We start from the raw sequence: 57671 nt of genomic DNA on the forward strand, positions 1-57671 counted from the left end.
CCATGCCGGAGGCCGAGGCGGTGACCGCGTCCTCGGGCACCTTGGTCGGGTCGATGTCGTACGCCTTGGCGTAGGCGGCGATCCGGCCCTCGATGGTGTTCTTCAGCGTGGCACTGTCGGTGCCCAGGTTCGATCCGGCCGAGTAGGAGTAGTTGCATCCGGGGTCGCTGGAGTTGGCCGAGTTGGTGGCATCGGACGGCCGGGCCTGGAAGTACTGCGGCAGGGCGTTGCCGGACTTGTCGACGTACTGCTGGCACAGCAGCGACGAGGCGACCACCTGTCCCTGCGCGTTCTTGATGAGCGAGCCGTTGGCCTTGTCCTTGAAGGCCAGCTGCGCGATACCGGTGACCAGCAGCGGGTAGGCGATCCCGAGGATCACCGTGAACACCAGCATGGCCCGGATGGCGGCGGTGTGCCGCCGGATTGCTGCTCCGAGTTTCATGGTCGGCTCCTTCCTACTTCAGTCCGGGGATGTACATGACGACCAGGTCGATCAGTTTGATCCCGACGAACGGCAGCGCCAGGCCGCCGGCGCCGTAGATCCACAGGTTGCGGCGCAGCAGCGCGGCCGCCGAGGAGGGCTTGTAGCGCACGCCGCGCAGCGCCAGCGGGATCAGGCCGATGATGATCAGGGCGTTGAAGATGATGGCGCTGGTGATCGCCGACTTCGGCGAGTGCAGGCCCATGATGTTGAGCACGTGCAGGCCCGGGTAGATCACCGTGAACATGGCCGGGATGATCGCGAAGTACTTCGCGACGTCGTTGGCGATGGAGAAGGTGGTCAGGGCGCCGCGGGTGATCAGCAGCTGCTTGCCGATCTCGACGATCTCGATCAGCTTGGTCGGGTTGGAGTCCAGGTCCACCATGTTCCCGGCCTCCTTGGCGGCCGAGGTGCCGGTGTTCATGGCCACGCCCACGTCGGCCTGCGCCAGGGCCGGGGCGTCGTTGGTGCCGTCGCCGGTCATCGCGACCAGCTTGCCGCCCTCCTGCTCCTTCTTGATCAGCGCCATCTTGTCCTCGGGCGTGGCCTCGGCCAGGAAGTCGTCGACCCCGGCCTCCTCGGCGATGGCCTTGGCGGTCAGCGGGTTGTCACCCGTGATCATGACCGTCTTGATGCCCATCTGCCGCAGTTCGGCGAACCGCTCGCGGATGCCTTCCTTGACGACGTCCTTCAGGTGGATGACGCCCAGGGTGCGGGCCGGCTTGCCGGGCACGAACTCGGCCACCACCAGCGGGGTGCCGCCGGCGCCGGAGATGGCGTCGACCGCCTGGCCGACCTCGTCGGTGGGGTGTCCGCCGTTGTCGCGGACCCACTTCATCACCGCCGCTCCGGCGCCCTTGCGGACCTGGCGGCCGTCGGCGAGGTTGACCCCGGACATGCGGGTCTGTGCGGTGAAGGGCACGAACTCCGCGCCGGTCAGCTCACCCTGGTGGCGCTCGCGCAGCCCGTAAGCCGTCTTGGCCAGCACCACGATCGAGCGGCCCTCGGGTGTCTCGTCAGCCAGCGACGAGAGCTGCGCGGCGTCGGCCAGGGCGTCCTTGTCCACCCCGGCCACCGGCACGAACTCGCTGGCCTGGCGGTTCCCGAGGGTGATCGTCCCGGTCTTGTCCAGCAGCAGGGTGTTGATGTCGCCGGCGGCCTCGACCGCGCGGCCGGACATCGCCAGCACGTTGCGCTGGACGAGCCGGTCCATGCCGGCGATGCCGATCGCGGAGAGCAGCGCGCCGATCGTGGTCGGGATCAGCGCCACCAGCAGCGAGACCATGACCACCAGCGACTGCGCGGCACCGGCCCAGGTGGCCATCGGCTGCAGGGTCACCACGGCCAGCAGGAAGACGATGGTCAGCGAGGCCAGCAGCACGTTCAACGCCAGCTCGTTCGGCGTCTTCTGCCGGTTCGCGCCCTCGACCAGGCTGATCATCCGGTCGATGAAGGTCTCCCCCGGCTTGGAGGTGATCTTCACAACGATCCGGTCCGACAGCACCTTGGTCCCGCCGGTCACCGCCGACCGGTCACCGCCGGACTCCCGGATCACCGGGGCCGACTCGCCGGTGATCGCCGACTCGTCCACCGAGGCCACGCCCTCGACGACGTCACCGTCGCCGGGGATGACCTGCCCGGCCTCCACCACCACGAAGTCGCCGAGCCGCAACTCGGTACCAGGGACCTCGGTCTCGGTGCCGGACTGACCCGGGGACCAGGACGCCAGGCGCCGGGCCACGGTCGTGGTCTTGGCCTTGCGCAAGGTGGCGGCCTGCGCCTTGCCGCGGCCCTCGGCCACGGCCTCGGCCAGGTTGGCGAACACCACGGTCAGCCACAGCCACACCGTGATGACCCAGGCGAACACCGAGGGCTTGGTGACGGCCTCGTACGTGGTCAGCGCGGAGCCGACCTCGACGACGAACATCACCGGGTTCTTCATCATGACCCGGGGGTCGAGCTTCTTCAGGGCGTCCGGAAGCGACTTCCAGAGCATCTTCGGGTCCAGGAACCCGCCGCCGACGCGGCGCGGTTCACCGCCCGGGTTGTGCTGCGGGGCCCGCGGCGCGGGGGCAGCTTCCGTCAGGGTGTTGGCAGACATCAGTGCAGTCCTTCAGCGAGCGGCCCGAGCGACAGGGCCGGGAAGTAGGTGAGGCCGACGACCAGCAGCACGGTGCCCAGCAGCATCCCCGCGAACAGCGGCGAGGCGGTCTTGAGCGTGCCCTCGGTCTCCGGGACCGGCTTCTGCTTGGCCAGCGACCCGGCCAGCGCCAGCACCCAGATCATCGGCAGGAACCGGCCGAACATCATGGCCAGCGCGCCGGCGGTGTTCCACCAATGGGTGTTGCCGGACAGCCCCCCGAAGGCCGAGCCGTTGTTGTTGCCCATCGAGGTGAAGGCGTACAAGATCTCGGAGAAGCCGTGTGGCGACGGACTGCCGTCGGGCCCCAGGTTCCCGGAGCTGATCGAGGCGGTCTCGCCCTTCAGCGCCATCGCCAGACCGGTGAAGATGAGCACCACGGCGGGGGTGGTGAGGATGTACAGCGCCGCGTACTTCATCTCGGTCGGGCGGATCTTCTTGCCCAGGTACTCCGGCGTGCGGCCGACCATCAGACCGGCGATGAACACCGTGATGATCGCCAGGATCAGCATGCCGTACAGGCCCGAGCCGGTTCCGCCGGGCGCGATCTCACCCAGCATCATGTTGAACATGGCCGCACCGCCGCCGAACGGCGTGTACGAGTCGTGCCAGGAGTTGACCGCACCAGTGGACGTCAACGTCGTGGACGTCATGAACAAGGTCGAGGCCGGGATGCCGAACCTGGACTCCTTGCCCTCCAGCGCGGCGTGGCCGTCGGCCAGGTTGATGCCGTGGTGGTGCACCTCGAAGAACGTCGAGAACGCCAGCGACCCGATCCAGATGATCGCCATCACCGACAGGATCGTGTAGCCCTGCTTGTGCGAGCCGACCATCTTGCCGAAGGTGCGCGGCAGCGCGAAGCCGATCACCAGCAGCAGATAGATCTCGATCAGGTTCGTGAACGCCGTGGGGTTCTCGAACGGATGCGCGGAGTTGGCGTTGAAGATGCCGCCGCCGTTGGTACCGAGCTCCTTGATGACCTCCTGGGAGGCGGTCGCGCCGGTGTACAGGTTCTGGTTGCCGTTGAGCGTGTGCACCACGGTCATGTGGTCGCCCAGGGACTGCACCGAACCGCAGGCGACGAGGATCACCGCGAAGACGATCGAGAACGGCAGCATCAGCCGGATCAGGACCCGGGTCAGGTCCACCCAGAAGTTGCCCAGACGGTCGGTCCTGCTCCGCGTGAAGCCGCGGATCAGGGTCGCGACCACCGCGATGCCGACCGAGGCCGACACGAAGTTCTGCACCGCCAGGCCCGTCGCCTGCGCGACGTAGCCCAGCGTGTTCTCGCCGCCGTAGTTCTGCCAGTTGGTGTTGGTCACGAACGAGGCAGCCGTGTTGTACGCCAGGTCGGCCTGCATCTTCGGCATGCCCAGCGCCATCATCAGGTGGTCCTGCACCCGCAGCAGCAGGTACAGCAGCAGGATCCCGACCGCGGAGATGGCGAACACCGACCGCAGGTACGTGCCCCAGGTCTGGTCCGCCTCGGCGTCCACGCCCATCGTCTTGTACAGGACCTTCTCCGCCCGAAGGTGCTTCTTCGAGGTGAGAATGTGCGCCATGTAGTCGCCCAGCGGCCGGTAGGACACGGCCAGCAGGAGGACCAGCGCGGCGACTTGGAGCAAGCCGGCCCAGGTGTCCGACATCAGAACTTCTCCGGGAGGATCAGGGCCGCTATGAGATAGCCGACCAGCAGGACCGACACGATCAGGCCGATGATGTTCTCAGCGCTCAAGACGCTCGACCCCCTTGATGATCAACGCGAGAAGCGCGAAGAACGCGATCGTGATCCCGACGAAAATCACGTCGGCCATCAGGTGCTCCTTGGATTCGGGGACTTGGGTACTCCAGTCAGTGAACCCGCGGAGATTGCGCGCATTGGACCCGCAAGCGGTATGCAAACGCGCAGGCTGTGGATGCGCACACCCCCCAAACGTGCGGCGTGGTAATCGCGCGCTTACTATCCGTGAAGTGAGCGACATACCGGTGATCCGCCACGCCGACCTGATCCTGCGCGGCGGCCGCATCCACACCCTGGACGCCGCCGACACGGTGGTCTCCTCGCTGGCCGTGGCCGGCGACCGGGTCGCGGCGGCCGGGGACGACCGCGAGACCGCCGCGCTGCTGGGCCCGGGCACCGAGGTGATCGACCTGGCCGGCCGGGTCGTCGTCCCGGGCCTGCACGACTCCCACCTGCACCTGGCCGACGCCGGCAACTCCTGGAACCTGCAGGTCCGCTGGGACGGCGTGCCGTCCCTGGCCGACGCCCTGCGCCTGCTCGCGGTCCGCGCCGCCGAGGCCGCCCCGGGCCAGTGGGTCCAGGTGATCGGCGGCTGGTCGCAGGCCCAGTTCGCCGAGCACCGCCTGCCCACCCCGGCGGAGATCGAATCGGTGTCGCAGGACGTCCCGGTCCTGGTGGTCTTCCTGGACACCGGAGCTTTCCTGAATCAAGCGGCGCTGCGGGCCCTGGGCTACGACAAGACCACCCCGGACCCGCCGGGCGGCGAGATCCAGCGCGACCGGGACGGGAACCCCACCGGGCTGCTGATCGCCAAGCCCAGCCCGGCGGTGCTGGCGCTGGCCGTGCTCGGGGCGCCGCGGCTGGGGCCGGAGGAGCGGCTGAACTCCACGCACCGGTTCCTGCAGGAGCTGAGCCGGCGCGGGGTGACCGGCGCGATCGACGCCGGGGCGACCGGGTTCCCGGACTGCTACGGCGCGCTGCGGACGCTGCGTGACCAGAACCGGCTGCCGGTGCGGACGGCGCTGAACGTCTTCGCCACCGAGCCGGGTTCGGAGCGCGACGAGCTCGCCGCGCTGATGGACGGCCTGACCCTCGGCGGCGACGACCTGCTGTGGTTCAACGGCGTCGGCGAGGCGCTGACGCTGGAGGGCGTGGACTTCGCCAACTTCGCCCAACCCCGCCCCGAGCTGTCCGCGGCCCTGGGGCGGCACCTGGAGCCGGTGGTGCGGCTGCTGGTGGAGCGGCGGTGGCCGTTCAGCTTCCACGCCACCTACGACGAGACGATCCAGCGGTTCCTCGGAGTGCTGGAGACGGTGGACCACGACATCCCGTTCGACGGCCTGCGCTGGGCCGTGGAGCACGCCGAGACCATCGCGCCGGAGACGATCGACCGGGTGGCGGCGCTCGGCGGCGGCATCACGGTGCAGCACCGGATGGCCTACCGGGGCGAGCAGTTCTCGCAGCGCTACGGCCCCGAGGCGGCCCGCCGCGCGCAGCCGGTGATGGAGATGCTGACGCGCGGCGTGCCGGTCGGCGGCGGGACGGACGGCACGTGGATGGCCGACGCGAACCCGTGGAACGCGCTGCGGTGGTTCACGACGGGGACGACGCTCGGCGGGCTGGAGATGTGGCGGCCGGAGGACCGCCTGGACCGGACGCTGGCGCTGCGGCTGTTCACCGAGGGAAGCGCCTGGTTCACCGGCGAGCAGCGGCGGCGCGGGACGCTGGAGCCGGGGATGCTCGCCGACTTCGCGGTGCTGTCGGCGGACTACTTCAGCGTGCCCGAGGCGGAGATGGCCGACCTGGAGTCGGTGTTGACCGTGGTCGGCGGGAAGGTCGTGTACGAGGCGGAGCCGTTCGCGCCGCGCTGACGCGAGGGCGGCGCCGATGTCCTCGCACTCGCTCGCCCTCGCACTCGCCGGAAAGTCATCACAGACTCACATCGCGCGCCTGCAGATCCTCCAGCGTCTCGCGCCGTATCAGCACCCTGGCGACACCGTCGCGCACCGCGATCACCGGCGGCCGGCAGACCTGGTTGTACGTCGAGGCCATCGAGTGCTGGTACGCCCCGGTGCACGGCACCGCGAGCAGGTCGCCGGGCCGCAGATCGGACGGCAGCGGCAGGTCGCGCGCGATGACGTCGCCGGCCTCGCAGTGCCGGCCGACCACGGTCATCGGCTCCGATGCGGCGGTGGTGGCACGGCCGATGAGGCGCGCGGTGTAGGCCGAGCCGTAGAGCGCGGGGCGCGGGTTGTCGCTCATGCCGCCGTCGACCGCCACGAAGGTCCGGATGCCGGGGTTGCGCTTCATGGTCAGGACCCGGTAGAGCGTCACGCCGGCGCGGGCCACGATCGCGCGGCCGGGTTCGACGGTCAGCCTCGGCACCGGCAGCCGATGCTGGCGGCAGGCTTTGGCGATCACGGCGCGGACGGTGCGCGCGTACTGCTCCAGGTCGAAGTCCGGGTCGCCGTCGCAGTAACCGACCGCGTGGCCGCCGCCGAGGTCGAGTTCGGGCAGGACGACGCCGTACTCGTCGCGGATCCACGCCATCAGCGCGATCAGGCGCCGCGCGGCCTCGGCGAAGACGTCCACGGAGGTGATCTGGCTGCCGAGATGGCAGTGCAGACCGGCCAGTTCCAGCGCGGGGCGCTCGGTGAGCTGCCAGTGCAGGACTTGGCGGACCGCGTCGGCCGCCGCGCCGGCGGACAGCGAGAAGCCGAACTTCTGGTCCTCGATACCGGTGGCCACGGCCGCGTGGGTGTGCGCGTCCACGCCGGGTGTGACCCGGATCAGCACCTTCTGCGGACGCCCCGGATGCGCGGCGACCGCGAGCTGCGTGATCTCGTAGGTCGAGTCCACGACGACGCGCCCGACGCCGTAGGCCAGCGCGTCCTGCACATCGCGCGGCGTCTTGGCGTTGCCGTGCAACACGATCCGCTCGGCGGGGAACCCGACATGCCGGGCCAGCGCGAGCTCGCCGCCGGAGCAGACGTCCAGCGACAGGCCCTCGGCCTGGATCCACCCGATCATCGCGCGGCAGAGGAACGCCTTGCCGGCATAGGCGATCTCAGCTTCGGGCAGAGCGGCACGATAGGCGCGGGCCCTGGCCCGGACGTCGGCCTCGTCCAGGACGTAGGCCGGGGTCCCGTAGGTCGCCGCGATCTCCGCCAGGCGGACGCCGCCGACCGCCAGATCGCCCTCATCGGCGGCAGTGGCTGAAGAAGGGGTCATCGTCGTGGTCAGCGGCCACGGCGTCGTCGTGCTGGATACCCGCACCTGGTTCTTCATCGCAGTCGCAATCGTCGTCGGGGCAGCCGCAGTACCAGACGTGCGGCGCGGAATCGGTGGAGTGATGTTCACTGAGCATGGCGAGCCGCCAGACGGATGCGAGCGCCGGCACGGCGGCGCGCCGGGAGGATCGTCTGCAGCGCGACCAGCGGCTTGGGCGCGACGGCGACCGCGGTCGGAGCGAACGGCACCGCGTCGACCCGCATCTCGGCGGCACCGGCCTCGGCCAGCATCCGCCGCGCCATCGCCGGGTTCAGCGAGATCCAGGCCTGGTCGGCACCGAACACCGCGGCCAACGCCGCCGAGGTGCTGAACGCGAGTCCGACCCGCTGTCCATCGGGCAGACGCCCGGTCCGCACGGCGACCGACCCGCAGCGCCCGGCCCGGACGGGGACCAGCACCAGCCGGTTGTCGGCGGTGCGTTGGTCGGGCTCCAGAACGGTGGTGTCCATGGTGTGCTCCTTCTTTCCGCTCTTCCCTTCCGAAAGTAGGAGCCTGAATCCGCCCCGGGCAGAGGCGCCAACACCACCCAAGCGGAGCCGGCCCGAACGCCCACGGCCCGCAAGCGGACCTTGTGAAACCGGTCACGATGCTGGTCCGGCGGCCAATCGCAAACGAGATGCAAACGCCGGCGGTTATCCAGTCATTCGCGCACGTGGGACGATCAGTGCGTGGCTGTGGAGACAGGAATGGCGGCGCGATGAGCGCTCGCGGCAAGCTGCGCGTCTACCTTGGCGCCGCCCCCGGCGTGGGCAAGACGTACCACATGCTCGACGAGGCCCAGCGGCGCGCCGAGCGGGGCGGCGACGTCGTCGTGGGCTTCGTGGAGACCCATGACCGGCCGCACACCCAGGCCATGCTGGACGGGCTGGAGATCGTGCCGCGCCGCCGAATGGAGTACCGGGGCTCGGAGTTCGAGGAGATGGACATCGACGCCGTCCTGGAGCGGCGGCCGTCGGTGGTGCTGATCGACGAGCTCGCGCACACCAACATCCCCGGGTCGCGCAACCCCAAGCGCTGGCAGGACGTCGAGGACCTGCTGGCCGCCGGGATCGACGTCATAGCCTCGGTCAACGTCCAGCACCTGGAGTCGCTGAACGACGTCGTCCAGAAGATCACCGGGGTCCCGCAGCGCGAGACGGTGCCGGACGAGGTGGTGCGCTCGGCGGACCAGATCGAGCTGATCGACATGGCGCCGGAGGCCCTGCGCCGCCGGATGGCGCACGGCAACATCTACAAGCCGGAGAAGATCGACGCCGCGCTGTCCAACTACTTCCGCCCCGGCAACCTCGGCGCGCTGCGCGAGCTCGCCCTGCTGTGGGTGGCCGGCCGGGTCGACGAGGCGCTGCAGCACTACCGCGACCAGCACGGCATCGACAAGGTCTGGGAGACCCGGGAGCGGGTCGTGGTCGCGCTGACCGGCGGCCCGGAGGGCTCCACGCTCATCCGGCGCGGCGCGCGCATCGCGCAGCGGCTCGGCGCCAAGGGCTCGGACCTGCTGGCCGTGCACGTGGCCCGCTCCGACGGCCTGACCGGCGCCTCGCCGGCGCTGCTGGCCGAGCAGCGGGAGCTGGTGGAGTCCCTGGGCGGCACGTTCCACTCGGTGGTCGGCGACGACATCCCCAACGCGCTGCTGCAGTTCGCGCGCGCCGAGAACGCCACGCAGCTGGTGGTCGGGGTGTCGCGGCGGGGCCGGCTGGAGCGGTTCCTGGGCGGCTACGGCATCGGCGAGACCGTGGTGCAGCAGTCCGGCGACATCGACGTGCACATGGTCACCCACGAGCGTTCGGCGGCCGAGCAGAGCCGGCTGGCCTGGATCAAGCGGGTGGCACGGCAGCCGGAGACCGGGCCGCGCTGGTGGGGGCCGGTGGCCGGGCTGGTCGTGCCGATCGTGCTGACCATGATCCTGGCGAGTCTGCGCTCGGAGCTGAACCTGACCAACCAGGTGCTGATCTTCCTGGCCGGGGTGGTCGCGGTGGCGCGGCTGGGCGGTCTGCTCTCGGCGTTCTTCGCCTCGCTGACGGCCTCGCTGCTGCTGAACTACTACTTCATCCGGCCGCTGTACCGGCTGACCATCAACGACCCGCAGAACATCGTCGCGCTGGTGGTGTTCGCGCTGGTGGCGCTGATCGTGGCCTCGGTGGTGGACTTCGCCTCGCGGCAGGAGCGGCGGGCCGGGAAGGCCTCGGCGGAGGCCGAGACGCTCTCGGAGCTGGCGCGCTCGGTGCTGCGGGGCGACGAGGCCATCGGGGCGCTGCTCGGCCGGTTCCGGGAGACGTTCGGCATGGAGTCGGTGGCGCTGCTGGAGCGGGTCGACCCCAGCATCCCGGTGCTGCCGGACGAGGCCGACGACCCGGAGGCGTGGCGGATCGTCGCGGCGACCTCCGGCAGCGGCACGATGCCGTGCCGGGCGCCCGGCGAGGGCGACGTGGTGGTGCAGGCCGGCCCGGACGCGATGCTGGTGCTGCGCGGGCGCGCGCTGCCGGCCGCCGACCAGCACGTGCTGACCGCGTTCGCGGCGCAGGCGGCGGTGGCCCTGGAGCGCTCGCGGCTGGCCCGGCAGGCGGCCGAGGCGGTGCCGCTGGCGGCCGCGGACAAGATGCGCACGGCGCTGCTGGCCGCGGTCTCGCACGACCTGCGCACGCCGCTGGCCGCGGCCAAGCTGTCGGTGGCCTCGCTGCGCGACACCACGGTGGAGTGGTCCGAGCAGGACCGGGCCGAGCTGCTGGCCGGCGCCGAGGAGTCGCTGGACCGGCTCTCACGCCTGGTGGAGAACCTGCTGGACATGAGCCGGCTGCAGGCCGGGGCGCTGAACCTGCGGCTGGAGGACGTGGCCGTGGAGGACGTCGCGGTGATGGCGCTGGACAGCCTGGGCATCGAGGACCGGTCGAAGGTGCACTTCGGGCCGCTGTCCGCGGTGCCGGACGTGCTGGCGGACCCGGTGCTGCTGGAGCGGGCCGTGGCGAACCTGATCGGCAACGCCCTCAAGCACGGCTCGGCGGTCAAGCCGGTGCTGCTCACCGCCTCGGAGCTGGCGGGGCGGGTGGAGCTGCGGGTGACCGACCGCGGGCCGGGGATCCGGCCGGAGGACTGGGAGCGGATCTTCACGCCGTTCCAGCGTCTCGGGGACCGGGACAACACCACCGGCGTGGGCCTGGGATTGGCATTGTCGCGAGGGCTGGTGGAGGCCATGGGCGGCACGCTGACGCCCGAGGAGACGCCCGGCGGGGGGATGACGATGGTGGTTTCGCTGCCGGCCGCGGGTATGGCCGGGGACGAGGATGACTCCGGCGGCGTCACGGGCACTGCCGTGGACACCGCCGTGGACACCGCCACGGACACCGCCACGGACGTTGACACCGCCGCCGGCATCGCTGCTGAGGAGCCCGCCCGATGATGATCAAGGTCCTGGTGGTCGACGACGAACCGCAGCTGCTGCGCGCGCTGCGGATCAACCTGACCGCCCGCAAGTACGAGGTGGTCACCGCCGTCGACGGCACCTCGGCGCTGGCCATCGCCGCGCGCACGCTGCCCGACCTGGTGGTGCTGGACCTGGGTCTGCCGGACCTGGACGGCGCCGAGGTGATCAAGGGGCTGCGGGGCTGGACGGAGGTGCCGATCGTGGTGCTCTCCGGCCGCGCCGACGCCTCGGACAAGGTCGAGGCCCTGGACGCCGGCGCCGACGACTACCTGACCAAGCCGTTCTCGATGGAGGAGCTGCTGGCCCGGCTGCGGGTGGCGCGCCGGCACGCCGACCGCAACGCGCCCAAGACCGCGGTGCAGCGGGTCGGGGACTTCGACGTGGACGTGGCCTCGCACACCATCACCCGGGTGCCGGAGGCGCCGGAGACGGTGCCGCCGACGGTGCACCTGACGCCCACCGAGTGGGGCATCGTCGAGGTGCTGCTGAAGAACGCCGGACGCCTGGTCTCGGCCCGGCAGCTGCTCACCGAGGTGTGGGGCCACGGCTACGAGAACGACACGCCGCTGCTGCGGTTCCACTTCACGAAGCTGCGCCGCAAGCTCGAGCGCGAGCCGTCGCGGCCGGCGCACCTGCTGACGGAGCCGGGGATGGGCTACCGCTTCCAGCCCTGAGGACCATCGGATCAGTGGACGCCCGGTCGAAGAGTGGTCCATCGGTGGGAACTGACGGCGCGCCGGACATAACGCAGAGCCATGCTTCCCATATCTGGAAGCATGCGCACTTTGCGATTACTGCTGGCGGTCGGTCTCAGCCTGGCCCCGACGCTCGCCGCCACCACCCCGGCGTCCGCCGGCGGCGGCGCGGGCATGACCCTGACCGCCACGATGGACGGCCAGGACCAGCGCCTCCTGGTCGGCACCAAGCACACGGTGCACATCGCCCTGGCCGACACCCCCGGTGAGGCCGACCTGCGCGATATCACCATCAGCCTCAAGGACCTGGACCCGCGGCCCCTACCGGTGACCTGCCGGGCCGGCCAGAACGGGCACCTGTCCCTGGAACCGGACGAGTCTGTGCAGTGCACGGCGGTGGTCACCGCGGCGGTCGGCTTCCGCACCCTGATCGTCCGCACGACGGCGACCGTCCCCAGCGAAGGCACTCTGCTGCGCACGGTCCCCCTGCACTACGACGGCTTCATGCCCCCTCCCCCGCCCCCGCCGCGCCTCCCGGTCTTCCATGCGCCGCTGGCGCCGAAGCCGGCTTCCGGACGGCCGCCGCACCCGCCGACGTTCGTCCCGCCGCCGCCCCTGCACCCGGCCGACCCCGTGGACCCGCCGGACCCGGCGTCCGGGGACCCGGGGAAGGCCCCGATCGCGCACGGTTGTCTGGGCGACCCCGGGTCGGAAGGGAACTGCTGCGGAGCTGGCAAGGGCGGCCGCGATTGCTGCCCGGGCAAGGCGGGCTCGGCGAGTGACTGCTGCGGACCGCATGCGCCAGGGTGTTGCTCGGCCGGGGCAGGCTCGGCGAGTGACTGCTGCGGACCGCATGCGCCAGGGTGCTGCTCGGCCGGGGCAGGCTCGGCGAATGGCTGCTGCGGACCGCATGCGCCAGGGTGCTGCCCGGCCGGGGCAGGCTCGGCGAGTGACTGCTGCGGACCGCATGCGCCAGGGTGCTGCCCGGCCGGGGCAGGCTCGGCGAATGGCTGCTGCGGACCGCATGCGCCCGAGTGTTGCTCGGCCGGGGCAGGCTCGGCGAATGGCTGCTGCGGACCGCATGCGCCCGAGTGTTGCTCGGCCGGGGCAGGCTCGGCGAGTGACTGCTGCGGACCGCATGCGCCAGGGTGCTGCTCGGGTAGCGGCGCCGGATCGACCGCATGCTGCGGACCGCACTCGGCGGGATGCTGCTCGGGCCACTCGGCGACGGGCAACAGCCACTGCTGCGGCTCAACCGGCAAGTCAGGCGACTGCGTCAAGCACGGCGGCCTGGCCTTCACCGGCATGTCGACACCGCTGCTGGCCGGCGCCGCCTCGGGCGGGCTGGTGCTGGTGGCCGGCGGGCTGGTGCTGGTCAGGCGATTCGCTCGGCGGTGATATCGGCTGACACAGCGACACAGTTGACACCGAAGACACAGAGCCCGGCGTGCTAAGCGCCGGGCTCTTGCCTTGCCCGCCATCACCGCGCTCCGGTCCGGCCCCTGCCTCAGCCTTCCAGCGCGGCCGTCAGATCCACCTCCACCAGCTGCCCGCCATACCCGAGCGCGGCGACCCCGAGAAGCGTGCCCGCCGTCCGGAACGCGGGCCCGAGCGCCGACGCGGTGAGGCGCTCCCAGGCGGCTGCCAGCACCCCGCTCTGGTCGCTGACCACGTAGACCACCGAGCGCACCACGTCCTCCGGCCGTGCGCCGGCGGCCGCCAGCACCGCCAGGCCGTTCGCGACCACCTGGTCGATCTGCGCGTCCAGGCCGGGGCCGACCACGTGCTCGTCGGCGTCCAGGGGGCACAAGCCGGCCAGGTGGGCGGTGCGGCCCGCGGGGGCGATGGTGACGTGGGCGTAGCCGGAGGTGGGGTGCAGTCCCGGCGGGTTGAGGAGAGTGAGCTTGTCGCCGTGCGTGTCGTGCGTCATGGAACGCATTGTGGCGGGCGGGGGCATGTGCGGCAGTTGATTATGTGACGCCGACCGCCCTGTCCCCCGTTCCGGCTCCCGCCCATTTGCCCTGACGCCACCTCCCTATAACCTCGGCCTTATGCCCCGCATCGCGCTCGTCACCGACTCCACGGCCTGCCTGTCCGCGGAGGTGGCGGCGGCGCAGGGGATCACGGCGGTCCCGCTGGAGGTGATCGTGCGCGGCGCCCCGCACAGCGAGGCCGATCCCGCGACCGGCGAGCTGCTGGTGGCGGCCCTGCGGGCGCACGAGACGGCCACCACGTCGCGACCGTCGCCGGAGGACTTCGCCGCCGCCTACCGGGCCGCCGCCGAGGCCGGGGCCGAGGGCGTGGTGTCGCTGCACATCTCCGCCGAGCTGTCGGCGACGCTGGAGTCGGCGGAGCTGGCCGCGAAGGACGCGCCGATCCCGGTCCGGGTCCTGGACAGCCGCACCATCGGGATGGCCCTGGGCTTCGCCGTGCTGGCGGCGGCCGAGGCCGGCCGGGACGGCGGGCACGACCTGGACGCGGTGGCCGACATCGCCGCCAAGCGCTCGGCGACGGCCTCCGCGTTCTTCTACGTCCACACCCTGGAGTACCTGCGGCGCGGGGGACGCATCGGCTCGGCCCGGGCCCTGCTCGGCTCGGCCCTGGCGATGAAGCCGCTGCTGCACATGGCCGACGGCCGCGTGGAGCCGCTGGAGAAGGTGCGCACCTCCGCCAAGGCCATCGCGCGCCTGGAGGAGATCGCGGTCGAGCGGGCCGGCGGCGACGGCGGCTCGGTCGAGATCGCCGTCCAGCACCTCGACGCCGCCGAGCGGGCCGAGGCCCTGGCCGCCCGCCTGCGCGACCGGCTGCCGGGCCTGACCGGCGTGACCGTGTGCGAGGTCGGCGCGGTCATCGGCGCGCATGTCGGGCCCGGCGTGCTCGGGGTGGTCGTCGCACCGCGCTGAGGCGTGGCGTTCGGGCAGTCGGGCCTTCGGGCAGTCAGGCGTTCGAGCAGTCGGGCCTTCGGGCAGTCAGGCGTTCGAGCGGTCGGCCGCGCTCAGGCTCCTGCCGGCGTCCACGACCCGGCAGCCCCCGCCGGCTCCCCCGTGGCCGCGATGTGCTTGCGCAGCATCGCCAAGGCCGGATGGGCGTTCTCGGTCCGCCAAACGAGTGAGTGCGGATACACCAGCGTCGGGCCGACCACCGGGATGCGGCGCAGGTCATGGCCGTCGGACCAGGCCAGGCGCGGCTTCTCGCCGACCAGCGAGGCGACGTCGGAGGACTCTGCGACGACGTCCATGAGGTGGTCGCTGCCGAAGTGCGGCCCTATGCCGTCGATGGACAGTCCGAACTCGGCCACCAGCTCGTCGTAGTACAGGGCCCACTCGACGCCGGGAACCAGCCCGGGAATCCAGATGCGGTGCCCGACCAGCTGCGCGAGGGTCACGGTCCGGGCTCCAGCCAGCGGATGCCGCGGGCCGACCAGCAGGTCCAGCCGCTCGTCGAGGACCCGGGCGGCCTCGACGCCGGGCGGCAGGCGGCGCGTCGGCGCGACGTACCGGAACGTGGCGTCGATGGTCCCGGCCTGCACGGCCGCCAGCGCCGCGTCGGCGTCGAACAGGGTGACCACGTCCAGTTCCACCTCCGGGCGCGCCTCGTGGAACCCGCGCAGCAGTGCCGACATCGCGCTGCGCATGGTGATGACGTCGACCCTCAGCGCGCGCCGCCCGGGACGCACCGAGGCGATCGCCCGCTCCTCGGCCTGCATCAGGGCCCTGGCGTGCGGCAGGAACGCCTGGCCGTCGATGGTGAGCTGGGCGCCGCGCGCCGTACGGGTGAACAGGCGCACCGCGAGTTCCTTCTCCAGGCCGGCGATGCGCTTGGACACCGCCTGCTGGGTGACCGCGAGGTCGTTCGCGGCGTCCTGAAACCGTCCGGTGTCCGCGGCGGCGACGAAGGTGCGCACTGCTTCGAGGTCCATGGTCGCTCAGCCTAGCGACACAACGCACCGTTGTGGCCGATGGCCCTTTTGGTTGTTTGACCAGGGATTCTGCTCCCCGATTGGATGCCTGGGTCAGCCGATGGTTGTGGAGTGGCGGAAGGGGCGCGCGGATGGCAGACGGATCGAAGGAGACCGGCAGGCGACGGCTGGGGCGGCCGTTCGCCTGGCTGTGGTCGGCCTACACGATCAGCACCCTGGGAACCTACTTCGCCTTCAACGCCTTCTCGCTGATCCTCATCAGGGTGCTGCACTCCGGCCCGGCGCAGGTCGCGGCACTGTCGGCGTCCGGCGCGGCGGTCGGGGCGCTGGTGGCGGTGCCGCTGGGGCCGTGGGTGGAGTTCCGGCGCAAGCGGCCGGTGATGATGGCCATGGACCTGCTGCGGTTCGGGGCGATGCTGACGATCCCGGTCGCATACGGCTTCGGGGTGCTCAGTTTCGCGCAACTGCTGGCGGTGTCGGTGGTGGTCGGGGCGGCGGACATCACGTTCACGGCGGCCAGCGGCGCCTATCTGAGGTCGCTGCTTCCGCGCGAGGACCTGCTGGCGGCCAACGGCCGGTTCGAGTCGGCGCAGTGGTCCTCGATCGTAATCGGGCCGCCGCTGGGCGGGGCGGTGTTCGCGCTGCTGGGGCCGGTGGCCACGGTGGTGGCGGACGCGGTGAGCTATCTGCTGTCGGCGCTGGGGATCCGCGCGATCGGGGCGGACCGGGAAGTGGTCGGGACCCGCGACCGCTCCAGCGGGCTGCGCATGGCCGACCTCGCCACGGGCTGGCGCCACATCTTCGGCAACCCGGCCCTGCGCCCCCTGTTCCTGAACAGCGCCATGGTCAACGCGCTGATCATGGCCGGCGAACCGCTGCTCAACGTCCTGATGCTCGGCCGTCTCGGCTTCGCGCCGTGGGAGTACGGCCTGGCCTTCGCCGTCCCCTGTCTCGGCGGCCTGCTGGGCTCCCGCCTGGCCCCGCGCCTGGTCGCCCGGTACGGCCGCGCCGCCGTCCTGCGCACCGCCGGCACGCTGCGCGCCGTCTGGCCGCTGGGCCTGCCCTTGGTGGGCCCGGGACTGCCCGGGCTGCTCCTGGTGATCGTGGTGGAGCTGGGCCTGATCACCACCATCAGCGTCTACAACCCGGTCCTGGCGACCCACCGCCTGGAGCAGGCCGGCCCCGACAACGTCACGCGGATCCTGTCCGCCTGGTCGATCACCAGCAAGGCGAGCATCGCGGCGGCCACCGCGCTGTGGGGCCTGATCGCCGCGGCCACCAGCCCGCGCTTCGGCCTCGGCCTGGCCGGGGCGCTGCTGCTGGCCTCGCCGCTGCTGCTGCCGCGTGGCGCGCGGGCCGAGGCGCTGGCAGCGACAAGCTGATCAGCGAAAAGGCCCGGTGCCGGCCGCTCACAGCGACCGGCACCGGGCCCTCGAACCGCGAACCGCGAACCTACGCCGGCACCACGTTCACCAGCTTCGGCGCCCGCACGATGACCGTCCGCACGCCGCGCCCCTCCAGCGCCCGCTGCACGCCCTCGGAGGCCAGCGCCAGCTCGCGCAGCGCGTCCTGGTCGATGCCCGGGGGCACCTCCAGGCGGTCCTTCACCTTGCCCGCGACCTGCACCACGCACGTCACGGTCTCGTCCACCAGGTACGCGGGGTCCGCGACCGGGTAGGCGGCGCGCGCCACGGGGCCGTCGTGGCCCAGGCGGGACCACAGCTCCTCGGCGATGTGCGGGGCGAACGGCGCGGTCAGCACCACCAGGGCCTCGGCCGCCGAGCGCGGGACCGCGGACAGCCGGGTCAGGTGGTTGTTCAGCTCGATCAGCTTGCTGATCGCGGTGTTGAAGCGCATGCCCTCCATGTCGGCGCGGGCGCCGTCGATGGTCTTGTTCAGGGCGCGCAGCGTGGCCTCGTCGGGCTCGGCGTCGACGACGGTGACCTCGCCGTTCTCCTCGTCGATCACGTTGCGCCACAGCCGCTGCAGGAAGCGGAAGCTGCCGATCGAGGCGCGGGTGTCCCAGGGCTTGGACATGTCCAGCGGGCCCATCGACATCTCGTAGATGCGCAGGGTGTCGGCGCTGTACTCGTCGATCATGTCGTCCGGCGAGATGACGTTCTTCAGCGACTTGCCGATCTTGCCGAAGTGCTGGGTCACCTCCTCGCCCTCGTAGACGAACCGGCCGTCGACGTCCTCGACCCGGGAGGCCTCGACGTAGACCCCGCGGGCGTCGGTGTAGGAGGCGCCCTGGATCATGCCCTGGTTGTACAGCTTGCGGAACGGCTCGGCGCTGGTGACCTGGCCCAGGTCGAACAGCACCTTGTGCCAGAAGCGCGCGTACAGCAGGTGCAGCACCGCGTGCTCGGCGCCGCCGACGTACAGGTCCACGCCGCCGGTGTCCTCGGGGTCCTGCGGGCCCATCCAGTACTTCTCGGCCGCGGCGTCCACGAACCGGTCGTCGTCGCCCGGCGACAGGTAGCGCAGGTAGTACCAGCACGAGCCGGCCCACTGCGGCATGGTGTTGGTCTCGCGGTGGTACTGACGCGGGCCGTCGCCCAGGTCGAGGGTGACGTTCACCCACTCGGCGGCGCGGGCCAGCGGCGGCTCGGGGGCGCTGGTGACGTCGCCGGCCTCGAAGGTCTTCGGCGAGAAGTCGTCGACCTCCGGCAGCTCCAGCGGCAGCATCGACTCCGGCAGCGCGCGCGCGATCCCGGCCTCCGGGCCGTCGGCCGCGTACACGATCGGGAACGGCTCGCCCCAGTAGCGCTGGCGCGAGAACAGCCAGTCGCGCAGCCGGTAGGTGACGGTGCCCTCGCCGATGCCCTTGGCGGTCAGCCACTCGGAGATGGCGCGGATCGCGGCCGGGACCGGCAGCCCCTCCAGCGACACCTCGTCGTTAGCCGAGTTGGTAATCTGCGCCGTCTTGGAGTCGTAGGCCTCGGTCCAGTCCTCGACGTTCTCCGACCAGTCGGCCGGCGGCGCCACCACGATCCGCATCGGCAGGTCGAAGGCCCGCGCGAACTCGAAGTCGCGCTGGTCGTGCGCGGGCACCGCCATGATGGCGCCGGTGCCGTAGCCCATCAGCACGTAGTCGGCGATGAACACCGGCACGCCCTCGCCGTTCACCGGGTTCACCGCGAAGGTGCCGGTGAACACGCCGGTCTTCTGCCGGCCCTCGGTCTGCCGCTCGACCTCGGTCTTGGCCGCGGCCTGCGCGCGGTAGGCGGCGACGGCCTCGGCCGGGGTGGCGTGCCCGCCGGTCCACTGCTCGCGGGTGCCGGCCGGCCACTCCTTGGCCACGAAGGAGTCCACCAGTTCGTGCTCCGGCGCCAGCACCATGTAGGTGGCGCCGAACAGCGTGTCGGGCCGGGTCGTGAAGATCTCGATGGTCTTCTCGGAGCCGTCCACCGCGGTGACCGGGAAGTGCACGCGCGCGCCCTCGGACCGCCCGATCCAGTTGCGCTGCTGCAGCTTGATCGGCTCGGGCCAGTCCAGCCGGTCCAGGTCGGCCAGCAGCCGGTCGCCGTACTTGGTGATGCGCATCATCCACTGGCGCAGGTTGCGCTTGAACACCGGGAAGTTGCCGCGCTCGGAGCGGCCGTCCGCGGTGACCTCCTCGTTGGACAGCACGGTGCCCAGGCCGGGGCACCAGTTCACCGGGGCCTCGGCGATGTAGGCCAGGCGGTACGAGTCGATGATCGTCGCCTGCTCCTGCGCGGACAGGTCCTGCCAGGCGCGGTTGTCCGGGGTGCGGCGGGCGCCGGAGGCGAACTGCCCGATCAGCATGCTGATCGGGCGGGCCTTGTCGGCCTGGTCGTCGTACCAGGAGTTGAAGATCTGCAGGAAGATCCACTGCGTCCACTTGTAGAAGGACACGTCGATGGTCGACACCCCGCGCCGGGTGTCGTGGCCGAAGCCGATGCGGTGGATCTGCTCCTTGTAGCGCGCGATGTTGCGCTCGGTGCTGACCCGCGGGTGGATGCCGTGCTCGACCGCGTACTGCTCGGCGGCCAGGCCGAAGGCGTCGAAGCCGATCGTGTGCAGCACCTGGTGGCCGGTCATCATCTTGTACCGGCCCAGCACGTCGGTGGCGATGTAGCCCAGCGGGTGGCCGACGTGCAGGCCGGCGCCGGAGGGATACGGGAACATGTCCAGGATGTAGGCCTTGGGCTCCATGGTGTCCGCCGGACAGTCGGGAACCTCGAAGGTGTGGTGCGCGGCCCAGTATTCCTGCCACTTGGGCTCGATCTCGGCCGCCACAGCAGCCGTGTACCGGAACTTCGGGTCGTCGCTCGCAGGCTTGGGCTGTGTGGTCTGCTCGCTCATCGTCGTCTCAGTCCTCAAGATACGTCTGGTCAGAATCAGATATGGGCTGGAAATGAAAAAGCCCCTCGCGCATGGAGGGGAGCCGCGCTGACCGGAGCCTTGGGCGGCCCCGTCCTGTTTCAGCGCGGCGAACTAAGAAGCAGCGTCACAGCCCGCATGCCTCAAGGGTACCAGCGACGTCCCGGCGATATCGGCCCTACCTGCGGACCAGTCCCAGGACCAGCAGGATCTGCGCAAGGTGGTACGTGACGATGATCGGCACGTCCAGCTCCCAGTCCTTACGGACGAACCGGGTCCAGCCGATCATCGCGTCCGACACGGCGAACAGCAGCGCGCCGGGGATGATGCGCATGTCGCCGGTCCACCAGGCCGCGACCACCATCAGCGAGATGACACTGACGTAGGCCAGCACCGGCACTCCCAGCGCGGGATCCTCCTCGGCGGCCGCGCGCTGGACTCGCAGCCCCACGGTCGCGAACAGCGCGCCGGCCAGGACCAGGCCGGTGATGACGAAGGAGATCGCGTAGCCGCCGTGCGCGTGCAGTTGGACGAAGGCGGCGATGTACGCGACGTGCGCGAGCAGGAAGGCGCCCAGGCCGGCCACGAAGTCGCGGTCCGCCGACGGCGAGTCCTCCGGCAGCATCAGGAAGACGTCGCCGATCAGGCTCAGCACCAGGGCCGCGGCCATCGTGGCCACGATGGAGGCCTTGGCGTCGTGCCCGTCCGCGATGGCCAGGGCCGCGGCGATCAGCAAGACCATGGTCAACGGCTTAGCGGCGTACTCCGCACGGCGCGCGCCCACCGAGGCCGGGTCCATGGCGCGCCGCGACACGGCGGTCCAGTCGGCGAGGGCGATCACGAGGGTGAGCAGCGTCAGCGTGAGGGGCACAGCGGAAAGCTACTACTCAGTAGCTTCGCTGTCAGCAGTGCTGCCCGCGAAGCCTCTCCTTGTATATATGTACGACGCTCAAACGTTCAGTCTTCGCGGGGCTGTTCCGGGTGCGGTTCATCAGGCGACGCGGGCAACTCGACCTGGGCCGGCGCGGCCACCGGAGCCGCCGCCAACTCCGGCTCGCGCCGGATCCGCAGGAACCGCGGAGTCGGGAAGGCCAGGAACCCCTCTGCCCGCCCCGCCGCGATGGCGATCCGCGCCAGGTCGCGAGCCTTGGGGAAGCACAGGTACCGCGGCTCCCACACCGGCCGGTACTTCATGTTCGCCCGGTACAGCGACTCCAGCTGCCACCAGCGCGAGAACACCGACAGCACCACCCGGGCCAGCCGCAGGAACGGCCCGGCCCCGATGCGCCCGGCGCGCTCGAAGATGCTGCGGAACATGGCGAAGTTCAGCGAGACGCGCTCCACGCCGTGCTTCGGGCCGGCCTTGATCAGGTCGATGACCATGAACTCCACCAGGCCGTTCTCGGTGCCGCGCGCGCGCCGCATCAGGTCCAGCGAGAGCCCCTTGGTCCCCCACGGCACGAAGGACAACAGCGCGCGCAGCGCCCCGTCGCCGTCCAGGCACTCGACCATCACGCACTGGCCGTCCGCCGGATCGCCGAGCCGGCCCAGCGCCATCGAGAAGCCGCGCTCGACGCTGCCGTCGCGCCAGTCGTCGGCCCGGCGCATCAGGGCGGCCATCTCGTCGGAGGGGATCTCGGCGTGCCGGCGGATCCGGGTGCGGTAGCCGGCGCGCTCGACCCGGTTGTAGGCCTGCCGGACCACGCGCATCGCGCGGCCCTCGAGCGTGAACTCGTCGACCTCGACCACCGCCTCGTCGCCGAGCTCGATGGCGTCCAGGCCGAACCGGGCCAGGACCTTGCCGCCCTCCTCCGAGGACCCCATGACGGCCGGGACCCACGCGTGCTCCCGGGCCTCGGCCAGCCACGCCTCGATCGCCCCGGGCCAGGCCTCGATGTCGCCGATCGGATCGCCGGAGGCCAGCGACACCCCGCCGACCGGCCGGTAGGCGATCGCCGCCTTGCCCGACGGCGACCACTTCACCGCCTTGTCCCGGCGCAGGTTGAAGTAGCCCAGCGAGTCCTGGTCGCCGAACTTGTCCAGCAGGGTGCGCAGCCGGTCGTCGTCCTCGGGCTGGTGCCGCACGGTGCCGCGGCGCGGCTGGAACAGGGCCCAGGCCACCGCCAGGATCATCACACTGCCGATCAGGTTGACCGTGACGTCCACCCAGTGCGGCACCTCGACGGCGGTGTTGTACCACCAGATGCCGGTCCCGGCCATGCCCGCCTTGAGCGTGTAGAGCGCTTGATCGCCCAGGTCGGTGGCGGGGTTGGCGTCGTTCCAGGCCACCAGGGTGACGCCCAGCACCGTCGAGAGCGCCAGCGAGACGGCGAGCACCACCAGGGCCAGCCGGAAGTTCGCGGCGTCGAAGACGGCGTAGAACTCCTTGCGGGCCCAGATCACCAGGCCGATGAACAGCGCCTGGATCACGAACGCCACGATCAGCGGCGCCAGCGGCTGCAGGTCGGCCGAGGTGACGGTGTAGAGCAGCGCGCTGATCGCCAGCCAGCCCAGCGGGCCGACGAACAGCCCCAGCACCATCAGCAGCCACCAGGCGATCCGCTTGCGCCGGCGCACCGCCGCGCCGAGCATCAGCATCAGGACCCCGAAGCCGATCGAGGGCACGCCGAGCAGGAAGCCCAGGCTGAACAGGAGGTAGTCCGGCAGCCGGTCGATGCGCTCGTTGGTGCGCGGCGAGAGCGCCGACAGGATCGAGGCCAGCGCCACGATCCGGCAGTACCAGACCAGCAGCATGGGGATCCGGGCGCGGAAGCGCTGCGCGCGGCCCGCAGTCGCGGTCTCCGTCATCCGAACCCTTACCTCCGGCTGTGTATGGTTTCGAAGCTGATAGCGGTCCAATCTACTCAACGCCCGGGTTCATCCCGGAGTGCCCTGAGCGGAGCGTGGCGGGTCGGGCCTTTCGGGCACCGGCTCCTGGGACTACTGGTACTCTCCGGGTCACCGCGGGTGGGGCGGTTACCAATGCGATCACTGGCGGACGATGTTGGGGGCAGACCCGATGGAGCAACAGCCCGGACGGCGGCAGCCTGGACGGCAAGGTCAGGGACGCCCCGGCGGGAACCGGTCGCAGCGGCCCGAGGACTACGTCGAGGACGACCCGACGATGGTGCGGCCGTTCGTGAAGGCCGGGCCCGGCGGCGCCGACTCCGGCGCCGAGTCCGGCGCCGGACGGCGCGGGCGTCAGGGTGCTGACGGCGGGGCACCCGGCGGGCGGCCCCGGCAGGGCGCGGCCGGCGGCGGGCAGGGGCGGCAGAACGGGCGGCAGCAGCAGCCGAACGGACGCGGCGCGGACGGCGGCCGGACGGCCCAGAACGGGCGCGGCCGGGCCAACGGAGCGGGCCAGGGCGCCGGCGTCCCCGGTCCCCGACCCCCGCACGACGCCGACCCGCACCAGGTCCCGGGCCTGCTCTCGACGCCGATGCCGCCGCCGCGCGCCGTGGCCCGGCACACCCCGCCGCAGCAGCCGGAACCGGCCCCGGCGCTGAGCGACCTGACCACGACGATGCCGATCCTGGCCGTGCCCGCCGACGACGGCTACGACGGCTATGAGGGTTACGAAGGCGATGGCCACCCGGACCACGACAACGCGCCACCCGGCGAGCACGGGCACTTCCACGACGACGGCGACTTCGGCCGGCACCGCGGTACCGGCCGTCCGCCGCGCGCGCTGAAGATCGGCGCGCTCTTAGCCGGCGTGGCGGTCGTCGGGGTGGCCGCGTACAGCGTGCTCGGGAGCGGATCGAGCTCGCCGGCGGCGGGACCGGCAGCCGCCGGGTCGACCACCACGACCGGGGCGTCCGGGGACCCGGGCACGCCGTCGGACAGCAGCGCCCCCGCCGCGCCGGCGCCGACCGGCACGGCCTCGGACGCCAGCTCGTCCTCGGCCACCACGCCCTCGCCGTCGCACACCACGAAGACGTCGGCGTCGAAGACCTCGTCGTCCTCGCACCCGTCGACGCCGAGCAGCTCGTCGATGGCGTCGCGGCCGAGCAGCGCGCCGTCGACCACGGCCACCACCTCGGTTTCGGCGGCGCCGCCGCCGCCGAGCACGCCGTCGCCGACGTTCACGAGCCTGGGACCGGGCTCCCCCAACGGCCCAGCGATCTCGCAATTGCAACAAAACCTCAAGAATTGGCAGAAAAGCACTTGGGGTTGGTCGAATGTGAAGGTGAGCGGCGCCTGGGACCAGGCCACCACCAACGCGGTCGAGGCCTTCCAGGACAACAATCCCGGCACCAGCCCGCCCGACCCCTACGGCACTTACGGCCCGGCGACCGACAAGGCGTTGCAGCAGGCCGTGGGCTGATAGCCGGATTCGGGCCCCGGGACGAACATCAGAGTGATAGCGTCGGTGATCGCCCGAAGTCGCGCCACGCCACGAAGGACGTTACGGAGGCAGAGATGTCCGCACCGCAGCAGCCTTTGGAGCCCGACTTACCCGGGATACCAGTGCGGTCGCAGCGCGCAGCGGACAGGCTCCGCCACGAGCCCGCGACCGGCACCGAATCCCCGCGAGAGCAGACCGAAGCCGGCGCCACCCGGCCCCGGCCCGCGAACGGAGGAGTTCAGCGTGGCTGAGACGAACGGAGGCCGCCGACCGGCCCCGAGACAGACGCGCGCCGTGCCCGGCCGAGACCGGGGCACGAGCGCGCCGCACACCGAGGCCAACCTGCCGATGACGCAGCCGCGCGTGCCGGATCCGTCCTGGCTGCCCGGTGCGGGACAGGGACTTGGGCAGGGACCGGGACCCCGCTCGGGATCGGGACCGGCTGCCGGGTACGGACAGCAGCCGGCTGGTCGCGGGCAGCAGGCGGGGATGGGGCAGGGTGCGCAGCATCCGTCGTTCCAGCCGCGACCGAGTGCCGCGCCGCAGCAAGCCGCCGCCGGACAGCATCCCTCGTTCCAGCCGCGACCAGCTCAGCCGCACCCTTCCTTCCAGCCTCGGCCTAATGCGCCGCAGTCCGGAGCGCCGGGTGCCGCACCGCAGCAGCCCGCCGCAGCGCAGCATCCCTCGTTCCAGCCGCGACCGGCTCAGCCGCATCCTTCGTTCCAGCCTCGGCCGGCCCAGCCGCAGCCCACAGCGCCCACCGGCCAGCATCCGTCCTTCCAGCCTCGCCCGGCTCAGCCGCAGCCCGCGACGCCGACCGGCCAGCAGCACCCGTCCTTCCAGGCACGCCCGGCTGCTCCTGCCGCTCCGTCTTTTCCGGCTTCTCCGGCCACTCCCGCCGGCCAGAGCGCTCTCCCCCAGCGCCAGTCCACGACCCCCGCTGCCCAGCGTGCCGAGGGCCTGACCCGCGACCTGCGTGCCCCGGCTCCGTCCCGGCGTCCGGAGCCCGAGTGGTTCCGGGCCGCCGAGGAGCGCCGAATAGCCGGCTCCGACTCCCGGCTGCCGGAGCGCCGCACCGAGGTCACGCGCTTGTCCGAGCGGGCGACCGGCCGGGATCTGATCCAGCGTCCGGCCGATGAGACCGCGGTGATGCCGGCCTCGTCGGGGCCCGGGTCCGGGTCTGGGTTCTTCGGCGGCGGCGATGACGACGACCTGCCCCCGTTCGACCGCGGCGGCAACTCCGGCGGCCGGCACAGGGGCCCGCGGCGTCCCGCCTTCCGGGCCGCCGTGCCGATCGCCGCGGTGCTCGCGGCCGGCGGCGGCGCGCTCGGGCTGGTGCACGCGGTGTCCTCCGGGGCCCCCGGCTCCGCGGTGGACATGTCCTCGGGGAGCAACGGGTCGACGATCACCACCGATCTGAGCAATGCCCCCTCCGACGGCTCCACCGGGGCCAACCCCGGTGCCAGCTCCGATCCGGCGACCTCGCCGCTGGACGCGACCACCTCCGGCGGCGGCACGCTCACCGGGCTCAACCCCGGCCAGCAGACCAGCGCCCCCGGCTCGCGCAGCACGGCGCCCAGCACGTCGACCACAGCCGGCGGCACCTCCTCCGCGCCCGGCACCCCGCTCACCTCCGCGCCCGGACTGCCGTCGAACAGCCCGGTCTCGAGCACCCAGCCGGGCACCCCGGCCACCAGCCCGGTCTCCAGCGCACCCAGCACCCCGGGCGGCCCGACCAGCACGTCGACGGACCCCAGCACCCCGGCCCCGCCGACCTCGTCGCTGCCGAACACCCCGGTCTCGAGCACCCCCGGCACCCCGGGCACGCCGACCACTCCGACGCCGACCACCCCGACGACGCCGACCCCCACCACCCCCGCGCCCACGCCCAGCTCCTCGGCCCCCAGCACCCCGGACCCGAGCACGCCGCAGATCTCCCCCAGCGCGGGCACCCTGCAGGCCGGCGACACCGGCCCGAACGTCTCCGTCCTGCAGACCCTCCTGGACCGCCTCGGCACCCCCACCTGGGTCCCGGTGACCGGGGTCTACGACACCCGCACCACCGAAGCCGTCGCCTACGTCCAGAACATGCTCAACATCACCACCGACCCGCGCGGCGTCTGCGGCCCGACCACCGCCGCGGCGATCAACACGCTGGCCGCTCACTGAGGCCGACGCGGACGCCGACGCCGAAAGGTCGCGCCGGGACCGGGAAACTCCCGGCGCGACCATAAATCAGGGCACGATGAGCGGGCCTTGGCCGGCCGCACCCTGGCGAGCAGGTTCAGCCAACCGGGCTTTGCCACGCATTCAAGGCCGCGCCAGCCCCAGCCGAGCACGCCCCGCCGATCAAGCATCACCAGTCAAGCCCCGGCGAGCCCCGGCGAGCAAGCCGGGCCGGGCACAAGCCGCCGACCTGGCCTTGCCGATCGCGCCGCCCCCGCCCCGGGCCCAATCAGCTCTCAGCAATCCGGCCCATAAAGCCGGTAGTACCGTTCCACCAACCCGCTCTCGGTGATCGACGCATCCGTCCGCCCCACATCCCGCCCGGCCGGGAACCCGTGCCCGGGCCGCGCCAGCGTGCACGCGCCCCAGGCCAGCACCGCCATCGTCAAGTCCGACTGCCGGGCCGGCGCCCGGTCGCCGCGCGGCGTGCACACCCGCAGCCCGTCGGCCAGTACCGTGACCGGTCCGTTCGGCAGCGTGTAGCAGACGCCCACGCGTGCCACCTCGTCGATCCGCTCGGCGCGCTCGGCCAGGCCCGGCAGGTCGATCTCGGTGCCGCGTCCCGACACGCTCGCGACGAAACAGTCCCCCGGCAGGAAGTCCAGGTCTTCGCCGCCGAGGCCGGTGCGGCCGGTCGCGGACACGATCAGTGCAGGGCGGTGGCCATCGAGCAGCGCCCCGAGGTCCGGTGCGGTCAGGAATCCGGCCTCGTGCGCCGCCACCAGCTTGCGCCACTCCGTGTCGTACACCGCGACCCGCATCCGCTGGCCGCGCAGCACCGCCGCCACCTGTGCGCCGACCGTGCCGTAGCCGATGACCAGCGCGGGCGCTCCGTCGAAGGATTCCCCCGGCAGCAGGTCGCGGATCGAGCGCACCGCGGACTCGGCGATCCAGTGCGCCTCGATGCCGCGCTTCACCGCGCTGCGGGCCGCGCTGAACACCGGCAAGGGCACCGGTGCCGGGCGATCGCCGTCAGCGTCGCCATCGCCGTCGCCGTCAGTGTCTTCGCACTCTCCGATACCCGGCAACGACTGCTCGACCAGCCCCTGGAAGCGGGGCAGCAGGTCCGGCGCGAGCTTCGTCAGCGCCGCCAGCACCTGCCCGCCGTCGCCGATCACCACGCTCGGTTCGGCGACCCTCGCCGCGTGCAGCCGCACCGCGATCTCCGCATCCGACGCCGGCAGCACCGCGATGCCGAGCGCGGCCAGGTGCGCCTCCACCCGCTGCCGGAGTTTGTACGGGTAGTCCTTCTTCAGGACCGTCATCGCCTCCGGCCGCGCGCCGAGCGCGATCAGCGTCTGGGCCTGCACCACCAGGTCCGACAGCAGGTGCCCGACCAGCACCACCCCGCAGCGGCCGAGCGGCTTGTCCGGGACCTGTTCCGGCAGTCCGGCCAGCAGCGGCAGCTGCTTGGCGAAGGCCTCGGTCTCGAAGGCGGTGAACGGTACGCCTTCCAGACAGCCCAGGGCCCGCGCCGCGTCCGCTTCGCTGAGGTCCGCACAGTTCAGCAACGTCGCGGACAGCACCAGCTGCGCGTTGCCCCGATCGCGGGGACGGCACGCCGGGGCGATGGCGATCAGCATGCTGCCATGCCCGCCATCCCTGCCGTCTCCGCCGGACCCGCCGGACCCGCCGGACCCGCTGGCCCCGCCATCCCCGCCATCCCCGCCGGCCCCCAGCGGGACCAGCCAAGCCCCCGGCCCGAGCCGGTGCCGCCGCGCCGCGGCCGGGAACGCCGCCTCGATCCGGTCCAGCACCTCGGCCAGCACCAGGCGGCCCTGTTCGGCGGTGCCCTGGAGCTCGGTGATCGCGGTCGCGGGTCCCCGGTGGTGCGTGTCCATCACAGCCCACGTATACCAGGTTGCTGAGGAATGACCGTTTCGCCACGCGCTCGTCCACGACTAGTCATGCATACGACGAAGCCCTGGCAGACGGCTGTGCGTCGCGTCACACAGCGGACCGCTGTCAGGAACGTGGACACAGCCGTCCCATTCCGTGAGCGAGAATGAGGAGATGACCACCGGCACGACTGACGACCTCACCCCCGCGCAACGTGCGGCCGCGGTCCGGCGCCTGGAGAAGGCGATCGGCTCGCTGGCCGGGGTGGCCATCCAGCGGATGGAAGAGCGCCTGGCCTGGTACCGGGCCATGCCGCCGGACAACCGCTCCTGGATCGGCCTGGTCGTGCAGGCCGGTATCGCGGCCTTCGTCGAGTGGTTCCGCAACCCGCAGGACCGCACCGCGATCAGTGCCGACGTCTTCGGCACCGCCCCGCGCGAGCTGACCCGCTCGGTGACGCTGCGCCAGACCGTCGAGCTGGTCCGCACCACCATAGAGGTGGTCGAGGAGGGCATCGGCCAGATCGCGCAGGGTCCGGCGGAGCAGGCGGCGCTGCGCGAGGGCATGCTGCGCTACTCCCGCGAGATCGCCTTCGCCGCCGCGCAGGTCTACGCGCAGGCCGCGGAGCTGCGCGGGGCGTGGGACGCGCGGCTGGAGGCGCTGGTCGTGGACGAGCTGATGCGCGGCGACGTGCTGGACGACACGGTGCGCTCCCGGGCCGCCGCGCTGGGCTGGGACAGCGCCTCGGGCCTGGTGGTCGTGGTCGGCACCACCCCGAAGCCGCTGGACAACCGGGAGAACGTCCGGCAGCACACCGCGCTGGTCGCCGACGCCGTGCACCGCGCCGCGCGCCGGGCCCGGCTGACCGTGCTCACCGGCGTGCAGTCGGACCGGCTGGTGGTGATCATCGGCGGCGCCGAGGATCCGCTGACCGCGACCCGCGCGCTGGCCAACGAGTTCGGGCCGGGACCGCTGGTGATCGGCCCCGTTGTCGAAGACCTCCTGTCGGCGGGCATTTCCGCCCAAGCCGCCCTGTCCGCGGTGCGGGCCGCCGGCGCCTGGCCGGACGCCCCGCGCCCGGTGCTGGCCGCCGAACTGCTGCCCGAGCGCGCCCTGGCCGGCGACGAGGCGGCGAAGGCCCAACTGGTCACCGAGGTCTACCGGCCTTTGGAGTCCGCGGGCGCGGCTCTGCTGGAAACCGTCTCGGCCTATCTGGAACAGGCCGCTTCCCTGGAGAGCGCCGCCCGGATGCTGTTCGTTCATCCCAACACGGTGCGGTACCGGCTGAAAAGGGTGAGCGAACTCACAGGGCTCAACCCCGCGCAGCCGCGCGCGGCGTTCACCCTCCATATGGCGCTGGCCTTGGGAAGGCTGGCGGGGCCCGCGAACCCTTTGTAGGAAACCTCCAAGATCCAGACCAAGATCTTCGTCCGCCCCGCTAAAGGCAATCTCGAGGTTGACGAACGAGAGTGAATGACGTGCTAGTTCTCGTCGCGCCGGGCCAGGGTGCCCAGTCCCCCGGATTCCTCACCCCGTGGCTCGAAGTCCCGGGTTTCGCCGACCGGCTGACCTGGTGGTCCGCCGTGTCCGGCCTGGACCTGGTGCACTACGGCACCGAGGCCGACGCCGACACCATCAAGGACACCGCGGTCGCGCAGCCGCTGCTGGTCGCCGCGGGCATCGCCTCGGCGCTGGCGCTGTTCCCGCACCCGGCCGACGCCTTCAAGATGGTCGGCGCGGCCGGCGGCCACTCGGTCGGCGAGATCACCGCGGCCGCCGGCAGCGGCGTGATCAGCGCCGAGGCCGCCATGGTCTTCGTCCGCGAGCGCGGCCGGCTGATGGCCCAGGCCGCCGCCGTCACCCCGACCGGCATGACCGCCGTGCTCGGCGGCGAGCGCGACGAGGTGCTGGCCAAGATCGCCGAGCACCACCTGATCCCGGCCAACAACAACGGCGCCGGGCAGATCGTGGCCGCCGGCACGCTGGAGGACCTGGCCCGGTTCCAGGACGACGCCCCGGCCGGAGGCCGCCTGCGGCCGCTGAGCGTCGCCGGCGCCTTCCACACCCAGCACATGGGCTCGGCCGTCGAGCAGCTCTCCACGCTGGCCAGGGGCATCACCACCCGCGACCCGCGCACCCGCCTGGTGTCCAACGCCGACGGCGCGGTCGTGCACGACGGCCGCGAGGTGCTGCGCCGCCTGGTCGCGCAGGTGTCGAACCCGGTGCGCTGGGACCTGTGCATGGATACCTTCGGCGAACTCGGGGTAACCGGAATCCTCGAGGTGCCGCCGGCCGGAACCCTGACGGGCCTGGCCAAGCGTGCCCTCAAGGGCGTGGAGACCTTCGCCTTGAAGACGCCGGACGACCTGGACGCCGCGCGCGAGTTCGTCGCCAAGCACGCCGAGCCCGCCGAGGCCAACGAACTGGACGCCGCCCCGACCTGGCGCCTGGTGATCGCTCCGCACGGCGGGACGGTGCGCCGCGGCGCGGTCCAGGCCGGAGACAAGCTCGCGCCGGACACCGCCGTGGCGACCGTGGTCGCGCGCGGTGCCGAGCACGAGATCACGGTGCGGCACGAGGGCCAGGTCCTCGAGTGGCTCGTGGAGGACGGGGATCCGGTCGCGCCGGGGCAGCCGCTCCTGCGCGTCCATCCGACAGGCTCGCTCGCTTAGGGCCCGTCCCAGGCCAGTCCCGGCCGGCCCGACAGTCGAAAAGAGGGGATCCGATCATGGCAACCATCAGGGAGAAGCAGGGCGCGGCGCACACCCGCATCATGGGTGTCGGCGGCTACGTGCCCAGCCGCGTCGTCGACAACGAAGAGGTCTGCACCTGGATAGACTCCTCCGACGAGTGGATCCGGACGCGCTCGGGCATCGCCGAGCGCCGCTGGGCCACGCCGGAGGAGACCGTCCTGGAGATGGCCGTCGAGGCCTCCGGCAAGGCGCTGGCCGCCGCCGGGATCTCCGGGGACCAGGTCGGCGCGATCATCGTCGCCACGGTGTCGCACTTCCACCAGACCCCCGCCCTGGCCTGCCTGGTCGCCGACCGGATCGGCACCAACGGCGCGGCCTACGACATCTCGGCCGGCTGCGCGGGCTTCTGCTACGGCGTGGCGCAGGCCTCGGACATGGTCAAGGCCGGCACCGCCGAGTACGTGCTGGTGATCGGCGTGGAGCGGCTCAGCGACCTGACCGACATCCACGACCGCGGCACCGCCTTCATCTTCGGCGACGGCGCCGGCGCGGTGGTGATAGGCCCGTCCGACACCCCCGGCATCGGCCCGGTGGTGTGGGGCTCGGAGGGCGACAAGTACGGCACCATCACCCAGACCTTCCCCTGGGGCGAGGCGCCCGAGCCCGACGAGGAGGGCGGCGAGGTCCGCGGCCCGTTCCTGCAGATGGAGGGCCAGGCCGTCTTCCGCTGGGCCTCCTACCAGATGGCCGAGGTGTCGCTGAAGGCGCTGGCCGAGGCCGGCATCACCGCCGGCGACCTGGACGCCTTCATCCCGCACCAGGCCAACATGCGCATCACCGACCGGCTGGTGAAGGTCCTGGACCTGCCCGAGCACGTGCCGGTCGCGCGCACCATCGCCGAGTTCGGCAACAACTCCGCGGCCACCATCCCGCTGGCCATGGAGCGCATGCTCTCCGACGGCTCCGCGCCGCACGGCGGCCTGGCCCTGCTCATCGGGTTCGGGGCGGGTCTGGTGTACGCGGCGCAGGTCGTTAGTCTCCCCTAGGGCTTCGCGGACACGCGGATCCCACCACCCAATGAAGAGAAAACAACGAAGGAGCGCCACACAATGGCTCTGACCCAGGAAGAGATCCTCTCGGACCTCGCCGAGATCGTCGAAGAGGTCGCCGGCGTCGACGCCGCCGACGTGCAGATGGACAAGTCGTTCACCGGCGACCTGGACGTCGACTCGCTGACCATGGTCGAGGTCGTCGTGGCCGCCGAGGAGAAGTTCGGCGTCAAGATCCCGGACGACGCGGTCAAGGACCTGTCCACCGTCGGCGACGCCGTCGGCTACATCCAGAAGAACCAGGCCTGAGCCACGCGCCAGGCGTGATGCTTCACCGCAGTACCCGCAATGCCAGCAGGACCTGAAGTACCAGCGGTACCCGAAGTAGCGCACAACGGTCGTCCGGCCGGCAGAACCCGTGGAACCAGAGATAGAAGGTAAGGCTCGTGACTGCTCGCAAGTCTGTTGTCGTCACCGGGGTCGGTGCGACCACGCCGCTCGGCGGGGACGCCGCCTCGTTCTGGGACGGGCTGCTGGCCGGACGCTCCGGGGTGCGCGATCTGACCGAGGACTGGGCCGAGCAGCTGCCGGTGCGCTTCGCCGCCCGGGTCGCCGTCGAGCCCTCGGCGCACCTGAAGCCGGTCGAGATGCGGCGCCTGGACCGCTCGGCGCAGTTCGCGCTGATCGCCGCCCGCGAGGCCTGGAAGGACGCCGGCTTCGACGGCAAGTTCGCCGAGCCGAACCGGCTGGGCGTCATGGTCGGCTCGGGCATCGGCGGCGTCACCACGCTGCTGAGCGCCTACGACGACCTGCTCAACAAGGGCCCCCGCGCGGTCGGCCCGCGCACCGTCCCCATGCTCATGCCGAACTCCCCGGCGGCTTACGTCGGCCTGGAGTTCGACGCCCGCGCCGGCGTGCACGCGCCGGTGTCGGCCTGCGCCACCGGCGCCGAGGCCGTCGGCCACGCCATCGAGATGATCCGCTCCGGCCGCGCCGACGTGGTGGTGGCCGGCGGCACCGAGGCGGCCATCCACCCGCTGCCGATCGCGGCCTTCGCCAACATGATGGCGATGTCCAAGCGCAACGACGATCCGCAGCACGCCTCCCGGCCCTTCGACGTCAGCCGCGACGGCTTCGTGCTCGGCGAGGGTGCCGGCATCCTGGTCCTGGAGTCGGCCGAGCACGCCGCCGCGCGCGGGGCCCGGGTCTACGCCGAGGCCGCCGGCGTCGGCTTCTCCGCCGACTCCCACGACATCGCCCAGCCCGAGCCCGACGGCCGCGGCGTGGCCGAGGCGCTGGCCTTCGCGCTGGAGGACGCCGACCTGTCGGCCGGCGACGTCAAGCACCTGAACGCGCACGCCACCAGCACCCCGCGCGGCGACCTGGCCGAGATCATGGCCTTCCGCAAGATCCTGGGCTCGGCCGCCGAGGACGTCGCCATCTCGGCCACCAAGTCGATGCACGGGCACCTGCTCGGCGGCACCGGCGCCATCGAGTCGGTGGCCACGGTCCTGGCCCTGCACCACCGCCAGGCCCCGCCGACGATCAACATCGAGACCCTGGACCCCGAGGTCACCCTGGACATCGTCCGCGACAAGCCGCGGGCGCTGCCCGAGGGCCAGATCGCGGCGCTCAACGACTCCTTCGGGTTCGGCGGGCACAACGTGGTCGTGGCCTTCCGGTCCGTCTGAGAACGGCAGGCACAACGATGTCAGTGACACAGACAACGGCGGCGCCGGCCATTCCGGCGCCTGCCAAGCCCTCCCGGGCGGACGACCCCCGCAACCCGGTCACCCGCCTGGAGCGGCTGTTCGACGCCGGCACCACGGAGCTCCTGACACCGGTCGACGACTCCGGCTTCCTGGCCGCGGCGGGCCTGATCGACGGGGTCCGCACCGTCGCCTACGCCTCGGACGCGACCATCCAGGCCGGAGCCATGGGCGCCACCGGCTGCCAGGTCATCCTGACCGCCTACGAGCACGCCCTGGCCGCCGGCAGCCCGATCGTCGCGCTCTTCCACTCCTCCGGGGCCCGGCTGCAGGAGGGCGTGGCCTCGCTGCACGCGGTGGGCCAGGTCTTCGCGGCCATGACCCGGGCCAGCGGCAAGATCCCGCAGATCTCCGTGGTCCTGGGACCGGCGGCCGGCGGCGCGGCCTACGGCCCGGCGCTGACCGACATCGTGATCCTGGGCCCGGCCGGCCGCATCTTCGTCACCGGCCCGGACGTGGTCCGCTCGGTCACCGGCGAGGACGTGGACGCGCTGCGCCTGGGCGGCCCCGAGCCGCACGGCCGGCGCTCCGGCGTGGTGCACGTGGTGGCCGACACCGACGACGCGGCGTACTCCAGCGCCCGCAAGCTGGCCGCGCTGCTGGGCGACCAGGGCACCCTGGACGTCGCGGCGGTCGAGGACCGCGACCTGGCGCACCTGCTCCCGGCCTCCCCGAAGCGCGCCTACGACGTCCACCCGCTGGTGAACGCGGTCTTCGACAAGGCCGGCGTGGAGCTGCACCCGAAGTGGGCGCCGAACGTGGTGACGGCCCTGGGGCGCTTCGGCGGCCGCACGGTCGGCGTCATCGCGAACAACCCGCTGCGCCTGGGCGGCTGCCTGGACTCGGCCTCGGCGGAGAAGGCGGCACGCTTCGTCCGCATGTGCGACGCCTTCGGCGTCCCGCTGATCGTCCTGGTGGACGTCCCGGGCTACCTGCCCGGCGTCGGCCAGGAGTGGGACGGCGTGGTCCGCCGCGGCGCCAAGCTCCTGCACGCCTTCGCCGAGTGCGTGGTCCCGCGCGTCACCCTGGTGACCCGCAAGACCTACGGCGGCGCCTACATCGCGATGAACTCCCGCGCCCTGGGCGCCACCAAGGTCTACGCCTGGCCCACCGCCGAAGTCGCGGTCATGGGCGCGGTGGCCGCGGTCCGCATCATCCACCGCCGCAAACTCGCCGAGGTCAGCGACGACATCAGGGCCCAGATGGAGCAGGAACTCGCCGCGGAGCACGAACTGGTCTCCGGCGGCGTCCAGCGCGCCATCGAGATCGGCGTGGTCGACGAGGTCGTGGAACCGGGCGCTTCGCGCAGCGCGATCGCGGCGGCCATCGCCGCGGCGCCGGGCGGGCTCGGCGGGGGTGTGCTGGTGCGCGGGCAGCATGGGAACATCCCGCTGTAGCTGTTGTAGGGTCAGCCCTCGGCTTCGCGCTCTCGCGCTGGTCGAGGGCTGATTCGTTTCGGGGGTGTTTGTGGGGGGACAGCCGGACGCCATCAGGATCGACTCCGCGCGCGGGATCCTGATGAGTGCGCGTGGCGCGGTCAACGACAAAACGGTGAACGCCGCGCGGATCATGGCGCAGGCCTTTCCGGACTCGTACACGACGCAGCTGGTCGAAAAGCTCCTGCGCCATTCCCATTTCTTCCGCGACCACCCCGATCTCCAGCTGCCGCTCCTGGAAGAGGCCGTGGACGCCGCCCGGCGGATCAAGGAGACCGAGCCCACGTGGCCCGGATTGGTGATCAACGCCATCAGTCGCCACGCCGCGTGGCTCCAGGCCCAGGGCCGGTGGCCCGAGGCCATGGACGTCTTCGCAGAGCTGGAACGCTATCGCGGCCTGCAGTCGAGACTGGAGCGGCATCCAGGCTCCCGAATCGACACCGACCTGGACGGGTGGGCCACGGCCCTGGAGGAATCGGGGCGGCGCGCGGAAGCCGTCGAGCTCTGGTACGAGGCGTTCGAGTTCGAGCGGACGCTGAGCTATTCGGCGGGCCTGCCCTGGACGGTCCTCGCTCTGACAGACGCACTCGAAGCGCTGGGACGCTTCGACGAGGCGGTGGCGGTCTTCTCCGTGCTTCTCGAAAGCAGGTCCGAGCGCCGCCCGGACCCGTGCGGTCTGGTCCATCTGGCCCGCATCCACCAGGTTGCGGGGAACCATGACGCCCGGATCGCCACGATGCACCAAGCCGCCGCGGCTCTCTCAAACCTGCCGGAGCACGGCGATGACGGGCGGGTTCTGTCGTTCCGAGGTTTCTACTTCAAGCACTTCCTCGTCTGCTCGACCCGAGCCGACGAGCCACAGCGCAGTACCGGCGAGCCCGACCACTCCTACGGCAGCTACTGGTGGTCACCCGGTCTGCGTCTCCGCTTCCATGCCGAAGCCGAGCGTCTCCTCGCCGAGGCCTCCGCGCTGCCCCACGGTCCGGATCGCGTGATCCGCCATCGCCGTGCCCTGGTCAGGCTCGCCTCCGCGCTCATGGAGTACCGCACCCGCCACCGCCTGGCAGAACCCTTCGACGAAGGTGTGTACCTCGCCGAGCAGGCCGCGCGAGGCGGATCAGAGGCCGCCCCGGAACTGCTGGCCCGCGCCTTGCTGGACCGCGCGCAGTACCGGGCGACCTGTCAGGATTTCGCAGGGGCCACCGCCGACTTCGGGGCGGCCCTGGACCTCGTCGAGCGGTGAGGCTCACCCCACGCAGGGCCCGTCGCACTTCACCGGGAACGTCTTCACATGCTCCAGCAACGCGTCGAGCTCACACGTAGCCAGGCAGATCCCCTGATCCCCGCTCCCGTAATACAAGTGCACCACCCCGTCGATGACGAGCGCGCCGGCGGGGAACGTCACCCGGTTCACGATCCCGGTCAGCTCCGACTCGGTCTGCGGCGTCAGGAGCGGGGCGGGCGTGCGCGCGATCACCTTCCAGGGCTCTGCCAGGTCCAGCAGCGCTGCGCTGATCTGCCACTCCGGCTCCTCCTCGCTGTCGGAGTTGCAGTAGAAGAACAGCCAGCCGTCCTCGGTGCGGATCGGCGGGGCGCCGAGTTCCGGGCCGCGGCGGACGCGCTTCTTCACCAGTTCGGCGCGGTCGCCGGGGATCAGGACCGCCGAGGTGTCGTAGTCGCCGACCGCGGCGGCGACGTGACCGGGCGGCGGGTTCTTCACCGCGTCCAGGTCGTCGAAGACCGTGTGCAGGATCGCCGCGCCGGGGGTGTCGGAGCACCAGGTGAAGTACCAGACGTACTTGCCGTCGATCGGCTCGGGCAGCAGTGTCGCGGCCTTCGACGGCGCCCCCTGCGGGCCGACGACGCCGTGCTTGGTGACGGTCTCGGCGCGCAGGTCGGGCGTGGTCGCCAGAGCGATGCGGACCTTGATGTCCGGCGGCGTGCCCTCGACGGCGGTGTAGTAGATGTAGTACTCGCCGTCGAGGAACACCACGCGCGGGTCCTCGCAGCCCAGGCCCTGCTCGTAGGGCTGGTCCGGGGCGATCAGCGGCTCAGGGCGGCGCACGAAGGTCACGCCGTCGGTGCTGTCGGCGATGCCGATGGAGGACACGTACTCCCCCGCCGTACTGAAGCTCACTCCGTTGGTGGCGCGGTACAGCATGTGGATGACACCGTCCGCGCCTCGGACGACCGTGCCGTTGAGCACCGAGCCGGCCTCCCAGGGCTGGTCGGGGTTGCGGCGCAGGATCGGGTTGGCGGGATGCCGCTTCATCAACATGCAGTCATCCTGCCGTAGAAGCTAGCCCTCAAGCAGGACCCTGCCATAGTTCGCCATCGACCGGTTGTAGCGCGGCAGGTGCTTGGCCAGGGCGACCAGCACCAGCGACAGCCCCTCGCGGTCGCGGCCGAGGGTCGACAGGCACAGCGCGATCGTGCAGTCCAGCGCGTCAGACAGGTGGTCCTCGCCGCCGGTCTCCTTCTCATCGAGCAGCGTCGCCAGCGCGTCCTCGACCCGCCCGATGTTCCGCAGCGAGCTCGACATCTGGATGACGGCCCGCCGCCGGTTCTCCCCGGTCAATCCGCCGATCTTCAGTGCCTCGGCATACATCGGCACGGCGAGATCCGAGTGGCCCCAGCTGTCGCGCGCGGATCCCCGGTGGAAGATCGCGTCGGCGTCGCCCTCGGGCAGCTCGGCGGCCAGCGCGTCGACCTCGGCGAGGAACTTCTCCTCGTCGTAGTCGTCGATCGCGGCGAACAGGGCGGCGACACGGCGGTTGACGTCGGCCTTCAGGTCGGCGGTCATGGGAATTCCCCTCCAGGTGAGAATGATCTGCCTTGCGGGGAAGATCTTGCCGAGACGCTACGATCATCGAAAGTCTTTCGGCCACCGCCGAAGGACTCAGCGTCCCCGGAAGGCCCCCAGATGGCCATCAGCCTCGGCTTCGGCCCCGCCGACCTGGCCCGATGCCGGTTCGCGGTCTCGCCGGCCTTCGAGACCCTGTCCGCGATCCGCGACGCGACCGGCTCCCAGGGCCCCGGCGCGCACGCCCGCTGGCTGGACAGCGTCCGCGCGGCGCTGCCCGGCCTCGGCCTGGAGCCGATCGTCCTGCTCCAGCCCCGCCGCGGCTACACCCCCGACTTCCTCGCGCCGCCGCCGACCGCCCCGGTCGGCGACTTCGACGCCGAGCTGACCCGGATCGCCGCCACCCCGGCGCCGGTCGTGCGCCGCGAGATCGAGCTGGCGCTCCGCTACACCCCCGGCGGCCGCGACACCCCGGCCGGCCGGCTGCTGCTCGGCGACCCCGCCGAGGTCCTCAGCCTGCTGACGCAGCTGATCCGGGGCGCCTGGGACGCGCTGGTCGCCCCGCGCTGGCCGCGGATCCGGGCCCTGCTGGAGGCCGACGTCGCCCACCAGAGCCGCCGCCTGGCCGCCGGCGGCCTGGACGCCCTTTTCGCCGACCTGCACCCGACCGTGCACTGGACCGGCGACACCCTGATCCGCGACCCGGGGGGCGACGAGCACCACGACCTCGACGGCCGCGGCCTGATCCTGATGCCCAGCGTGTTCAAGTGGGACGAGGTCGTCGTCATCACCGATGCCCCCTGGCAGCCGACCCTCATCTACCCGGCGCGCGGCCTGGGCAACGCCTTCGAGCCCCGGCGCGGCACCACGGCGGCGGCCCTGACCAAGCTGGTCGGCCGCACCCGCGCGCACCTGCTCACCGGCCTGGAGGAACCGGAGTCCACCAGCCGCCTGGCGCACCGGCACGCGCTCGCCCTCGGCACCGTCTCGGAGCACCTGTCGGTGCTGCGCGAGGCGGGCATGGTCGTCGGCGAGCGGCACCGGCACGAGATCCGGTACCGGCGCACCGACCTGGGCGACCGGGTGGTGCGGGGGCACTAACGGCGACGGCTTCCCCCGACAGCCGGAGGTCTGCCAAGGCATAGCCTCGCGCCAGCAATCGCTCGTAGAACCCGGCGACTCCAGCGTGCCGAGGCAACCCGGCACTACAGCTTTCTTGCGGCATTTCTCGCGGCAGTTTTCACCAGCCGCCGGCTGCCAGCTCCCGGGTGACCTCCAGGAAAGCCGCCAGCGCCAGCGCCGGCTCGCCGCCGCCCCACACCACCCCGACCCGCCATCGTGCCGCCTCGTGGTCGATCGGCACCCAGCGGATCCGCTCGGGCGCCACCACGACCGGCGCCCGGGCCGACACCAGCGCGACTCCGACGCCCGCCGCGACCAGCGCCATCACCGTCTGCAGGTCGTTCGCCCGCTGCAACACCCGCGGCTTGATCCCCTCGGCGGCCAGATAGCACTGGACCTGGTCGACGAACCCGGGGCCCTTGGTCTGCACCAGCTCGACCATGCCGTACCGCTTGATCAGCTCCCGCACTCCCGGCTCGGTGTCGACGGTGCCCGGGACGGCCAGCATCAGCCGGTCGGCGCCGAGTTCGAGCACGGACAGGTCCGGCTCCACCGGCAGCCGCACGAACCCGGCGTCCAACTGCCCGCGCCGCAGCCGCTCCAGCTGGATCGCGGTGGCCATGTCGTCCAGCGTCACGCCGACGTCCGGGTGCCGGCGCCGGAACTCGGCGACCGCCCGGGGCGCGATGTCGATCGTCGACAGCCCGAAGCCCAGCGCCAGCCGTCCGGCGCCGCCCGCGGTCAGGCGCTTGGCCCGCAGCTCGAAGGCGTCCAGGCGCTCCACGGCCTCGCGCGCGTCGGGCAGCAGGGTCCGGCCCAGCGGCGTGAGCCGGGCGCCCAGGCGTCCGCGCCGGAACACCGCGCCGCCGATCCGCGCCTCCAGGGCCTGGATCTGCTTGGTCAGCGCCGGCTGGGTGACGGCCAGGGCCCGGGCCGCCGCGCCGAACGTGCCGTGGTCGGCGACCGCGACGAATGCCCGCACCAGCCGGTCTTCCATTCCCTCAGCTTATCGACAGCGCCTCGACATTCATTGGACTCATCGAACAGGCGGCGCTTGCATGGACCGCATGATGCTTCGCGCCGCCACCGTCCAGTTCGAGCCGCGTCCCGGCGCCAAGGAGTACAACCTGGCCCGGATCGAGCACTTCGCCCGGGCCGCCGCGGCCGACGCGGTCCAGCTCGTGGCGTTCCCGGAGATGGCCCTGCTGGGCTACTGGCACCTGACCAAGCGCGACGCCGCCTACCTGCACTCAGTCGCCGAGCCCGACGACGGCCCGGCAGTCGCCCGGATCAGCGCCCTGGCCGCCGAGCTGCACCTGGGCATCGGCTTCGGGCTGCTCACCGAGCGCGACGGCTGGCTGTTCAACGCCTACGCCGTCTGCCTGCCGGACGGCACCGTGCACCTGCACCGCAAGCTGCACGCCTTCGAGCACGAGACGATCTCCTCCGGCGGCCGCTACACGGTGTTCGACACGCCGTGGGACGTCCGGGTCGGGGTCCTGATCTGCTACGACAACAACCTGGTCGAGAACGTCCGCGCCACCGCGCTGCTCGGCGCGCAGATCCTGCTGGCCCCGCACCAGACCGGCGGCACGAACTCGGTGAGCCCGCACGGCATGAAGCCCATCCCGCTGAGCGTCTGGGAGAACCGGCACGCCGACCCGGCCGCCGTCCAGGACGCCTTCCGCGGCCCGAACGGCCGGGAGTGGCTGCTGCGCTGGCTGCCGTCCCGGGCCCACGACAACGGCCTGTTCGTGGTCTTCAGCAACGGAGTGGGCCGGGACGACGACGAGGTCCGCACCGGCAACGCGATGATCATCGACCCCTACGGCCGGATCCTGGCCGAGTCCTGGGCCACCGCCGACGCCATGGTCACCGCCGACCTGGACCTGGACCTGGTCCCGGACGCGACCGGCCGGCGCTGGCTGCGGGCCCGGCGCCCGGAGCTGTACCGGCCGCTGACGGCGGAGTACGGGAACGAGGTCGACGCGCGGACGGCGCGGTTCAGCTGAGCACACCAGCTGAACCGGGCGCCGCGGATCACCTGATCCGATCATCGGCTATCTGCCGCCGGTCATCGGTCATCGGTCATCGGTCATCGCCAGAGATCCGGTCATCGGAATCAGCCATCGAAATCAGCCGCCGAAGACCACTCGTGTGGGTGAACGCGCCCGCGATCAAGCCGCCTGGTCGGTCCCGCCGGGCATCACCCGACCTGATGCAACCACCGCACCGGCGCCCCCTCGCCCGCGTACCGGAAGGGCTCCAGCTCGTCGTCCCACGGCTTGCCGAGCAGCGCCTCGACCTCGCGCTCCAGCGTGGACTCGCCGCGGTGCGCGCGGGCCAGCGCGGCCCGCAGCCGGTCCTCGGCGATGACGATGTCGCCGTGCTGCCCGGTGGCGGCCCGGTAGACGCCGAGCGTGGGCGTGGAGCAGTAGCGCTCGCCCTCGGACCCGTCGGAGGAGTCCTCGGTGGCCTCGAAGCGCAGCTGCTGCCAGCCCCGCAGCTGCGAGGTGATGCGCGCCGCGGTCCCGGCCTGCCCGCGCCAGGACAGCTCGGCCCGCCACATGTGCGGTTCGGCCGGCTGGTGCGTCCAGTCCAGGCTGACGCGCACGCCGAGTACGCTCGCCACCGCCCACTCGATGTGGGGGCAGAGGGCGCGTGGAGCGGAGTGGATGTAGAGGACTCCGCTTGTTGTCACTGTCTTGTTTGCCGACTGTGCCGTCATCGGGACCTCCTGGCTGTGCTGCGGCGAGGTTCGCCTTCCCCAGCGGCCTTGCCCGCACCACGACCCGTGGAGCCCCATGTCAGCGGCCTTTATTGTGCCGCACGCTCCGGGCGCGGCACCAGTTGTCTTAGTGCTCTTGCACTCTAGGCGTAAGGACAACCTTCGCACAGGCCGCCAACCGGGTGAACCGCCAAGCCGGACATACCCTGAGAACTCGGAGATATCACCCCTGACATGGGTCGATAGTCCGATTGTCAGGCCGTGGTTCGGGGTTTCCCCTCACCGCCCCGCCGTCAGCCCCCGGATCACGACGTCCAGCGTCCGGTCCCGCACGAACTCCTGGTCCGCCTCCGACAGGTGGCGCTCCAGCGGCCCGCCGACCAGCAGCAGCGCGAAGCCGTGCACCACCGACCAGGCCGCGATGTCCGCGCCGGGGCGCCGCTCGGCGGGCATCCGCCCGGTCGCGACCACCTGGTCCAGCAGCCGGCCCAGGGCCAGGAAGGCCTCGGTCTGGTCGAACGGCTCGCCCTCGTACTCCTGGTGCTCCCCGCCGGGCACCGTGGTGCGGCAGAAGGCGGTCATGAACAGTCCGGCCTGGTCGATCGCGAAGTCGATGTAGGCGTTCGCCGAGGCGCGCAGCCGGGCCACCGCGACGTCGCCGGGGTCGCCGTCGTCCGGCACCGCGCAGGTCGCGGCCTCCAGCGCGGCGGCCAGGTCCGCCAGCGCGCTCTTCTTCACCTCGTCGAGCAGCGCGTCGGCGTCGGAGAAGTGCCGGTACGCCGCGGTCGCCGAGACCCCGACCCGCCGCGCCACCTCGCGCAGCACCACCGCCTCCGGTCCCCCGGTCCGGGCCAACTCCACCGCCGACTCCATCATCGCGTTGCGCAAATCGCCGTGGTGGTAGCGGGTCCGGGAGGCGGTCTTGGGCGTGCTCACCTGTTCATCGTGCCTCATGTTGACACCGTTAACAATGACCGGCATGGTTGATGTTAACGGCGTCAACTTGAAGGCCGGCGCCCAGGTCCGACACATGAGGGGGCTCCACAGCCATGCTCGGAAGAATCGGAAGACTCGCGGTCGGGCGGCCCAGAGCCGTGCTGATCGCCGCCTCTTTGCTGCTGGTGGCGATGGTCGCGGTCGGGGTCGGCGCGTTCGGCGTGCTGAAGTCCGGCGGCTTCGACGACACCGGCTCCCAGTCCTGGAAGTCGCAGCAGACCATCGACGCCCAGTTCGGCGGCCAGGCGAACCTGATCCTGGTGGTCGGCGCCCGCACCGGCGGCATCGACCAGGGCACCGCCGCCCAGGCCGGCCAGACGCTGACCCAGGAGCTGTCGGCGGACCACGGCGTGAGCAACGTCGTGTCGTACTTCGCCACCCACAGCCCGTCCCTGCGCTCCACCGACGGGCACTCCGCGATGGTCCTGGTCCGCGTCCTCGGCGACGACACCACCGTCGGCAAGACCACAGACCGCCTGCTCAGCGGCTACGTCAAGGACAACGCCGCGGTGACGGTCCAGGCCGGCGGCGAGGCGGCGGTCAACCACAACGTCACCAGCCAGGTCACCAAGGACCTGGCCGCGGCCGAGTCCATCGCCATCCCGCTGACCCTGGTCCTGCTGGTCCTGGCCTTCGGCAGCCTGGTCGCGGCACTGCTGCCGCTGGCGATCGGCCTGGTCGCGATCCTGGGCACCTTCGCCGAACTGGCGATCCTGGGCCGGCTCACCGACGTCTCGGTCTTCGCCATCAACCTGACCACCGCCCTGGGCCTGGGCCTGGGCATCGACTACGCGCTGCTGATGGTCGCCCGCTTCCGCGAGTACCTGTCCCAGGGCACGAGCGTGCCCGACGCGGTCCTGGGCACGATGCGCACCGCCGGTCGCACCATCGCCTTCTCGGCGCTGACGGTCGCCGCCGCCCTGGCCGCCCTGCTGGTGTTCCCGTTCTACTTCCTGCGCTCGTTCGCCTACGCCGGCATCGGCGTGGTCGCGATCGCCGCCGGCAGCGCGCTGATCATCATGCCGGCGCTGCTGGCCGCGCTGGGCACCCGTGTCAACGCCGGACGTCTGCCCTGGGCCCGCAAGGCCCAGCAGGGCTCGGCCGCGCCGGCCTGGGGCCGCCTGGCCTCCGCGGTGATGAAGCGGCCGGCCCTGATGGCGCTGCCGGTGGTGGCGGTCCTGGCATTCCTGGCAGCGCCCCTGTTCGGCGCGTCCTTCGGGACGCCGGACGAGACGGTCCTGCCGACCAGCGCACCGGCCCGCCAGGCCGCCGACGCCCTGCACAACGACTTCCAGGGCAACCAGGCGACGGCGGTGCAGGTCGTCACGACCGGGCCGGCCGACACGTCATCGGTCGCCACCTACGCCGCGAAGCTGTCCACGCTGCCCGGCGCGGTGCGCGTGGACAGCAGCGCCGGCTCGTACGAGCACGGCACGTCCCTGGGCATCGGCCCCTCCGACACCGGCATGGCGACGGCCTCCGCCCAGCGCCTGACGGTGTTCACGGCGGCCGACGGCCACTCGGCGGCGGCCGAGCAGCTGGTCCGCGACGCCCGCGCGGTCCCCGGCCCGGCCGGCACCTCGACGCTGATCGGCGGCGACACGGCGCGGCTCATCGACTCCGAGCACGGGATCACGGCCCGCCTGCCCTACGCGATCGCCTGGGTGGTACTGACCACGTTCATCGTGCTGTTCCTGTTCACCGGCAGCGTCACCCAGCCGCTGCGGGCCCTGCTCCTGAACACCCTGGGCCTGTCGGCCTCGATCGGCACGATGGTCTGGATCTTCCAGCAGGGCCACCTGTCCGGCGTGCTCGGCTTCACCCCGCGCCCGATGGACACGGCGATGACGGTCCTGCTGTTCTGCATCGCCTTCGGCCTGTCGATGGACTACGAGGTCTTCCTCACCAGCCGCATCAAGGAACTCCACGCCCAGGGCGCGGACCTGCGCCACTCGGTGAGCGAGGGCCTGGCCCGCACCGGCCGCATCGTCTCCACGGCGGCGGGCCTGCTGGCGGTGAGCTTCTTCGCCTTCGGCACCGCCTCAGTGAGCTTCCTGCAGTTCTTCGGCCTGGGCTGCGGCGTGGCGATCCTGATCGACGCGCTGCTGATCCGCGGCATCCTGGTGCCGGCCGCGATGCGGGTGCTGGGGCGCGGCGCCTGGTGGGCGCCGGGCCCGCTGCGGCGGCTGCACGACCGGTTCGGGGTCAGCGAGGACGCCGGGGACGGCACCGAGGAGCGGTCCCCGCAGTTGGTCGGGTCGTCCCACGCGGAGGCTTGATACTCCGCGCTGGCCGGAGGGGGAGCGCGTGCCACGGATGCGACTCAGGATCCGTGGCACGCGCTTTCGTCAGGGGACGCACAATTGCGGTTCTATGCATACAAGTAACACTCACGAGTGAAACACCCTGGCATACTTGCACGTGAACGGAATATCCGCACTTCACGACATTACTCTTTCGCCGGTGATCACGTGATCACTCCTCAGGTGAAGGAATGATGTCGATGCTGCGAAAAATGACCCTCCGCACAGCCGCCACCGCCCTGGCAGCCGGATGCCTGGCCGTCCTGACGGTGCACGGCGCCGCGGCACAGCAGAACAAGCCGCTGAAGTGGGCGGCCCTGGGCGACTCCTACATGGCGGACGTCGCGGTCCCGCCGTGGCAGAACCCTGGTGAGTCGGACGGCTGCGGCCGATCCGGGCGCAACTGGGAACAGCAACTGGCCACCCGCTTGAACACGCAGAGCCCGGACTGGGTCCAGTTGACCGATGTCACGTGCGGCGCCGCGACCGCCGAAGCCGGCATCCTCGGCAAGCAGACCCTCCTGCTCGGCCCGCCCTTCAACGGCGCCCCGGACGGAGGATGGCCGGCACGCCCGCCGCAGATCGACGCGGTGACCGCCGACACGGACATCGTCACCGTCGGCATCGGCGGCAACGACCTCGGATTCGGCCCGATCATGACCAAGTGCATGGAGCTGGGAAGCGAGAACAAGCGGTGCCAGCCCTACTTCGAGACCGGTGAAGGGAAGCCCGAACTCGACGCGGGATGGCGGACTCTGCGGGCCGGCCTGGCCGCCACCATGACGGCCATCAAGGAGCACGCCCCGCACGCCAAGGTGTTCGTCATGGGCTACCCCGCGGTCGCCGGAGCACCGATCCAGAGCCAGTGCACGCGGGAGATCCTCGGCATCCCCAACTTCTACAAGCTCGGCCCCATGCTGAAGGAGGACGCGCCGTGGTTCGACGAGATCGAGCAGGCTCTCAACTTCGAGGTCGAGAACGCCGCGCAGACAGCCGGGGCCACCTACGTGGACACCTACACCTCCAGCGTCGCCCACGGAGCCTGCCTGCCCTCCGGTAGCGCCAACCAGCCGCCGAACCCGGACAAGTGGATGTACGGGATCTTCGACAAGCTGGTCCTGCCTCCCGGCGTCGCCAAGCCGGCGAAGCCGGAGTACCACTGCGCAGAGCGCGACGAGGTCGAGAACTCGCTTCCTGCCGGGGTGCCGTTCGTCGCGGGTGAGGCATGCACGTTCGTCCACCCGAACTACTACGGCGCACAGAACCAGGCCGCGCAGGCGTATCAGGCCTTCGAGAACGCGGGGCTGACGCCGGCCACGCTCGCCTTCGGCAGCTGAGATTCGCCAGCAGGCGCAAGGCCTCCGGTGTGGCTCGCGGGCATCTGCCAGCTCCACGACCGTGCAGCTCCACGACCGAGCCACCAGGGGCCTTGCGCCGGCCCGCAGACCACCATCACCCCGCCCGCACCACGTTCGCCAGGTCCTCCCCCGCCGCGAACCGCCGCAGCTGCGAATCGATCAACCGCAGCGCCCGGGGCAGGAACGCCGTCGACGCCCCGCCGACGTGTGGCGTGATCAGCACGTTCGGCGTCTGCCACAGCGGGTGGTCCGCCGGCAGCGGCTCGGGGTCGGTCACGTCCAGCGCCGCGCGCAGCCGTCCCGAGGCGCACTCCGCCATCAGCGCCTCGGTGCGCACCACCACCCCGCGCGCCACGTTGACCAGCAGCGCACCGTCCTTCATCCGCGCCAGGAAGCGGGCGTCGATCATGCCGCGGGTCTGGTCGGTGGCCGGGACCATCGCGATCACCACGTCGGCCTGCGGGAGCAGCGCGTCGATCTCTGTGAACGCGTGCACCCCCTCGCGGGCGGTGCGCGCAACGCGGATGACCTCGACCTCGAAGCCGGCCAGGCGGCGTTCGATCGCCGCGCCGATCGAGCCGTAGCCGAGGATCAGGACCGTCTTGTCGGCCAGGGCGTCGTCGACCGCGTTCGGGTCAGCCTGGTAGGTCGGCCGCCACTCGCCGTGCTCGGCCTGGCGCACGTAGCGCGGGATCCCGCGCAGCGCCGACAGGGTCAGTGTCAGCGCCAGCTCCGCCGTCGAGGCGTCGTGCAGGCCGCGGGCGTTGCACAGCGTCACGCCGTCGGGGACGTACGGCAGCACGTTCTCGTACCCGGCCGTCAGCGTCTGCGCCACCTTCAGCTTCGGCATCCGCGCCATGAACTCGGGGTGCGCGTTGACGAACATGTACGGCAACACGAAGAACTCGACCTCGTCGATCGAGTCCGGGACGCCACCGGGCTCGTCGAGGTCCTGACCGGTGAACACGTCCGCCGCCAATCCGTCGGGGACGTCCTTCGCCGACTGTCCGAAGGGGACCCACACCCGGCGCGAGCTAGTCTGCGGCATGGAAGGCACTCTACCGATCGCCCCGGCGCCACTAGGGTGACGCCATGACCATCACACCGGACACCAAGAACTGGACCTGGGTGCTCGAGCGCCCCTGCCCGGAGTGCGGCTTCGCGGCGGGCGCCATCGCCCGCGAGGAGATCCCGATCCTGCTGCGCGCCAACGCCGAGGCCTGGCGCCGGTACTTCGCCGACACCGGCGCCGAGGCCGTGCGCACGCGTCCGGAGCCGGCCAAGTGGTCGCCGCTGGAGTACGCCTGCCACGTCCGCGACTGCAACAAGGTGTACCTGCTCCGCGTCGAGCTCATGCTGAACGAGGACGACCCCGAGTACCCGAACTGGGACCAGGACACGACGGCGGTGGAGGACGAGTACCACGCGCAGGACCCCGACAAGGTCTTCGCAGAGGTCCTCGACACCACCGAGGCGATCGCCGCCCGCTTCGAGACGGTGTCCGCCGACCAGTGGGAGCGCACCGGCCACCGCGGCGACGGCTCCGACTTCACGATCGAGTCGCTGGCCCGCTACTTCGTCCACGACCCGATCCACCACCTCTGGGACGTGACCGGCCGCCGCCACGAGGGCTGAGGCCCTCACATCGGCTCGGCCTCCCACATCGGCTCGGCCCCTCACACCCCGAAGATCCGCGCCGCGTTCCCGTGGCACACGGCGCGGAGCCAGCCGTCGCCGAAATCGAGTCGGGACAAGGCTTCCAGCGCGCCTGTGTAGCTGTAGGGGATGTTCGGGAAGTCGCTGCCGAACAGGATCCGCTCCTCGAACTCCGCGATCCGCTTACGTTCCCGGTCTGGCAGCTCCACCTGTCCGAAGAAGTCGGTGAAGGCCATCGTCGTGTCGAACAGGACGCCGTCGTACCGCTCGGCCAGATCGAGGAACCCGACGTACTCGGGCAGCCCGAAGTGCGCGACGACCAGCCGCAGCGCCGGATGCCTGGCCAGCACCCGCGCCATCGGCTCCGGCCCGGTGTACCGGGTCGCCACGGGCCCCGAGCCGCAGTGGACGATCACCGGGATCCCCGCCTCGGCCAGCGCGCCCCACACCGGGACCAGCAGCGGATCGGCGGGGTCGTAGCCGCCGACCTGGACGTGCGCCTTGAACACCCGGGCCCCGGCCGCGATCGCCGCCGGGACGTACGACGCCGCCTCGGGTTCGGGGAAGAAGGTCGCGCTGTGCAGGCAGTCCGGCGTGCGCGCCGCGAAGTCGGCGGTCCAGGCGTTCAGACTCGCGGCCATGTCCGCCTTGTGCGGATAGGCCAAGGACGTGAAGGCCAGCACCCCGAAGCCGCGCAGGATCTCCAGCCGCCGCTGCTCGTCCTGCCGGTAGCGGATCGGCCATTCGCGGCCGATCAGCGGACCGGCGGCGTCGAAGTAGGCCTGGATCCGCGCCAGGAGGCGGTGCGGCATGAAGTGGGTGTGGACGTCGATCAGGCCCGGCAGGCCCAAGTCCTGCCAGAAGCGCCGGACCTCCGCGGACTCCGCCGCCTGGTCCGCCGTCGGATCCGCCGCCCCTGACTCAAGATCAGTGTCTGCCACGACAGCTACCGTAGCCCGCCGAACTTGCGGCCGAGCGCGCGCAGGGTATCGCAGGTGGCCGGCGGCGAGGAGGAGCCCGGCGGCCGGGGGTGTACCGTCGCGGGCGGTCCTGTCCCCAACCACTCCGAACGACGCGATCAAGCCGCCGCGACACCGCCGGCTAGGAGACTGAGCCAGATCGGATCGAAGCGACGACCGGCGATCGTGCCGATGACGGCCAGTGGGCAGACCGAAGGGCCTGTTATTAGCGCCACCACGGCCGACTTCTCCGGCGGGCGCGCACTAAGCAGCCCGGCACGTTCCGCAGCGAGTGCCACAATACCCTGATTTACCGCCCAAAGCCGCGCGGCAGCCTCACCGACCAGCACCAAACCGCACGCCGGACAGCGACACGCCAATACCCGTCCAGGTACTCGGATCTGGCGCCCGGGCTACTCAGGCCTAGGATCGAGTCATGGAGACGCCAATGCCGCCCGAGGAAGTCGTCGCAGTACTGGAGGGCATGTCGTTCTTCCAGAAGCGGGCCTTGAAGAAGGCCGGCTTCAAGTGGGACGGACTGCACCGCCTGGCTGGCACCGAGTACGGCGCCGGCCTGGTCGAGGCGGTCCTGGCCTGCTTCACCGACCTGCTGGGCCGCGAACCGCGCGCCGACGAGCCGGAGAAGGCCCAGGCGGCGCACCGGCACCCCGGCGTGCCGGGCCCTGAGAAGCCGACGTTCGACGCACCCCGGTACAGCCGGCCCACCAAGGACGAACGGGCCAAGCTCGACGAGCTCGCCGAGATGGCCAAGCAGCAGAAGAAGGAAGCCCGGGCCCGCCGCGATCAGGGAAAGCGCGAACTGCCGTAGCTGCTGGGGTACTGCCGTAGCTGCTAGTGAACTGAACTACGGCGTCGTAGGAAGCCGACCATCCAGCCGCATGTGGATGTCCGCCAACGACTCCGCCACCACCGCCCGCATCGCGACCTCCGCGCGCTCCGGGTCCCCGGCGGCCACCGCCACCGCGACCGCGTCGTGCCGGTCGGCGTCGGCGGGGTCGGGGGCGGTGGGCAGCAGCTTCAGGGCCGCGCGGCCTCGCAGCAGTTCCTCGGTCACCGGGGCCAGTTGCGCGAAAAGGGGATTCCCGCACATACCGAGCACCAGCCGGTGGAAGTCGACGTCCGCCTCAAGGAACGAGGTCCGGTCCCCCTCCGCGGCCGCCGCGCGCATGCGGGCCGAGCTCTCCAGCAGCTTGGTCCGCTTCTGGCGGTCCGCCTGACGCGCCGCCGCGGCGGCCGCGGTCGGCTCGACCGCGGCGCGGAGCTCCGTCAGCTCGTCGAGGACTGCCGTGCGCTCGTTGCCGGCGAGGCGCCAGCGGATCACGTCCGGGTCGTAGAGGTGCCATTCGTGCACCGGCCGTACCGTCAGGCCTACGCGCGGTGAACTTCGCAGCAGCCGCTTGGCCTGGAGTGCCTGCACCGCCTCGCGGATCACGGTGCGGCTGACGCCGAAGGCTTCCGCGAGGTCGTCGGTGCGCAGTACCTCGCCGGGGGCGTGGCGGCCGCCGGCGATGGCGTGGCCCAGGTCGTCGGCGACCCTGCCGGCCAGTCCTTTGCCCAACTCCGGCATGCGTTCTTCCTTCTGTGGCGTGACGTTCTGTGGCCTGACGGTGCCAGACCATCATCGTGCCATCGGCAGGCAGCCCCTTCATATTACGGAACTGTCACCACCTCTTTAATAGTCATACTTTTTGGCCTACGGTGACGCGTGGCGCGCCACGAGGTGTCGCGTACGGGGTCAAAGGAGACTGCAACCGTGAATGCCGCATCACCGTCCGGCACCAAGCCCCCCATCCTGCTCATCACCGGCGTGTCCGGTAGCGGGAAGACCACTGTCGGTTCGCTGCTCGCCGGACGGCTGGGCTGGGAGTACGCCGAGGCGGACTCGTTCCATCCGGCGGCCAACATCGCCAAGATGTCCGCCGGCCACCCGTTGACCGACGAGGACCGCTGGCCCTGGCTGGACAACATCGGGCACTGGATCGACGAGACCACCGCCAAGGGCCGGCCCGGCGTCGTCACGTCCTCGGCCCTCAAGCGCGTGTACCGCGACCGTCTGCTTCAGGGGCGCCCGCAGGTCCGCCTGATCTACCTGGACGCCGACCGCGAGACCGTGGCCCGCCGGCTCACCGCGCGCAACGGCCACTTCTTCCCGCCGGAGTTGCTCGACTCGCAGTTCGGAGACCTGGAGCCGCCGGCCGACGACGAGCACCCGGTGCGCGTCAAGGTCGACGACCGCGACGCGCCGCTGACCGTCGCGGAGAACCTGATCCGCGCCGAGAACCTGCAAGCCGTGGAAGCCGCGCACGACAAGCAGGACAAGCGCGATGAGCACGACAAGCGCGACAAGCGCGGCGAGGAGGTCGGCGCGTGATGGGCTCCGGTTCCGCGCCGGCGGCGCACCCGATATTCGCGGCGGCCGCCACCAAGGCCGCCAAATCCACTGCCTGGACCGGCCACGACACCCGCCTGATCGTGGTCGCGCTGGCCGGCATCGCGCTCGTGGTGCTGATGACCGCGGTGACGAAGATCCACCCCTTCCTGGCGCTGCTGATCGGCGGCCTGTTCGTCGGCATCGCCGGCGGCATCCCGGTGGACAAGCTGCTGTCGACGACCGAGACCGGGGTCGGCGGCGTGCTCGGGAACGTCGGCGTGATCGTGGCCCTGGGCGCGATGCTCGGCAAGATGCTGGTCGACTCCGGGGGCGCCGACCGGCTGGTCGGGGCGATCGTGGACCGGGTCGGCGAGAAGCGGGCGCCGTGGGCCATGGTGCTGGCCGCGATGGTCGTCGGCATCCCGATGTTCTTCGAGGTCGGCCTGGTCCTGATGGTGCCGATCATCTACCTGGTCTGGAAGCGCACCGGCGGCTCGATCCTGCGCGTGGGCATCCCGGCGCTGGCCGGCCTGTCGATCCTGCACGGCCTGATCCCGCCGCACCCGGGGCCGCTGGTGGCGATCAACGCCCTGCACGCGGATCTGGGCACCACGCTGCTGTTCGGCGTCATCGTCGCCATCCCGACCGCGATCATCGGCGGCCCGCTGTACGGCACCTGGATCTCCAAGCGCGTGCACCCGCACCCGCCGGAGAACCTGGCGAAGCAGTACACGGTGACCGAGCGCGAGGAGGGCACGGTCCCCTCGGTGCTCACCACGCTGTCGGTGATCCTGCTGCCGGTGCTCATCATGCTGGTGAAGACCGTCGTCGACATCGCCGACAGCAGCCCCGCCTCCGAGACGCACAAGGTGATGGACTTCATCGGCGACCCGATCATGGCGATGATCATCGGCGTCGTCTACGCGACGTTCGCGCTCGGCTTCCGCCGCAAGGCCTCGGACGTGATGGGCTCCGCGCTCGGCCCGATCGCCGGCATCCTGCTGATCATCGGTGCCGGCGGCGCGTTCAAGCAGATGCTGGTCGGCACCGGCATCGCCGACTCGATCGGCAAGGCCGCGAACAACTCGCACCTTTCGCTGCTGCTGCTGGCCTGGCTGATCGCGGTCGGTATCCGGCTGGCCACCGGATCGGCGACGGTGGCGACCGTCACAGCCTCGGGCATCATCGCGCCGATCGCCGCGGGCCACCACGACACCTCCACGGCGCTGCTGGCGCTGGCGGTCGGCTCCGGCTCGCTGTTCCTGTCGCACGTCAACGACGCCGGCTTCTGGCTGGTGAAGGAGTTCTTCGGGATGGACGTCAAGCAGACGTTCAAGTCGTGGTCGGCGATGGAGACGATCCTGTCGAGCGTCTCGATCGTGGTCATTCTGATCCTGGGAACTTTCGTGCACTAGTGTGCGGCGGCATGGGACTGCTCATGCTGCCTGCATTGGCGCTGCTCACGCTGGTTTCGGCGTGGGCAGCGTCGTTTTCGCTTTTCTGGTTCTTCGCCCTGATCCCGTTCGCGCTGCTGCTGGCGCTGGGCGTCCACGACGTACTGCAGCGCCGGCGCTCGATCCTGCGCAACTTCCCGGTCCTGGGCCACATGCGGTTCCTGATGGAGTACATCCGGCCGGAGATCCAGCAGTACTTCATCGAGACCAACACCGGCGGGCACCCCTACGACCGCGACACCCGCTCGGTCATCTACGAGCGGGCCAAGGGCATCCACGGCGACCAGGCCTTCGGCACCGAGCTGGAGGTCGAGGCCTCGGGCTATGAGTTCCTGGAGCACTCGATGTCGCCGTTGCGGCCGACCCCGGAGCAGCCGCGAGTGCTCGTCGGCGGCCCGGACTGCAAGCAGCCGTACGAGATGGCGCTGCTGAACGTCTCCGCGATGAGCTTCGGAGCCTTGTCCGCGCACGCGATCCTGGCCCTGAACAAGGGCGCCAAGGCCGGCGGCTTCGCGCACGACACCGGCGAGGGCGGCATCTCGCCGTACCACCGCGAGGGCGGCGGCGACCTGGTCTGGGAGATCGGCTCCGGATACTTCGGCGCCCGCACCGCGAACGGTGACTTCGACCCCGACAAGTTCCGCGACAAGGCCGCCGACCCGCAGATCAAGTGCGTGGAGCTGAAGCTGAGCCAGGGCGCGAAGCCGGGGCTGGGCGGCGTGCTGCCGGGGCCGAAGGTGACCCGGCAGATCGCCGACATCCGGGGCGTCCCGGAGGGCGTCACGTGCATCAGCCCGCCGTCGCACAAGGTCTTCAGCACCCCGCGCGAACTGGTGCTGTTCATAGCCAGGATGCGGGAGCTCTCCGGCGGCAAGCCCACCGGCTTCAAGCTGTGCGTGGGCTCGCGGCGGGAGTTCCTGGCTGTGTGCAAGGCGATGGTGGCCGAGGGCGTGACGCCGGACTTCATCGTGGTCGACGGCTCCGAGGGCGGCACCGGCGCCGCGCCACTGGAGTTCGAGGACAACGTCGGCACCCCGCTCACCCACGGCCTGCTGACGGTGCACAACGCACTGGTCGGCGTGGGCCTGCGGGACCGGATCCGGATCGGCGCCAGCGGCAAGATAGCCCGGGGCACCGACATCGTGAAGCGCGTCGCCCAGGGCGCCGACTACACCAACGCCGCCCGCGCCATGATGATGGCCGTCGGCTGCATCCAGGCACAGAAGTGCCACACCAACCACTGCCCGGTCGGCGTCGCGACCCAGGACCCGAAGCGCTACCGGGCCCTGGACGTCCCGGACAAGGCGACGCGGGTACAGCGCTTCCAGGCCGCGACGGTCGCCGAGGCCCAGCAGCTCATCGCCGCGATGGGCCTGACCGGCCCGCACGAGCTGCGCCCGGAGATGGTGCACCGCCGGGTGAGCCAGCGCAAGACGAGCACCTACGCAGAGCTCTACCGCTACCTGCGGCCCGGCGAGCTGCTCGCGGAGCCGGTCGAGGGGTGGGACGCGGACTGGCGGGCCGCCGATCCGGACACCTTCCGGGCCGTCGAGAAAGCCTGAGCCACTCGGGAAATCTGGGACGCCCACAGACCACCCCGGCCGGGCAGCCGTCCTACAGTGGTGTGATGATCACCACCGAACGCCTGCGCCTGCGCCCCGCCACCACCGCCGACGTCGACTTCTGGATCGAGCTCCACGCCGACCCCGAGGTCAACCAGTTCGTCGGCGCGTACACCCGGGACCGCGCCGAGGCCCGGCTCCGGGACATCGAGGACAGCTGGGCGGCCCGCGGCTACGGCCTGTGCGTGGTCGAGTCGCTGGCCACCGGGGAGGCGATCGGCCGGTCCGGGCTCAACTGGTGGGACCAGTTCGGGGAGACCGAGGTCGGCTGGACCTTCGCGCGCGGGCACTGGGGCAACGGCTACGCGACCGAGGCCGCGCGTGCCGTTCTGGACTGGGGTTTCGGCGATCTGGAGCTGAAGCGGATCACCGCGATGATCCACGCCGAGAACCACGCGTCGATCGCGGTGGCCGAGCGGCTGGGTTTCACGCCGCGGCGCGAGGACGAGATCCTGGGAAAGCCTTGTACGGTCTGGGCGCTGGACCACCCGGACTCCGACCCTCGGGCTTAGGCCCACGCTCGGGCTCGGGCTCAGGCCCACGCTCAGGCACTAGGCACTGGCCCAGACTCAGGCCTGGCCGACACCGAGCCGGTAGCCGCGCCGGCGCTGCTGCCACCCGGCGGCCGAGGCCGCGCCGACCGCCAGGCCGGCGATCAGCAGGACCCAGGCCAGCCCCGCGTCGTAGTGCTTGGCCTGCGTGTAGTCCTCGGTGACGGTGTGGCCGTCGGCATAGTGTGTGATGCACCTGTCCGTCGCGGACATCTGCCTGCCGTCGCAGGTCGGAGCCGTACTCGAGCCCTTATACATAGAGAACGCCGCCACGACCACCAGCACCACACCGATGACCAGGCCGACCTTCGTTGCCCTCACCAACATGCTGACAACCGTATAGGCAGGGCGGCCGTTCGCGGGAGCATGCCCTCCGTTTGCTGACGTATTTTCGCTACGCATCCGCCTCGGCCATGCGCTGGGTGCCTATCACCCGCAACAGCTGAAGCGCCTGCTGCGCCGGGGTCCCGGCTCGCGCGGAGTGGATGATCAGGCGCTGGTCGTGCTCCGGGGAGAGCATGACCTCGCAGTCCAGATCGATGCGGCCGACGACGGGATGCAGCACCGTCTTGTGGTCGGTGCGGCGGCGCCTCACGTCGTGCCGCTCCCACAGCTCCGCGAAGCGCGGACTCCGTACCCTGAGTTCCTCGACGAGGGCGCGCAGCCGCGCGTCGTCGGGGCGGGCGGCAAGACGGGCCCGCAGGTCCGCGACCGTGTTCTCCCCGTTGCGGACGAAGTCCTCGGGCAGGAAGTACGCCGCGGAGTCGGGGTTGCAGAAGTGCTGCCACGGGATGTTGCGCTGCTCCACCGGGATGCGGCCGGGGTCGCCCATCAGCGCGGCGTGCATCGCGTTCCAGGCCAGGATGTCGCCGCGATCGCCGACCACCATCGCCGGGGTGTCGTCGAGCTTGTCCAGCAGGTGCAGCACGCCGGGGCGCACGTGCTCGGTCGGCATCCGGTTCTCGTCCTCCGGCATCAGGCCGGACAGGTGGAACAGGTGGTCGTGCTCGTCCTTGGTCAGCCGCAGCGCCCGCGAGAGCGCGCCGAGCAGCTGCGCCGAGGGCTGCGGACCCCGCGCCTGCTCCAGCCGCGTGTAGTAGTCGACCGACATGCCGGCCAGCATCGCCACCTCCTCGCGGCGCAGACCGGCGGTGCGGCGGCGGGTGTTCGCGGGCAACCCGATGTCCTCCGGGCGCAGCCGCTCGCGGCGGGTGCGCAGGAAGGCGGACAGTTCGACGCGATCGATCTTGAGCACACATCCAGCATCGCGTACCTGCCGCGAGCTATCCAGGGATCGCCGGTCCCAGGATGAGCGGGTCTCTGCACACCGGCTCCAACCTGCAGCAACGTTCAGGGTGTCAACAGGACGCAGCACCGGCGGCCACAAGACGGGTCCGCCACCGAAGGAGACGAACACCATGACCACCACCCCTTCCGCCAAGCCGATCCTGGTCACCGGCGCCACCGGCACGGTCGGCAGCCGCCTGGTCCCGAGGCTGCTCGCCCAGGGCGAAGCGGTCCGCGCCCTGGTCCGCGACCCGGAGTCGGCCCCCGCGCTACGGCTGCGCGCGGCCGGCGCCGACCTGGTCGTCGGCGACCTGGCGACGCTGGACTCCGCCGGGTTCAAGGACGTCGTCGACGGCACCGCCTCCGTGATCCACCTCGCCGCGACCTTCCGCGACGCCCCGACCCCCGAGCGCGCGACCGCGGTGAACGCCGACGCCTCGGCGGCCCTGGCCGAGGCCGCGCTGGCGGCCGGCGTGACCCGCTTCGTGTTCGCCAGCACGAACCTGGTCTACGGCGGCGGCCACACCGCACCCCAGAACGAGCAGACGGAACCGGGCCCGATCGCATGGGGCGGGCCGTACCCGGCCTCGAAGATCGCGGCCGAGAAGGCGCTGCAGGACCTGCGGACGCACCGCGGCCTGGACCTGCGCGTGGTGCGCCTGGCCTTCGTCTACGGCGACGGCGACCCGCACATCGAGGAGTTCATGAAGCGGCCCCTGGACTGGCACCCCTCCCGCCGCCTGCAGATGGTGCACCACGCCGACGTGGCACAGGGCCTCATCCTGGCGCTGCGGGCCGAGGGCGTCAGCGGCGAGGCGTTCAACATCGCCGACGACTCGGCCGCCACCCTCGCCGAGATCTACCGGTACATGGGCCGCGAGCTGACGCCGGAGATGACCGAGCGGCCGGTCACCGAGCCGTGGTTCGGCATGGTGGAGAACACCAAGGCGCGCCGGGTGCTCGGCTACCGGCCGTTGTACCCGACGATGTGGCAGGCGGTGGACGCGGGAGCGATGTAGGACATACGAACCCTGTTTCCACCCGGTTA

General features: G+C 71.4%; 47 protein-coding genes (1 of these 47 cut by a window edge). 25 read left to right on the forward strand and 22 right to left on the reverse strand.

Annotated elements, in window-relative coordinates:
• The 4 genes in view from kdpC to kdpF are tightly spaced (at most 13 nt apart) and all read right to left on the reverse strand, a layout consistent with a single transcriptional unit that may run on beyond the window.
• Positions 1-442: the 5' portion of a K(+)-transporting ATPase subunit C gene (gene kdpC / locus ABH926_RS37435; protein ID WP_370370702.1), read on the reverse strand. 206 nt of this gene lie to the left of the window's left edge; 442 of the gene's 648 nt are visible here — the first part of the coding sequence; the start codon lies at positions 440-442; the stop codon falls past the left edge of the window.
• A 13-nt stretch (positions 443-455) separates the two neighbouring features.
• Positions 456-2582, reverse strand: a complete 2127-nt coding sequence (gene kdpB / locus ABH926_RS37440; protein ID WP_370370703.1) for a potassium-transporting ATPase subunit KdpB — start codon at positions 2580-2582, stop codon at positions 456-458.
• A complete protein-coding gene (gene kdpA, locus ABH926_RS37445; protein ID WP_370370704.1) occupies positions 2582-4267 on the reverse strand; it encodes a potassium-transporting ATPase subunit KdpA in 1686 nt (561 codons plus the stop codon). Before kdpA ends, kdpB begins: the two co-directional genes overlap by 1 nt.
• On the reverse strand, positions 4267-4356 hold the full coding sequence (kdpF, locus tag ABH926_RS37450) for a K(+)-transporting ATPase subunit F (RefSeq protein WP_194899130.1): 90 nt from the start codon (positions 4354-4356) through the stop codon (positions 4267-4269). The genes kdpA and kdpF overlap by 1 nt, the downstream gene beginning before the upstream one ends.
• A 236-nt stretch (positions 4357-4592) precedes the next feature.
• Here kdpF and ABH926_RS37455 point away from each other — a divergent pair, with 236 nt between their 5' ends.
• A complete protein-coding gene (locus ABH926_RS37455) occupies positions 4593-6233 on the forward strand; it encodes an amidohydrolase (RefSeq protein ID WP_370370705.1) in 1641 nt (546 codons plus the stop codon).
• A gap of 58 nt (positions 6234-6291) precedes the next feature.
• On the opposite strand, the gene lysA is transcribed toward ABH926_RS37455, so the two are convergent.
• Positions 6292-7650, reverse strand: coding sequence for a diaminopimelate decarboxylase (gene lysA / locus ABH926_RS37460; protein WP_370370706.1), 1359 nt, complete (start codon positions 7648-7650; stop codon positions 6292-6294).
• Positions 7651-7718: 68 nt separating this feature from the next.
• Entirely contained in the window at positions 7719-8102 is a 384-nt protein-coding gene (locus ABH926_RS37465; protein ID WP_370370707.1) for an SAV_915 family protein, read from the reverse strand.
• Between the two features lie 248 nt (positions 8103-8350).
• Here ABH926_RS37465 and ABH926_RS37470 point away from each other — a divergent pair, with 248 nt between their 5' ends.
• A complete protein-coding gene (locus ABH926_RS37470; protein WP_370370708.1) occupies positions 8351-11047 on the forward strand; it encodes an ATP-binding protein in 2697 nt (898 codons plus the stop codon).
• A complete protein-coding gene (locus tag ABH926_RS37475) occupies positions 11047-11745 on the forward strand; it encodes a response regulator (RefSeq protein ID WP_370370754.1) in 699 nt (232 codons plus the stop codon). Before ABH926_RS37470 ends, ABH926_RS37475 begins: the two co-directional genes overlap by 1 nt.
• Positions 11746-13273: 1528 nt before the next feature.
• Here ABH926_RS37475 and ABH926_RS37480 read toward each other — a convergent pair.
• Positions 13274-13696 (reverse strand): Rid family hydrolase, encoded by a 423-nt coding sequence (locus ABH926_RS37480; RefSeq protein WP_370370709.1) that lies wholly within the window; start codon positions 13694-13696, stop codon positions 13274-13276.
• A 121-nt stretch (positions 13697-13817) separates the two neighbouring features.
• Here ABH926_RS37480 and ABH926_RS37485 point away from each other — a divergent pair, with 121 nt between their 5' ends.
• On the forward strand, positions 13818-14669 hold the full coding sequence (locus tag ABH926_RS37485; RefSeq protein WP_370370710.1) for a DegV family protein: 852 nt from the start codon (positions 13818-13820) through the stop codon (positions 14667-14669).
• Between the two features lie 92 nt (positions 14670-14761).
• Here the strand turns inward: ABH926_RS37485 and ABH926_RS37490 are convergent, their stop codons facing one another.
• A complete protein-coding gene (locus tag ABH926_RS37490; RefSeq protein ID WP_370370711.1) occupies positions 14762-15685 on the reverse strand; it encodes a LysR family transcriptional regulator in 924 nt (307 codons plus the stop codon).
• Between the two features lie 131 nt (positions 15686-15816).
• On the opposite strand from ABH926_RS37490, the gene ABH926_RS37495 reads away from it, so the two are divergent.
• A complete protein-coding gene (locus ABH926_RS37495) occupies positions 15817-17067 on the forward strand; it encodes an MFS transporter (protein WP_370370712.1) in 1251 nt (416 codons plus the stop codon).
• 70 nt (positions 17068-17137) lie between these two features.
• Here the strand turns inward: ABH926_RS37495 and leuS are convergent, their stop codons facing one another.
• The 3 genes from leuS to ABH926_RS37510 form a co-directional block, all read right to left on the reverse strand.
• Positions 17138-20014, reverse strand: a complete 2877-nt coding sequence (gene leuS, locus ABH926_RS37500; RefSeq protein ID WP_370370713.1) for a leucine--tRNA ligase — start codon at positions 20012-20014, stop codon at positions 17138-17140.
• A gap of 196 nt (positions 20015-20210) precedes the next feature.
• The gene (locus tag ABH926_RS37505) at positions 20211-20903 is read right to left on the reverse strand and encodes a lysoplasmalogenase (protein WP_370370714.1); all 693 of its coding nucleotides are present in this window, start codon (positions 20901-20903) and stop codon (positions 20211-20213) included.
• Positions 20904-20989: 86 nt separating this feature from the next.
• Positions 20990-22840, reverse strand: coding sequence for a phosphatidylglycerol lysyltransferase domain-containing protein (locus tag ABH926_RS37510; protein WP_370370715.1), 1851 nt, complete (start codon positions 22838-22840; stop codon positions 20990-20992).
• A 211-nt stretch (positions 22841-23051) separates the two neighbouring features.
• Here ABH926_RS37510 and ABH926_RS37515 point away from each other — a divergent pair, with 211 nt between their 5' ends.
• Both ABH926_RS37515 and ABH926_RS37520 read left to right on the forward strand, forming a co-directional pair.
• Positions 23052-24359, forward strand: coding sequence for a peptidoglycan-binding protein (locus tag ABH926_RS37515; RefSeq protein WP_370370716.1), 1308 nt, complete (start codon positions 23052-23054; stop codon positions 24357-24359).
• Between the two features lie 264 nt (positions 24360-24623).
• Positions 24624-26549: a peptidoglycan-binding protein gene (locus ABH926_RS37520; RefSeq protein ID WP_370370717.1), complete on the forward strand. Its 1926-nt coding sequence runs from the start codon at positions 24624-24626 to the stop codon at positions 26547-26549.
• 293 nt (positions 26550-26842) lie between these two features.
• Here ABH926_RS37520 and ABH926_RS37525 read toward each other — a convergent pair whose 3' ends face one another.
• On the reverse strand, positions 26843-28447 hold the full coding sequence (locus tag ABH926_RS37525) for a hypothetical protein (RefSeq protein WP_370370718.1): 1605 nt from the start codon (positions 28445-28447) through the stop codon (positions 26843-26845).
• Between the two features lie 172 nt (positions 28448-28619).
• Between ABH926_RS37525 and ABH926_RS37530 the strand changes: the two genes are divergently transcribed.
• From ABH926_RS37530 to ABH926_RS37560, 7 genes are all read left to right on the forward strand, one after another.
• A complete protein-coding gene (locus ABH926_RS37530) occupies positions 28620-29843 on the forward strand; it encodes a PucR family transcriptional regulator (RefSeq protein WP_370370719.1) in 1224 nt (407 codons plus the stop codon).
• Positions 29844-29923: 80 nt separating this feature from the next.
• A complete protein-coding gene (locus ABH926_RS37535; protein WP_370370720.1) occupies positions 29924-31117 on the forward strand; it encodes an acyltransferase domain-containing protein in 1194 nt (397 codons plus the stop codon).
• 56 nt (positions 31118-31173) lie between these two features.
• The gene (locus ABH926_RS37540; protein ID WP_370370721.1) at positions 31174-32184 is read left to right on the forward strand and encodes a ketoacyl-ACP synthase III; all 1011 of its coding nucleotides are present in this window, start codon (positions 31174-31176) and stop codon (positions 32182-32184) included.
• Between the two features lie 63 nt (positions 32185-32247).
• Positions 32248-32496, forward strand: a complete 249-nt coding sequence (locus ABH926_RS37545; protein ID WP_370370722.1) for an acyl carrier protein — start codon at positions 32248-32250, stop codon at positions 32494-32496.
• Positions 32497-32633: 137 nt separating this feature from the next.
• Entirely contained in the window at positions 32634-33878 is a 1245-nt protein-coding gene (gene fabF, locus ABH926_RS37550; protein ID WP_370370723.1) for a beta-ketoacyl-ACP synthase II, read from the forward strand.
• 17 nt (positions 33879-33895) lie between these two features.
• Positions 33896-35353 carry an acyl-CoA carboxylase subunit beta gene (locus ABH926_RS37555; protein ID WP_370370724.1) on the forward strand — a complete coding sequence of 486 codons (1458 nt, stop codon included), beginning with the start codon at positions 33896-33898 and terminating at the stop codon, positions 35351-35353.
• Positions 35354-35474: 121 nt separating this feature from the next.
• Positions 35475-36635: a hypothetical protein gene (locus ABH926_RS37560; protein ID WP_370370725.1), complete on the forward strand. Its 1161-nt coding sequence runs from the start codon at positions 35475-35477 to the stop codon at positions 36633-36635.
• A gap of 3 nt (positions 36636-36638) precedes the next feature.
• Here the strand turns inward: ABH926_RS37560 and ABH926_RS37565 are convergent, their stop codons facing one another.
• Entirely contained in the window at positions 36639-37670 is a 1032-nt protein-coding gene (locus ABH926_RS37565; RefSeq protein WP_370370726.1) for a hypothetical protein, read from the reverse strand.
• Between the two features lie 21 nt (positions 37671-37691).
• Positions 37692-38195: a tetratricopeptide repeat protein gene (locus tag ABH926_RS37570; RefSeq protein ID WP_370370727.1), complete on the reverse strand. Its 504-nt coding sequence runs from the start codon at positions 38193-38195 to the stop codon at positions 37692-37694.
• A gap of 120 nt (positions 38196-38315) precedes the next feature.
• Between ABH926_RS37570 and ABH926_RS37575 the strand changes: the two genes are divergently transcribed.
• Positions 38316-39296 carry a DUF5937 family protein gene (locus ABH926_RS37575; RefSeq protein WP_370370728.1) on the forward strand — a complete coding sequence of 327 codons (981 nt, stop codon included), beginning with the start codon at positions 38316-38318 and terminating at the stop codon, positions 39294-39296.
• 139 nt (positions 39297-39435) lie between these two features.
• On the opposite strand, the gene ABH926_RS37580 is transcribed toward ABH926_RS37575, so the two are convergent.
• Positions 39436-40314: a LysR family transcriptional regulator gene (locus tag ABH926_RS37580; protein ID WP_370370729.1), complete on the reverse strand. Its 879-nt coding sequence runs from the start codon at positions 40312-40314 to the stop codon at positions 39436-39438.
• A 61-nt stretch (positions 40315-40375) separates the two neighbouring features.
• Between ABH926_RS37580 and ABH926_RS37585 the strand changes: the two genes are divergently transcribed.
• A complete protein-coding gene (locus ABH926_RS37585; RefSeq protein ID WP_370370730.1) occupies positions 40376-41329 on the forward strand; it encodes a nitrilase family protein in 954 nt (317 codons plus the stop codon).
• A 194-nt stretch (positions 41330-41523) separates the two neighbouring features.
• Here ABH926_RS37585 and ABH926_RS37590 read toward each other — a convergent pair whose 3' ends face one another.
• Both ABH926_RS37590 and ABH926_RS37595 read right to left on the reverse strand, forming a co-directional pair.
• Positions 41524-42018: a DUF3145 domain-containing protein gene (locus ABH926_RS37590; RefSeq protein WP_370370755.1), complete on the reverse strand. Its 495-nt coding sequence runs from the start codon at positions 42016-42018 to the stop codon at positions 41524-41526.
• 306 nt (positions 42019-42324) lie between these two features.
• A complete protein-coding gene (locus ABH926_RS37595) occupies positions 42325-42981 on the reverse strand; it encodes a TetR/AcrR family transcriptional regulator (protein WP_370370731.1) in 657 nt (218 codons plus the stop codon).
• 113 nt (positions 42982-43094) lie between these two features.
• Between ABH926_RS37595 and ABH926_RS37600 the strand changes: the two genes are divergently transcribed.
• Entirely contained in the window at positions 43095-45320 is a 2226-nt protein-coding gene (locus tag ABH926_RS37600; RefSeq protein WP_370370732.1) for an MMPL family transporter, read from the forward strand.
• Positions 45321-45556: 236 nt separating this feature from the next.
• Positions 45557-46681, forward strand: a complete 1125-nt coding sequence (locus ABH926_RS37605) for an SGNH/GDSL hydrolase family protein (protein WP_370370733.1) — start codon at positions 45557-45559, stop codon at positions 46679-46681.
• Positions 46682-46796: 115 nt separating this feature from the next.
• Here ABH926_RS37605 and ABH926_RS37610 read toward each other — a convergent pair whose 3' ends face one another.
• The gene (locus tag ABH926_RS37610) at positions 46797-47750 is read right to left on the reverse strand and encodes a 2-hydroxyacid dehydrogenase (protein WP_370370734.1); all 954 of its coding nucleotides are present in this window, start codon (positions 47748-47750) and stop codon (positions 46797-46799) included.
• A 44-nt stretch (positions 47751-47794) separates the two neighbouring features.
• Here ABH926_RS37610 and ABH926_RS37615 point away from each other — a divergent pair, with 44 nt between their 5' ends.
• The gene (locus ABH926_RS37615; RefSeq protein ID WP_370370735.1) at positions 47795-48337 is read left to right on the forward strand and encodes a DinB family protein; all 543 of its coding nucleotides are present in this window, start codon (positions 47795-47797) and stop codon (positions 48335-48337) included.
• Positions 48338-48378: 41 nt separating this feature from the next.
• Here the strand turns inward: ABH926_RS37615 and ABH926_RS37620 are convergent, their stop codons facing one another.
• Positions 48379-49299, reverse strand: a complete 921-nt coding sequence (locus ABH926_RS37620; RefSeq protein WP_370370736.1) for an amidohydrolase family protein — start codon at positions 49297-49299, stop codon at positions 48379-48381.
• A 454-nt stretch (positions 49300-49753) separates the two neighbouring features.
• Here ABH926_RS37620 and ABH926_RS37625 point away from each other — a divergent pair, with 454 nt between their 5' ends.
• The gene (locus ABH926_RS37625) at positions 49754-50146 is read left to right on the forward strand and encodes a hypothetical protein (protein ID WP_370370737.1); all 393 of its coding nucleotides are present in this window, start codon (positions 49754-49756) and stop codon (positions 50144-50146) included.
• A 36-nt stretch (positions 50147-50182) separates the two neighbouring features.
• Here ABH926_RS37625 and ABH926_RS37630 read toward each other — a convergent pair whose 3' ends face one another.
• Entirely contained in the window at positions 50183-50905 is a 723-nt protein-coding gene (locus tag ABH926_RS37630) for a FadR/GntR family transcriptional regulator (RefSeq protein WP_370370738.1), read from the reverse strand.
• 186 nt (positions 50906-51091) lie between these two features.
• On the opposite strand from ABH926_RS37630, the gene ABH926_RS37635 reads away from it, so the two are divergent.
• The 4 genes from ABH926_RS37635 (at position 51092) to ABH926_RS37650 (ending at position 55297) form a co-directional block, all read left to right on the forward strand.
• Positions 51092-51709 carry a gluconokinase gene (locus ABH926_RS37635; protein ID WP_370370739.1) on the forward strand — a complete coding sequence of 206 codons (618 nt, stop codon included), beginning with the start codon at positions 51092-51094 and terminating at the stop codon, positions 51707-51709.
• A complete protein-coding gene (locus tag ABH926_RS37640; RefSeq protein WP_370370740.1) occupies positions 51709-53124 on the forward strand; it encodes a GntP family permease in 1416 nt (471 codons plus the stop codon). The genes ABH926_RS37635 and ABH926_RS37640 overlap by 1 nt, the downstream gene beginning before the upstream one ends.
• Positions 53125-53147: 23 nt before the next feature.
• Positions 53148-54725 carry an FMN-binding glutamate synthase family protein gene (locus ABH926_RS37645; RefSeq protein ID WP_370370756.1) on the forward strand — a complete coding sequence of 526 codons (1578 nt, stop codon included), beginning with the start codon at positions 53148-53150 and terminating at the stop codon, positions 54723-54725.
• Between the two features lie 65 nt (positions 54726-54790).
• Complete coding sequence (locus tag ABH926_RS37650) at positions 54791-55297, forward strand: GNAT family N-acetyltransferase (protein ID WP_370370741.1); 507 nt, start codon at positions 54791-54793, stop codon at positions 55295-55297.
• Between the two features lie 57 nt (positions 55298-55354).
• On the opposite strand, the gene ABH926_RS37655 is transcribed toward ABH926_RS37650, so the two are convergent.
• A complete protein-coding gene (locus tag ABH926_RS37655) occupies positions 55355-55663 on the reverse strand; it encodes a hypothetical protein (RefSeq protein ID WP_370370742.1) in 309 nt (102 codons plus the stop codon).
• Between the two features lie 67 nt (positions 55664-55730).
• Positions 55731-56582: a helix-turn-helix transcriptional regulator gene (locus ABH926_RS37660; protein ID WP_370370757.1), complete on the reverse strand. Its 852-nt coding sequence runs from the start codon at positions 56580-56582 to the stop codon at positions 55731-55733.
• Between the two features lie 172 nt (positions 56583-56754).
• Between ABH926_RS37660 and ABH926_RS37665 the strand changes: the two genes are divergently transcribed.
• Positions 56755-57642, forward strand: a complete 888-nt coding sequence (locus tag ABH926_RS37665) for an NAD-dependent epimerase/dehydratase family protein (protein ID WP_370370743.1) — start codon at positions 56755-56757, stop codon at positions 57640-57642.
• Positions 57643-57671: the final 29 nt, after the last annotated feature.

It is taken from the genome of Catenulispora sp. GP43, from assembly GCF_041260665.1.
Taxonomy (GTDB): Bacteria; Actinomycetota; Actinomycetes; order Streptomycetales; family Catenulisporaceae; genus Catenulispora.

Excerpts from the sequence above, each read along its gene's own strand:
- ABH926_RS37645 (WP_370370756.1), top strand. The coding sequence starts at position 53,148 with ATGCTGCCTGCATTGGCGCTGCTCACGCTGGTTTCGGCGTGGGCAGCG.
- ABH926_RS37540 (WP_370370721.1), top strand. The coding sequence starts at position 31,174 with ATGGCAACCATCAGGGAGAAGCAGGGCGCGGCGCACACCCGCATCATG.
- ABH926_RS37560 (WP_370370725.1), top strand. The coding sequence starts at position 35,475 with ATGAGTGCGCGTGGCGCGGTCAACGACAAAACGGTGAACGCCGCGCGG.
- ABH926_RS37600 (WP_370370732.1), top strand. The coding sequence starts at position 43,095 with ATGCTCGGAAGAATCGGAAGACTCGCGGTCGGGCGGCCCAGAGCCGTG.
- ABH926_RS37575 (WP_370370728.1), top strand. The coding sequence starts at position 38,316 with ATGGCCATCAGCCTCGGCTTCGGCCCCGCCGACCTGGCCCGATGCCGG.
- ABH926_RS37475 (WP_370370754.1), top strand. The coding sequence starts at position 11,047 with ATGATCAAGGTCCTGGTGGTCGACGACGAACCGCAGCTGCTGCGCGCG.
- ABH926_RS37480 (WP_370370709.1), bottom strand. The coding sequence starts at position 13,696 with ATGACGCACGACACGCACGGCGACAAGCTCACTCTCCTCAACCCGCCG.
- ABH926_RS37570 (WP_370370727.1), bottom strand. The coding sequence starts at position 38,195 with ATGACCGCCGACCTGAAGGCCGACGTCAACCGCCGTGTCGCCGCCCTG.
- ABH926_RS37655 (WP_370370742.1), bottom strand. The coding sequence starts at position 55,663 with ATGTTGGTGAGGGCAACGAAGGTCGGCCTGGTCATCGGTGTGGTGCTG.
- ABH926_RS37470 (WP_370370708.1), top strand. The coding sequence starts at position 8,351 with ATGAGCGCTCGCGGCAAGCTGCGCGTCTACCTTGGCGCCGCCCCCGGC.
- ABH926_RS37510 (WP_370370715.1), bottom strand. The coding sequence starts at position 22,840 with ATGACGGAGACCGCGACTGCGGGCCGCGCGCAGCGCTTCCGCGCCCGG.
- kdpB (WP_370370703.1), bottom strand. The coding sequence starts at position 2,582 with ATGTCTGCCAACACCCTGACGGAAGCTGCCCCCGCGCCGCGGGCCCCG.
- ABH926_RS37525 (WP_370370718.1), bottom strand. The coding sequence starts at position 28,447 with ATGGACACGCACCACCGGGGACCCGCGACCGCGATCACCGAGCTCCAG.
- ABH926_RS37515 (WP_370370716.1), top strand. The coding sequence starts at position 23,052 with ATGGAGCAACAGCCCGGACGGCGGCAGCCTGGACGGCAAGGTCAGGGA.
- ABH926_RS37630 (WP_370370738.1), bottom strand. The coding sequence starts at position 50,905 with ATGCCGGAGTTGGGCAAAGGACTGGCCGGCAGGGTCGCCGACGACCTG.
- ABH926_RS37610 (WP_370370734.1), bottom strand. The coding sequence starts at position 47,750 with ATGCCGCAGACTAGCTCGCGCCGGGTGTGGGTCCCCTTCGGACAGTCG.
- ABH926_RS37530 (WP_370370719.1), top strand. The coding sequence starts at position 28,620 with ATGACCACCGGCACGACTGACGACCTCACCCCCGCGCAACGTGCGGCC.
- ABH926_RS37580 (WP_370370729.1), bottom strand. The coding sequence starts at position 40,314 with ATGGAAGACCGGCTGGTGCGGGCATTCGTCGCGGTCGCCGACCACGGC.
- ABH926_RS37495 (WP_370370712.1), top strand. The coding sequence starts at position 15,817 with ATGGCAGACGGATCGAAGGAGACCGGCAGGCGACGGCTGGGGCGGCCG.
- lysA (WP_370370706.1), bottom strand. The coding sequence starts at position 7,650 with ATGAAGAACCAGGTGCGGGTATCCAGCACGACGACGCCGTGGCCGCTG.
- ABH926_RS37640 (WP_370370740.1), top strand. The coding sequence starts at position 51,709 with ATGGGCTCCGGTTCCGCGCCGGCGGCGCACCCGATATTCGCGGCGGCC.
- ABH926_RS37615 (WP_370370735.1), top strand. The coding sequence starts at position 47,795 with ATGACCATCACACCGGACACCAAGAACTGGACCTGGGTGCTCGAGCGC.
- ABH926_RS37485 (WP_370370710.1), top strand. The coding sequence starts at position 13,818 with ATGCCCCGCATCGCGCTCGTCACCGACTCCACGGCCTGCCTGTCCGCG.
- ABH926_RS37585 (WP_370370730.1), top strand. The coding sequence starts at position 40,376 with ATGGACCGCATGATGCTTCGCGCCGCCACCGTCCAGTTCGAGCCGCGT.
- ABH926_RS37605 (WP_370370733.1), top strand. The coding sequence starts at position 45,557 with ATGACCCTCCGCACAGCCGCCACCGCCCTGGCAGCCGGATGCCTGGCC.
- leuS (WP_370370713.1), bottom strand. The coding sequence starts at position 20,014 with ATGAGCGAGCAGACCACACAGCCCAAGCCTGCGAGCGACGACCCGAAG.
- ABH926_RS37555 (WP_370370724.1), top strand. The coding sequence starts at position 33,896 with ATGTCAGTGACACAGACAACGGCGGCGCCGGCCATTCCGGCGCCTGCC.
- ABH926_RS37490 (WP_370370711.1), bottom strand. The coding sequence starts at position 15,685 with ATGGACCTCGAAGCAGTGCGCACCTTCGTCGCCGCCGCGGACACCGGA.
- ABH926_RS37465 (WP_370370707.1), bottom strand. The coding sequence starts at position 8,102 with ATGGACACCACCGTTCTGGAGCCCGACCAACGCACCGCCGACAACCGG.
- ABH926_RS37565 (WP_370370726.1), bottom strand. The coding sequence starts at position 37,670 with ATGTTGATGAAGCGGCATCCCGCCAACCCGATCCTGCGCCGCAACCCC.
- ABH926_RS37665 (WP_370370743.1), top strand. The coding sequence starts at position 56,755 with ATGACCACCACCCCTTCCGCCAAGCCGATCCTGGTCACCGGCGCCACC.
- ABH926_RS37545 (WP_370370722.1), top strand. The coding sequence starts at position 32,248 with ATGGCTCTGACCCAGGAAGAGATCCTCTCGGACCTCGCCGAGATCGTC.
- kdpA (WP_370370704.1), bottom strand. The coding sequence starts at position 4,267 with ATGTCGGACACCTGGGCCGGCTTGCTCCAAGTCGCCGCGCTGGTCCTC.
- ABH926_RS37625 (WP_370370737.1), top strand. The coding sequence starts at position 49,754 with ATGGAGACGCCAATGCCGCCCGAGGAAGTCGTCGCAGTACTGGAGGGC.
- ABH926_RS37650 (WP_370370741.1), top strand. The coding sequence starts at position 54,791 with ATGATCACCACCGAACGCCTGCGCCTGCGCCCCGCCACCACCGCCGAC.